48 protein-coding genes and 1 pseudogene (1 of these 49 cut by a window edge) are annotated in these 57,487 nt (G+C 63.1%); 26 read left to right on the top strand and 23 right to left on the bottom strand.

Going from position 1 to position 57,487, the window contains the following annotated elements; translation table 11 throughout:
* From SIN04_RS19110 to guaB, 7 genes are all read right to left on the bottom strand, one after another.
* A protein-coding gene (locus SIN04_RS19110) for a sterol desaturase family protein (protein WP_166795995.1) crosses the window boundary here: on the bottom strand, nucleotides 1-837 show its 5' portion. 45 nt of this gene lie to the left of the window's left edge; the window shows 837 of its 882 coding nt (coding positions 1-837); the start codon lies at nucleotides 835-837; its stop codon lies off the left edge, out of view.
* A 152-nt stretch (nucleotides 838-989) separates the two neighbouring features.
* Nucleotides 990-2,030, bottom strand: a complete 1,041-nt coding sequence (locus SIN04_RS19105; protein WP_134491834.1) for a potassium channel family protein — start codon at nucleotides 2,028-2,030, stop codon at nucleotides 990-992.
* A gap of 156 nt (nucleotides 2,031-2,186) precedes the next feature.
* Nucleotides 2,187-2,564, bottom strand: a complete 378-nt coding sequence (locus SIN04_RS19100; RefSeq protein WP_134491832.1) for a DUF779 domain-containing protein — start codon at nucleotides 2,562-2,564, stop codon at nucleotides 2,187-2,189.
* A gap of 190 nt (nucleotides 2,565-2,754) precedes the next feature.
* Nucleotides 2,755-4,920 (bottom strand): malate synthase G, encoded by a 2,166-nt coding sequence (locus tag SIN04_RS19095; protein ID WP_134491830.1) that lies wholly within the window; start codon nucleotides 4,918-4,920, stop codon nucleotides 2,755-2,757.
* A gap of 282 nt (nucleotides 4,921-5,202) precedes the next feature.
* Nucleotides 5,203-6,504, bottom strand: coding sequence for an RsmB/NOP family class I SAM-dependent RNA methyltransferase (locus SIN04_RS19090; RefSeq protein ID WP_341264149.1), 1,302 nt, complete (start codon nucleotides 6,502-6,504; stop codon nucleotides 5,203-5,205).
* The gene (locus SIN04_RS19085; RefSeq protein WP_341264148.1) at nucleotides 6,501-6,902 is read right to left on the bottom strand and encodes an MAPEG family protein; all 402 of its coding nucleotides are present in this window, start codon (nucleotides 6,900-6,902) and stop codon (nucleotides 6,501-6,503) included. The genes SIN04_RS19090 and SIN04_RS19085 overlap by 4 nt, the downstream gene beginning before the upstream one ends.
* Before the next feature lie 126 nt (nucleotides 6,903-7,028).
* A complete protein-coding gene (gene guaB / locus SIN04_RS19080; RefSeq protein ID WP_244606006.1) occupies nucleotides 7,029-8,438 on the bottom strand; it encodes an IMP dehydrogenase in 1,410 nt (469 codons plus the stop codon).
* A gap of 330 nt (nucleotides 8,439-8,768) precedes the next feature.
* Between guaB and SIN04_RS19075 the strand changes: the two genes are divergently transcribed.
* Complete coding sequence (locus SIN04_RS19075) at nucleotides 8,769-9,260, top strand: SRPBCC family protein (RefSeq protein WP_134491827.1); 492 nt, start codon at nucleotides 8,769-8,771, stop codon at nucleotides 9,258-9,260.
* Between the two features lie 148 nt (nucleotides 9,261-9,408).
* Nucleotides 9,409-10,839 carry an MFS transporter gene (locus tag SIN04_RS19070; protein WP_423135986.1) on the top strand — a complete coding sequence of 477 codons (1,431 nt, stop codon included), beginning with the start codon at nucleotides 9,409-9,411 and terminating at the stop codon, nucleotides 10,837-10,839.
* On the opposite strand, the gene SIN04_RS19065 is transcribed toward SIN04_RS19070, so the two are convergent.
* The 5 genes from SIN04_RS19065 to SIN04_RS19045 form a co-directional block, all read right to left on the bottom strand.
* Nucleotides 10,840-11,547 (bottom strand): RlmE family RNA methyltransferase, encoded by a 708-nt coding sequence (locus SIN04_RS19065; RefSeq protein ID WP_134491823.1) that lies wholly within the window; start codon nucleotides 11,545-11,547, stop codon nucleotides 10,840-10,842. It abuts the gene before it with no gap.
* Nucleotides 11,544-12,599 (bottom strand): Ppx/GppA phosphatase family protein, encoded by a 1,056-nt coding sequence (locus tag SIN04_RS19060; RefSeq protein WP_134492684.1) that lies wholly within the window; start codon nucleotides 12,597-12,599, stop codon nucleotides 11,544-11,546. The genes SIN04_RS19065 and SIN04_RS19060 overlap by 4 nt, the downstream gene beginning before the upstream one ends.
* A 271-nt stretch (nucleotides 12,600-12,870) precedes the next feature.
* A complete protein-coding gene (locus SIN04_RS19055; RefSeq protein ID WP_341264146.1) occupies nucleotides 12,871-15,351 on the bottom strand; it encodes a caspase family protein in 2,481 nt (826 codons plus the stop codon).
* A 160-nt stretch (nucleotides 15,352-15,511) separates the two neighbouring features.
* Nucleotides 15,512-16,147, bottom strand: coding sequence for a uracil-DNA glycosylase family protein (locus tag SIN04_RS19050; protein ID WP_341264484.1), 636 nt, complete (start codon nucleotides 16,145-16,147; stop codon nucleotides 15,512-15,514).
* 4 nt (nucleotides 16,148-16,151) lie between these two features.
* Nucleotides 16,152-16,895: an MBL fold metallo-hydrolase gene (locus SIN04_RS19045; RefSeq protein WP_174512035.1), complete on the bottom strand. Its 744-nt coding sequence runs from the start codon at nucleotides 16,893-16,895 to the stop codon at nucleotides 16,152-16,154.
* A gap of 415 nt (nucleotides 16,896-17,310) precedes the next feature.
* Between SIN04_RS19045 and SIN04_RS19040 the strand changes: the two genes are divergently transcribed.
* Together SIN04_RS19040 and SIN04_RS19035 are read left to right on the top strand one after the other, a co-directional pair.
* Nucleotides 17,311-18,867, top strand: a complete 1,557-nt coding sequence (locus tag SIN04_RS19040) for a sensor histidine kinase (protein ID WP_134491819.1) — start codon at nucleotides 17,311-17,313, stop codon at nucleotides 18,865-18,867.
* 424 nt (nucleotides 18,868-19,291) lie between these two features.
* A complete protein-coding gene (locus SIN04_RS19035; protein WP_244605896.1) occupies nucleotides 19,292-20,857 on the top strand; it encodes a S10 family peptidase in 1,566 nt (521 codons plus the stop codon).
* A gap of 108 nt (nucleotides 20,858-20,965) precedes the next feature.
* Here the strand turns inward: SIN04_RS19035 and cobT are convergent, their stop codons facing one another.
* Entirely contained in the window at nucleotides 20,966-21,991 is a 1,026-nt protein-coding gene (gene cobT, locus SIN04_RS19030; protein WP_341264145.1) for a nicotinate-nucleotide--dimethylbenzimidazole phosphoribosyltransferase, read from the bottom strand.
* Nucleotides 21,992-22,312: 321 nt separating this feature from the next.
* Between cobT and SIN04_RS19025 the strand changes: the two genes are divergently transcribed.
* Nucleotides 22,313-22,561 (top strand): hypothetical protein, encoded by a 249-nt coding sequence (locus SIN04_RS19025; RefSeq protein WP_134491817.1) that lies wholly within the window; start codon nucleotides 22,313-22,315, stop codon nucleotides 22,559-22,561.
* Between the two features lie 163 nt (nucleotides 22,562-22,724).
* A complete protein-coding gene (locus tag SIN04_RS19020) occupies nucleotides 22,725-23,516 on the top strand; it encodes an adenosylcobinamide-GDP ribazoletransferase (protein WP_341264144.1) in 792 nt (263 codons plus the stop codon).
* 13 nt (nucleotides 23,517-23,529) lie between these two features.
* Here SIN04_RS19020 and SIN04_RS19015 read toward each other — a convergent pair whose 3' ends face one another.
* The 4 genes from SIN04_RS19015 to SIN04_RS19000 all read right to left on the bottom strand — a co-directional run bounded on the left by SIN04_RS19015 (nucleotide 23,530) and on the right by SIN04_RS19000 (nucleotide 27,547).
* The gene (locus tag SIN04_RS19015; RefSeq protein WP_134491815.1) at nucleotides 23,530-24,849 is read right to left on the bottom strand and encodes a peptidoglycan DD-metalloendopeptidase family protein; all 1,320 of its coding nucleotides are present in this window, start codon (nucleotides 24,847-24,849) and stop codon (nucleotides 23,530-23,532) included.
* Between the two features lie 121 nt (nucleotides 24,850-24,970).
* A complete protein-coding gene (locus SIN04_RS19010) occupies nucleotides 24,971-25,663 on the bottom strand; it encodes a protein-L-isoaspartate O-methyltransferase family protein (RefSeq protein ID WP_166795993.1) in 693 nt (230 codons plus the stop codon).
* Nucleotides 25,664-25,676: 13 nt separating this feature from the next.
* The gene (gene surE / locus SIN04_RS19005; protein ID WP_134491811.1) at nucleotides 25,677-26,438 is read right to left on the bottom strand and encodes a 5'/3'-nucleotidase SurE; all 762 of its coding nucleotides are present in this window, start codon (nucleotides 26,436-26,438) and stop codon (nucleotides 25,677-25,679) included.
* Between the two features lie 200 nt (nucleotides 26,439-26,638).
* Entirely contained in the window at nucleotides 26,639-27,547 is a 909-nt protein-coding gene (locus SIN04_RS19000) for a cell envelope integrity EipB family protein (protein ID WP_134491809.1), read from the bottom strand.
* A gap of 188 nt (nucleotides 27,548-27,735) precedes the next feature.
* Between SIN04_RS19000 and SIN04_RS18995 the strand changes: the two genes are divergently transcribed.
* The 3 genes from SIN04_RS18995 (at nucleotide 27,736) to SIN04_RS18985 (ending at nucleotide 29,607) form a co-directional block, all read left to right on the top strand.
* Nucleotides 27,736-28,209 carry a RidA family protein gene (locus tag SIN04_RS18995; RefSeq protein ID WP_134491807.1) on the top strand — a complete coding sequence of 158 codons (474 nt, stop codon included), beginning with the start codon at nucleotides 27,736-27,738 and terminating at the stop codon, nucleotides 28,207-28,209.
* A gap of 16 nt (nucleotides 28,210-28,225) precedes the next feature.
* Nucleotides 28,226-29,002: a glycerophosphodiester phosphodiesterase family protein gene (locus SIN04_RS18990; protein ID WP_341264143.1), complete on the top strand. Its 777-nt coding sequence runs from the start codon at nucleotides 28,226-28,228 to the stop codon at nucleotides 29,000-29,002.
* A 128-nt stretch (nucleotides 29,003-29,130) separates the two neighbouring features.
* The gene (locus SIN04_RS18985) at nucleotides 29,131-29,607 is read left to right on the top strand and encodes a Spy/CpxP family protein refolding chaperone (protein ID WP_134491805.1); all 477 of its coding nucleotides are present in this window, start codon (nucleotides 29,131-29,133) and stop codon (nucleotides 29,605-29,607) included.
* Nucleotides 29,608-29,651: 44 nt separating this feature from the next.
* On the opposite strand, the pseudogene SIN04_RS18980 reads toward SIN04_RS18985, so the two are convergent.
* From SIN04_RS18980 to SIN04_RS18960, 5 genes and pseudogenes are all read right to left on the bottom strand, one after another.
* Nucleotides 29,652-30,418 (bottom strand): annotated as a pseudogene (locus tag SIN04_RS18980) (IS5 family transposase).
* Nucleotides 30,419-30,615: 197 nt separating this feature from the next.
* Nucleotides 30,616-31,140, bottom strand: coding sequence for a DUF3280 domain-containing protein (locus SIN04_RS18975; RefSeq protein ID WP_134491801.1), 525 nt, complete (start codon nucleotides 31,138-31,140; stop codon nucleotides 30,616-30,618).
* Between the two features lie 182 nt (nucleotides 31,141-31,322).
* Nucleotides 31,323-32,354: a fatty acid desaturase gene (locus SIN04_RS18970; protein WP_134491799.1), complete on the bottom strand. Its 1,032-nt coding sequence runs from the start codon at nucleotides 32,352-32,354 to the stop codon at nucleotides 31,323-31,325.
* Nucleotides 32,355-32,633: 279 nt separating this feature from the next.
* Nucleotides 32,634-33,785, bottom strand: a complete 1,152-nt coding sequence (locus SIN04_RS18965) for a hypothetical protein (protein ID WP_341264142.1) — start codon at nucleotides 33,783-33,785, stop codon at nucleotides 32,634-32,636.
* A gap of 166 nt (nucleotides 33,786-33,951) precedes the next feature.
* A complete protein-coding gene (locus tag SIN04_RS18960) occupies nucleotides 33,952-35,178 on the bottom strand; it encodes an aminotransferase class I/II-fold pyridoxal phosphate-dependent enzyme (protein ID WP_341264141.1) in 1,227 nt (408 codons plus the stop codon).
* Nucleotides 35,179-35,624: 446 nt separating this feature from the next.
* Between SIN04_RS18960 and SIN04_RS18955 the strand changes: the two genes are divergently transcribed.
* The 4 genes from SIN04_RS18955 to SIN04_RS18940 all read left to right on the top strand — a co-directional run bounded on the left by SIN04_RS18955 (nucleotide 35,625) and on the right by SIN04_RS18940 (nucleotide 40,235).
* Nucleotides 35,625-36,803 (top strand): cell surface protein, encoded by a 1,179-nt coding sequence (locus tag SIN04_RS18955; protein WP_134491795.1) that lies wholly within the window; start codon nucleotides 35,625-35,627, stop codon nucleotides 36,801-36,803.
* Nucleotides 36,796-37,758: a DUF6384 family protein gene (locus tag SIN04_RS18950; RefSeq protein WP_134491793.1), complete on the top strand. Its 963-nt coding sequence runs from the start codon at nucleotides 36,796-36,798 to the stop codon at nucleotides 37,756-37,758. The genes SIN04_RS18955 and SIN04_RS18950 overlap by 8 nt, the downstream gene beginning before the upstream one ends.
* A gap of 4 nt (nucleotides 37,759-37,762) precedes the next feature.
* The gene (locus tag SIN04_RS18945; protein WP_341264140.1) at nucleotides 37,763-39,184 is read left to right on the top strand and encodes a hypothetical protein; all 1,422 of its coding nucleotides are present in this window, start codon (nucleotides 37,763-37,765) and stop codon (nucleotides 39,182-39,184) included.
* Between the two features lie 163 nt (nucleotides 39,185-39,347).
* Nucleotides 39,348-40,235: a restriction endonuclease gene (locus SIN04_RS18940; protein ID WP_197732040.1), complete on the top strand. Its 888-nt coding sequence runs from the start codon at nucleotides 39,348-39,350 to the stop codon at nucleotides 40,233-40,235.
* A 59-nt stretch (nucleotides 40,236-40,294) separates the two neighbouring features.
* Here SIN04_RS18940 and pyc read toward each other — a convergent pair whose 3' ends face one another.
* The gene (pyc, locus tag SIN04_RS18935; RefSeq protein WP_341264139.1) at nucleotides 40,295-43,738 is read right to left on the bottom strand and encodes a pyruvate carboxylase; all 3,444 of its coding nucleotides are present in this window, start codon (nucleotides 43,736-43,738) and stop codon (nucleotides 40,295-40,297) included.
* A 280-nt stretch (nucleotides 43,739-44,018) separates the two neighbouring features.
* On the opposite strand from pyc, the gene SIN04_RS18930 reads away from it, so the two are divergent.
* The 13 genes from SIN04_RS18930 to SIN04_RS18870 all read left to right on the top strand — a co-directional run bounded on the left by SIN04_RS18930 (nucleotide 44,019) and on the right by SIN04_RS18870 (nucleotide 57,250).
* Nucleotides 44,019-44,876, top strand: coding sequence for a hypothetical protein (locus tag SIN04_RS18930; protein ID WP_134491783.1), 858 nt, complete (start codon nucleotides 44,019-44,021; stop codon nucleotides 44,874-44,876).
* Nucleotides 44,877-44,922: 46 nt separating this feature from the next.
* Nucleotides 44,923-46,515 (top strand): M48 family metalloprotease, encoded by a 1,593-nt coding sequence (locus tag SIN04_RS18925; protein WP_244605893.1) that lies wholly within the window; start codon nucleotides 44,923-44,925, stop codon nucleotides 46,513-46,515.
* 171 nt (nucleotides 46,516-46,686) lie between these two features.
* On the top strand, nucleotides 46,687-46,869 hold the full coding sequence (locus SIN04_RS18920; RefSeq protein WP_134491781.1) for a DUF3311 domain-containing protein: 183 nt from the start codon (nucleotides 46,687-46,689) through the stop codon (nucleotides 46,867-46,869).
* Nucleotides 46,859-48,370 carry a monocarboxylate uptake permease MctP gene (gene mctP / locus SIN04_RS18915; protein ID WP_134491779.1) on the top strand — a complete coding sequence of 504 codons (1,512 nt, stop codon included), beginning with the start codon at nucleotides 46,859-46,861 and terminating at the stop codon, nucleotides 48,368-48,370. Before SIN04_RS18920 ends, mctP begins: the two co-directional genes overlap by 11 nt.
* 184 nt (nucleotides 48,371-48,554) lie before the next feature.
* Nucleotides 48,555-48,776, top strand: coding sequence for a hypothetical protein (locus tag SIN04_RS18910; RefSeq protein ID WP_134491777.1), 222 nt, complete (start codon nucleotides 48,555-48,557; stop codon nucleotides 48,774-48,776).
* Between the two features lie 245 nt (nucleotides 48,777-49,021).
* Nucleotides 49,022-50,305, top strand: coding sequence for an FAD-dependent oxidoreductase (locus SIN04_RS18905; RefSeq protein ID WP_134491775.1), 1,284 nt, complete (start codon nucleotides 49,022-49,024; stop codon nucleotides 50,303-50,305).
* A gap of 208 nt (nucleotides 50,306-50,513) precedes the next feature.
* A complete protein-coding gene (locus SIN04_RS18900; protein ID WP_134491773.1) occupies nucleotides 50,514-52,202 on the top strand; it encodes a D-alanyl-D-alanine carboxypeptidase family protein in 1,689 nt (562 codons plus the stop codon).
* Nucleotides 52,199-53,464: a CobW family GTP-binding protein gene (locus SIN04_RS18895; RefSeq protein WP_244605892.1), complete on the top strand. Its 1,266-nt coding sequence runs from the start codon at nucleotides 52,199-52,201 to the stop codon at nucleotides 53,462-53,464. Before SIN04_RS18900 ends, SIN04_RS18895 begins: the two co-directional genes overlap by 4 nt.
* Before the next feature lie 65 nt (nucleotides 53,465-53,529).
* A complete protein-coding gene (locus SIN04_RS18890; RefSeq protein ID WP_134491771.1) occupies nucleotides 53,530-53,811 on the top strand; it encodes an RNA-binding S4 domain-containing protein in 282 nt (93 codons plus the stop codon).
* A 269-nt stretch (nucleotides 53,812-54,080) separates the two neighbouring features.
* Entirely contained in the window at nucleotides 54,081-54,419 is a 339-nt protein-coding gene (gene fdxA, locus SIN04_RS18885) for a ferredoxin FdxA (RefSeq protein WP_134491769.1), read from the top strand.
* A gap of 416 nt (nucleotides 54,420-54,835) precedes the next feature.
* Nucleotides 54,836-56,203, top strand: a complete 1,368-nt coding sequence (locus tag SIN04_RS18880; protein WP_166795992.1) for a CarD family transcriptional regulator — start codon at nucleotides 54,836-54,838, stop codon at nucleotides 56,201-56,203.
* A gap of 310 nt (nucleotides 56,204-56,513) precedes the next feature.
* Nucleotides 56,514-56,906, top strand: a complete 393-nt coding sequence (locus tag SIN04_RS18875) for an Hsp20 family protein (protein WP_134491767.1) — start codon at nucleotides 56,514-56,516, stop codon at nucleotides 56,904-56,906.
* A gap of 77 nt (nucleotides 56,907-56,983) precedes the next feature.
* A complete protein-coding gene (locus SIN04_RS18870; protein WP_134491765.1) occupies nucleotides 56,984-57,250 on the top strand; it encodes a DUF1150 family protein in 267 nt (88 codons plus the stop codon).
* The last annotated feature ends 237 nt before the right edge of the window (nucleotides 57,251-57,487 follow it).

Genomic DNA, 57,487 nt, shown 5'->3' with positions numbered 1-57,487 from the left:
GCGCCAACTGCGGGCGCGCAGGACGTCCCGCGCCATATCCCACAGTTCCTCATAGGCGATGACGAAAGGATTCGCCGGCTTCGAGCGCGCGGGGAGTACGCCATAGACGATGTCTATGTCCTTGCGCTCGGCCTGATAGGTGCCGAAGAGGTGGTCCCATATCAAAAGGACGCCGCCGAAATTCTTGTCGATATATTCCTTGTTGCAGGCGTGATGCACGCGGTGCGCCGAAGGCGTGTTGAGCGCCCATTCAAGCCAGCCGATGCGAGGCGCCAATTCGGTGTGAATGAAGAACTGATAGGTGAGGCTCGCCGACGCCATGCCGAAGACCCACTGCGGCGCAAAGCCCAGCCAGACGATCGGCAGATAAAAGAGAAAAACGCCGGAGAGCGCCGGCGTCCAGGCCAGCCTGAAAGCGGCGGTGAACACCATATGGTCGACGCTATGATGCACGCTGTGCGAGGCCCACAGGAAACGAATCCGGTGCGCGCAGCGGTGCTCGCAGTAAAAAGCGAGATCCGCCAGCAGGAAGAGCGAGACAAGCGCCGGCGCGTTATTGAAGGAGACGTCGATGGTGGAAAGGCGGAACTGGTAGACCGTCGCCGCGATGACTCCCAAAATCAGACCATTGATGATGGCCTGTGCGATGGCGTGTCCTATTGCGATCGTCACGGAGACGAGGCTGCCCTGCCACGGGTAGCGTCCGCCGCGCGCCTGAATGACGAGCATTTCGGCGAGAATGGCGAGCGCCATGATGGGCAGAGCCGCCGCGGCCACCTTGTTAGGCAGCCCATCGATCAGGGCGCGAAGCTGCGGGAAGCTGAGATTGAGCTCCATGATCCGTCCTTTGCCGCGCGATGAGCGTCTGACGATCAGCGCAGGCGCGCGGGGCAATGAAGCCATTAAACTCGAAAACTTACGCAGCCCTGATCTTTATCTTGGCTCTCTTTTCGTTTCAGCTTTGGCGGGAAATATGCAACGGGCAGGATCTACCGCGCCGCCTCCGCGAATTTGTTCAATATATTGGCGCGCCCGCTCCGGCCCAAAATCGTGACGCCGTCGCCGGCGGCGATCCGTGTGCCGGGCAGCGGGCGCTCGGCTCTTCCGCTGCCGGCCTGCTCAACCGCGATGATGAAAAAGCTGCGTTCGGCTTTCCTCTCGATTTCCTCAACCGTGAGCCCGGTGAACAGGCTGCCCTCGGCCGCGACGACGACTTCGATTTCAAGGCCGAGCGTACGCAGATCGAGGTCCATCTGGCGCCGGCGCTCCGCCGACTGGATAACCCCGGCGATTGATGGAAACAGGATCATCGAGGCGATCTGCTCCGCCCCGATATGGGCCGGCAGCACGACCGAATTGGCGCCGGCCTGCAACAGCTTTTTCTCCGTCGACGGCTCCTCGCCGCGCGCGATGATTTGAATCGCGCCATTGAGGCTGCGCGCGCTCAAGGTGATGAAGACATTGACGGGATCCGAGGAGACGACAGTGGCGAGGGCATGCGCGCGCTCGATGCCGGCCTGCTTCAGAACCGATTCTTCGGCGGCGTCCGCATGGATGCAGAGATATCCAAGCTCCCTCGCCTCCGTAAAACGGTTCTGCTCGGGCTCGATGACGACGAATTTAGCCTTGGCGGTCTGCAGCTCCTTGGCGAGCATGCTGCCTGTCCGGCCGAAGCCGCAGATGATGATGTGGTCGCGCAGATCTTCGATTTGCTTGTGCATGCGGGTCAATCCCAGCATCTTTTGGATTTGCGTCAGCGTGAGGAACTGGACCAGCGCGCCGGTGAGATAAATGATGCCGGTACAGCCGAGCACAATGACCGCGATGGTGATCGCGCGCAGTTCGACCGTATCGAGCGGATGGACCTCTTGATAGCCAACCGTGTAAACCGTCAGCACAACCATGAAGAGAGAGTCGCCGAAGCTCCATCCATTGTGCATGTAGCCAAGGATGCCGAAGCAACTGACGAGCAGAACGAAGACGACGCCAAGAATGAGATGGCGCGCCGCCGAATGGGCGAGCCACTTCATGGGATTCGCGGCGCCGGGGAAAGGCGGGGGCGGACCAAGCTAGATCTTTCTCAATTCTTGCGCCGGAACCAGCTCAGCCTTAAGCAAAATCAGCGCCGGCCGGCCTGCGCAGCGTATGCTCTCCCGCGCATAGTGCGGGACGGGCCGGGGCTGGCCTCACGCGGCGGCGTGAGGCTGCAACGGGGCAAGCTCCTTCGTTTCAGCCTCGGTGAAAACGTGACCCCGCGTCAAAAACCGCACGCCTTCCGGCGATTCCAGCGAAAAGCCGGCGCCGCGGCCCTTGACCACATCGATGATGAGCTGGGTATGCGACCAGAGCTCAAACTGCTCGGCCCCGATATAGACCGGGCAGCCGGCGATTTCGCCAAGCAGGACGTCGCTCGGCCCCGTGCGGAATTCATTGAGCGGGAAACACATCGCGGAGCTGCCGTCGCAGCAGCCGCCGGATTGATGGAATAAAAGGGCGCCATGCGCCGCCTTGAGACGGCCAATCAGCTCAACGGCCTTTTCAGTCGCGACGACCCGCTCGACCATGAAGCGCTCCTTTCGACAATGCCTCCCGCCGCCAGACGGCGGCTCCCGCAGCCAGTCTAGCATCATCCCGGCGCTCTGGAAGCCGCAATAAACGCGATCGCGGCGCGCCTTAAGCTCCGCGACCGCTGTTCGGCCGGTTCTTCAGGCGCGCGCGCCGAAGCGGCCGACCGAGCGGGCCGGCTGCTCCGCCTTAGGAAGCGTGCAGCGCCTTCGCCTCGCGGCGCCATCCCGTGAGCAGCGCCTCGGTATAGCCGTTCGGCTCGGCGCGGCCCTTGAAAATCAGATCGCACGCCGCCTTGAACGCCGGCCCGCCGAAGTCGGGCGCCATCGGCCGATAAAGCGGGTCCGCCGCATTCTGCTGGTCGACCACGAGCGCCATGCTCTTTAGCGCCTCGAGCACCTGCTCTTTCGTGGCGACGCCATGATGGATCCAGTTGGCGAGGTGCTGGCTCGAAATCCGCAAGGTCGCGCGGTCCTCCATCAGCCCGACGTCATGGATGTCAGGCACTTTGGAGCAGCCGATTCCCTGATCGATCCAGCGCACCACATAGCCAAGGATGCCCTGGCAATTATTTTCGAGCTCCTGCTTGATGTCGTCCGGCGCCCAATTGGTCCTGGCGAGCGGAATGGTCAATATGTCGCTCAACTTCGCCCGCGGACGTTTGCGCAAGAGGGCTTGCCTCGCCGCGACGTCGACCCAGTGATAATGCAGCGCATGAAGGGTCGCGGCGGTCGGCGAAGGCACCCAGGCAGTGTTGGCGCCCGCCAATGGATGGTTGATCTTCTTTTCGACCATCTCGGCCATATTGTCCGGCGCCGCCCACATCCCCTTGCCGATTTGCGCGCGTCCGGGCAGACCGCAGGCGAGGCCGACATCGACATTGGAGTTCTCATAGGCCGCGATCCAGGGCGTGCCCTTGATCTCGTCCTTGCGGATCATGGCGCCCGCCTCCATCGAGGTATGAATCTCGTCGCCTGTGCGGTCGAGGAATCCGGTATTGATGAAAAAGACCCGGTCGGCCGCGGCGTGGATGCAGGCCTTGAGGTTGACGGTGGTGCGCCGTTCCTCGTCCATGATCCCCATCTTTATCGTAAACCGCAGCAGGCCCAGCATATCTTCGACGCGAGCGAACAGATCATTCGCGAGCGCGACCTCATCTGGTCCGTGCATCTTCGGTTTGACGATATAGATCGAATGGCTGCGGCTGTTGTGCAGCGGGCCCGAGCTTTTGAGGTCGTGGACGGCGATCAGGGCGGTGATAGCGGCGTCGACGATCGTTTCGGGAACTTCGCGGCCTTCGGCGTCGAGCACGGCATCGGTCAACATATGATGACCGACATTGCGCACGAGCAGCAGACTGCGTCCATGCAAAGACATCGGCGCGCCGTCGCGGTCGATATAGGCGCGGTCGGGGTTGAGCCGCCGCTCGATGATGAGACCCTTCTTCTCAAGGGTCGCCTTGAGGGTTCCTTTCATCAGCCCAAGCCAATTGCCGTAGACGCCGACCTTGTCCTCGGCGTCGACCGCGGCGACGCTATCTTCAAGATCGACGATAGCGCTCAGCGCCGCTTCGAGAATGACATCGGAGAGTCCCGCCTTGCTCTCGGCGCCGACTAGCGTCAAAGCGTCGATCTCAAGTTCAATGTGCAGCCCGTTCTGACGCAGCAGCACGACGAAGGAGCCGGGTCCCGTTTTTCTGTGGCCAGCGAAACGGCCGGGATGGCGCAAGCGCGTCTGAATCCCGTTGTCGAGCTCGACCACCAACTCCCCATTCGCCACCTTATAGCTGATGACGTCTTTGTGGCTCCCTTTCGCGAGAGGCACGATCTCGTCGAGGATGACGCGGGCGTACTCGACGACGCGCGCCCCCCGCACCGTATTGTAGCCCTTGCCGCGCTCCGCGCCGTCCGCCTCGGGGATTACATCGGAGCCGTAAAGCGCATCATAGAGGCTGCCCCAACGCGCATTGGCGGCATTCAGCACGAATCGCGCATTGGAGGCGGGAACGACGAGCTGCGGTCCGGACACGCGCGCGACTTCCATCGTGTTTTCGGTGCGGATCGTGAAATCGTCCGGCTCCGGAACAATATAGCCGATCTCGCGCAGGAAGGCCTCATAGCCCGCCATATCGATCGGCTTCGACGCCTGCTGTTTATGATAGGCGTCGATCTTGCTCTGCAATTCGTCGCGGAATCGCAAATGCGCCTGAATGCGCGGCGTGAAATCTTGGATCAGTCCCGCAAGTCCAGTCCAGAACCGCTCGGGAGCAACGCCCGTGCCGGGCAAGGCTTCAGTCTCGATGAAGTCCTTCAGAACGGTCGCAACGCTTATCTTTCCGATTTGCGCGTAAGCCATCAGCTTCTCGTTTCCTCGAGTTTGTGCGTCCTCGACTTGTCTCGCGTCTCCTCAAATCCAGATCCCGGCGCACAAAGCTCAAGCTTAGGCAATTTTCATCCGGAATGGGAACAAAGCAAAGTCGGCGCCATCGTCTTTCGCAATAGCCCGTCGTCGCCGCTGGCGAAATAGGCCTTTTGGGCTAGAACTGCAACGCCTCAATCATGCAACAATAGGCGCCGGCGGCGATTCGCCGTCCTTTTCATGCGAGACAGGCTGCGCACGGAATCGGCCTGATTTTGGCTATGAAAGATTGCTCCTCGTCAGCAGCGCGATGAAAAATCCATCCGTGCCCGTTGTCGCCGGCGACAGCCGCACGCCCGGCCCCATGCTGGAGGCAAAAGCGACAAGCTGGGGTAGCCCGGCATTCTCCGCCATCTCCTGCGCGCTGACCGCATGGAAATCTGGATGGATCGCCAGAAAAGCCGCGATGCGGTCTTCATTCTCTTCGCGCAACAAAGAGCAGGTGACATAAAGAATGCGTCCGCGCGGCTTCACAAAGCGCGCGGCGGCCGCGAGCGTTTGATCCTGGTCGGCGATGCGCTGCTCGAGCGCGCCCGGCCGCATCCGCCATTTGGCGTCGGGATTACGCCGCCACGCGCCCGTGCCGGTGCAGGGCGCGTCGATCACCACGAGATCACAGGCCCCCAGGAGATCGGCAAGGCCATCCTCCCCCCGCCGTGGCGCCCGCACCTGCACATTGCGGGCGCCCGCGCGTTCGAGCCGGGCATAGATCGGCATCAGCCGGCGCCCGTCGCTGTCGCTGGCGTAGATCTGGCCCTTGTTCTGCATCAGCGCGGCGAGGGCAAGGGTCTTGCCACCTGCTCCGGCGCAAAGGTCCAGCACCTGCTCGCCGGGTTTGGCGGCGGCGAGCATGGCCGCGAGCTGCGAGCCCTCGTCCTGAACCTCGACGCGGCCCTTGACATAATCCGGCTCCGCGGCGAGCGCCGGATTGCGGCCCTCCGGCGTCAGAGGCAGGCGCAACCCGAGCGGCGACAGCGGCGTCACCGCGGCGTTGAGATGGGCAAGGCTCAAAAGCGCCTTGTCGCGCGAACACTTCAGCGTATTGACGCGCACGTCGACCGGAGCTCTTTCAGCGAGGGCCGATGTTTCGGCGATGAGACGGTCCGCGAAAACAGCGGCGAAAGAGGCTTCCAGCCAGGCCGGAAAATCGCCCGCGACATGGGCGGGCGCGCCCTCGAGGCTCGCCGTGGCGAACCGCTCCCGCTCCTTTTCGCTCATTGGAGCCGGCGCATGGGCCTCGCCGGAAAACAGCGCGGACGCCTCCTCAAGACTCAATCCGCGCACAAGGCGCAAAGCGCCAAGGATGACGGCGCGGGGACCCGCCTCGCCCATGACGAAGGCGGAAGACGCGCGCCGGCGCAAAGCGTCGAAGACGAGCGAGCCGATCGCCGAGCGGTCTTTCGATCCGGCGAAGCGATGCGCGAGGCCCCAATCCTTCAGGGCGTCGGCGGCGGGACGGCGACGCGCGTCGATATCCTCCAAAACTTCGATCGCCGCGGCGATGCGCGCGCCGGCGATCATAGCGGACTCAGAGTCGGCGGGAACAGGATGCGGATGGCGAAGATCAGCCACATCAGTAGCAACGTCAGCACGCCGACGAACCAGGATACGCCGCGCGCGGGCTGCCTGTTCGTGGTCGTATGGATCGCCGCATGGGCCAGCCGCGACAGCACGAAAATCCATTCCATGAAGATAAACAGATAGTCCGCCTTGTGCGTCAAAATGGCGAGCGGGATCAGAGCGAAGAACAGGACCGGAATCTCGAACTGATTCTTGAACGAATCCCCCGCGAGATCTGCGCGCCCGGCGTCGACGCCGCCGTTCAGCCGCGAGTCGCGCGCAAAAATCATCCAGAAGCCGAGCGCGAAAATGAGCGCCACCTGAACGAACACGGGCAGAAGGATCGAAGGTATGGACACAAGGCCTCACCGAAAAAGAGCGCCGGGCCTCGCGCTGTCGAGGGACCCGGAACAATCTTTGTCTATTGTCTTAGCGCATTCTCTTCAACGCGAACCGGCGCCTGCTTCGCTGCAAAATGCGCCAGCTCATGTCCCCGTCGGATAATTCGGGCTCTCGCGCGTGATCGCGACGTCATGGACATGGCTTTCGCGCAGGCTCGCCGCCGAGATGCGCACGAATTTCGCGCGCGCCTGAAAGGTCGGAATGTCGGGCGCGCCGACATAGCCCATGGCGGCGCGAAGGCCGCCGGCCAGCTGATGCACGATCGCATTGACCGGACCGCGATAGGGCACCTGCCCTTCGACCCCTTCCGGCACGAGCTTCAGGTGATCCTTGATGTCCTGCTGGAAATAACGATCGGCCGAGCCGCGCGACATCGCGCCGACCGAACCCATGCCGCGATAGGATTTGAAAGAGCGGCCCTGGTAGAGATAGACCTCGCCCGGGCTCTCATCGGTGCCGGCGAAGAGCGAGCCGATCATGACGCTCTCGGCGCCCGCCGCGACCGCCTTGGCGAGATCGCCCGAATATTTGATGCCGCCATCGGCTATGATGGGAATGTTCTGCCCGCGCGCGACCTCGGCGCAATCCATGATGGCGGTGAGCTGGGGCACGCCGACGCCAGCGACGATGCGCGTCGTGCAGATCGAGCCGGGGCCGATGCCCACCTTGACGCCGTCGGCGCCGGCGTCGATCAGCGCCTTCGTTCCATCCGCCGTCGCCACATTGCCGGCGATCAGCGATACCTTGTTCGAGATGCGCTTCAGGCGCGTAACCTGATCGAGCACGGCTTGCGAGTGGCCATGCGCGGTGTCGATGACAACGCAGTCGACGCCGGCGTCGATCAGCATTTCGGCGCGCTCGTACCCCTTGTCGCCGACGGTCGAGGCCGCGGCGACGCGAAGCCGGCCCTCGGCGTCCTTGCAGGCGAGCGGATGCAGGGTCGCCTTTTCCATGTCCTTCACGGTGACGAGGCCGACACAGCGGAAATCCTCATCGACGACGATCAGCTTTTCGAGACGATGCTGGTGCAGCATGCGGCGCGCCTCATCCTGGCTCACCCCTTCCCGCACGGTGATCAGGCTCTTGGTCATCAGATGCGAGACCGGCTCCAGCGGATTGTCGGCAAAACGCACGTCGCGATTGGTCAAAATGCCGCAGAGCCGCGCCGGTTTGCCGCCGGGGCCGCGCTCGACCACGGGAATGCCGGAAATGCCGTGGCGGCGCATCAGCGCCAGCGCGTCGGCCAGCGTTTCGTCAGGGAAAATGGTGATCGGATCAACCACCATGCCGCTCTCGTAGCGCTTGACCTTGCGGACCTCCTCGGCCTGCTCGGCCGGCTCGAGATTGCGATGGATGACGCCGATGCCGCCGGCCTGCGCCAGCGCGATGGCGAGCTTCGCCTCGGTCACGGTGTCCATCGCCGAAGATATGACCGGGATGTTCAGGCTGATCGTCGAGGTCAGGCGGGTGCGCAGATCGACGCCGCTCGGCATGACCTCGGAATGGCCGGGCAAAAGCAATACGTCGTCGAAGGTAAGGGCCTCGCTGAGCGCGGGACGCGTAATAAGGGCCAAAGTGCCAACTCCAAAATTGCCGCCATGGCAAAGCCGCGAAAGTTCCTGCGGGAGCGAACCTCGAAGTTCAAGATTCGCATCGACCAAGAGTTGCGGGCGGCTCTTAGCACGGAGATCGTCCGGCGCAAAGGCGGGAGACCATCAAATGCGGCGGCGGCTGGACAAAGGGGCGCCGCGCCGATCATAAAGAGCTGCAACCCCTGCCCGCTTGACGCGTTGCCGACGGCGTTCACGGAGATATAGGGCGCCATGCCAGGATTTTCAGCTCAGATCGAGATAAAAGCCCCCGCCGCGGAGGTTTTCGCCTTCGTCTCTGACATTAACGATATGCCGCGCTATCTGCCGACCGTGGAGAAAGCCAATTGGAGCGGCGAAGATCGCGTGCATCTCGAGGGAGCAGCGAATGGACGCCCCTATGCGGTCGACGGACGGCTGCACATCGACGCGGATGCGATGCAAATGTCCTGGGGCTCGCTCGAACGCGAGTCCTATCACGGCGAATTGCAGGTTTTCGAAACGGATGAAGGCTCGGAACTTGCCTGCCGCATCGAATTTCAGCCGCATCTCCAGACAATGGAGAATCTGGCCGGAGCCGCCGTCCCGGACGCGGACTTTATCAAGGCAAAGCTCGACGCTGTGTTGCGCGCGGCGAAACAGGCGGTCGAAAGCCAGCGGAAGGCCGCCGCCGGCGAAGGGGAGTTGGAGCCGGCGAACAAAGGCGATTATAAGCTCGTGTTCTGAACGCACGCCGGACCGCGCGACGGGCGGAAGATTCAGTCAGACATTCAAGGCTCAGAGCGGCGCGGATCCCCGCGGCGCTGATTCCGCCCGAAAAAAAGCGAAATCAATCGCGGCGTTCGCCGGGCGAGGCGGCGGTCGCGCCAGGAACATGAATTTGCCCCGCTACGTCGTGACCGCCCTGATCGTCGCCTGCGCCCTGTTCATGGAGACGCTTGACGCGACGGTGATCGCAACCTCCCTGCCCGCCATCGCCCTCGACCTTCATGAAGATCCGATTTCGCTCAAGCTCGCGCTGACCTCTTATCTGGTCTCGCTCGCCGTTTTCATTCCGGCCAGCGGGTGGGTCGCGGACCGCTATGGCGCGCGGCTGATTTTCCGGGTCGCCATTTCGATCTTCACACTCGCTTCGATCGGCTGCGGCCTCTCGAGCACCTTGCCGGAACTGGTGACCGGCCGTCTGGCGCAAGGCCTCGGCGGCGCGATGATGGTGCCCGTCGGGCGCCTTCTCCTGATGCGCTCCGTCGAGCGCGGCAACCTCGTGCGGGCGCTGTCCTATCTCACCGTTCCCGCGCTTTTCGGCCCGGTCGTCGGCCCTCTCGTCGGCGGCTTCATCACCACCTATTTCCACTGGCGCTGGATCTTCTGGGTCAATGCGCCGATCGGCGTCATCGGCATCATTCTCGCCACCATCTTCATCGACGACGTCAGGGAGGACAATCCAGGGCCGCTCGACGTCGCCGGCTTTGTCCTGTCCGGGGTCGGACTGTCGACTCTCCTCTTCGGCCTCGCCGTCGCGGGCGGCGGCCTTGCGCCCTTGAGCGTGACGATCGCCCTGATCGGCTTTGGCTCATTGGCTCTCGCCGCCTATGTCCGGCACGCGCGCCGCATCGCCTTTCCGCTCCTCGACCTGCGGCTTTTGTCGCTGCATACCTTTCGCGCCAGCGTCGCCGGCGGGGCCTTGTTTCGCATCGGCATAGGCTCGATTCCCTTTCTTTTGCCGCTCATGCTGCAGATGGGCTTCGGGCGGAATTCATTTCAATCCGGCGCGATCACCTTCGTCGCCTCGGCCGGAGCGCTCCTGATGAAGACGACGGCGGCGCCGATCCTGCGCCGCTTCGGCTTTCGCAGGGTGCTTGCGCTCGCCGCCCTGCTGAGCGGCTCGCTCCTGTCGAGCTATGGCTTCTTCACCGCGGCGACCCCGGGCCTCGTCATAATGGGCGTCCTGCTCGTCAGCGGCTTCGTCAACTCGCTGGAGTTCACGGGTCTCAATGCGATCGCCTATGCGGAAATCGACAATCCGGATATGAGCCGGGCCGTGAGCTTCGCCTCCGTCGCTCAGCAATTGTCGCTGAGCCTTGGCATCGCGGCGGGGGCGGCGGCGCTACAGGGATGGAGCCGCCTCAATCCGGGCGAGGGCGTATTTTCGCCGGAAGGCTTCCGGTTTGCCTTCATACTGATGGGGCTTTTGTGCATCGCATCAAGCGCGATCTTCCTGCGCCTGCCGGCCGACGCCGGAGCGGAGTTGACCGCGCGGCCCGTAAAGAAAGCTCCCGCCGCCGAACCCGCGCACCGGGTCTGATCAAGCCTCCGGCCGGCCGCGAAACCCTGTCGCCAGAACATAGAGCTCGGACGAATCGGCGCGGCTCGCCTGCGGCTTGACATGGCGCACCACGGCGAAATCGCGTTTCAGCCGGGCGAGCACCTCATTTTCCGTGCCGCCCTGGAAAACCTTGGCGAGAAAGGCGCCGCCGGGCGCCAAAGCCTCGCAGGCAAAATCAGCGGCAAGTTCGACAAGCCCGACGATGCGCAGATGATCGGTCTTCTTGTGGCCCGTCGCGTTGGCGGCCATGTCGGAGAGCACGACGTCCGCCTTGCCTCCCAGCCATTCGATCAGCAGCTTCGGCGCTTCGGCGTCGAGAAAATCCATCACCTTGAACTCGGCGCCGGGCATTGGATCGATGGCCAGAAGATCAATGCCGATGATCTTGCCTTTGCCCTCGGCGGCGCCGATCCGCGCGCCGGCCGCCTGCGACCATCCGCCGGGCGCGGCGCCAAGATCGATGATTTTCTGGCCGGCTTTGAGAAAATGATAACGCTCGTCGATCTCGATGAGCTTGAACGCGGCGCGCGACCGGAATCCTTCGCGCTTGGCCTGCGCGACATAGGGATCGTTGAGCTGTCTTTGCAGCCAGAGCGTCGAGGAGAGCGAGCGCTTGCGCGCCGTCTTGACGCGCGTCTTCAGCGAACGGCCGCCCTCGCGGCCCGAAGCCGCCTTGGTTCCGGTCATCGCGAAGCCCGCAAAAAAGCCCGGTCCGCATTGATCATTTGCATCAAAATTCCTTCGCGAAGGCCCCGGTCGGCGATGCGCACGCGGTCAGCGGGGAAAGCGCGCCGGATAGCCTCGAGGATGGCGCAGCCGGCGAGCACAAGGTCGGCGCGGCCAGCGCCGATGCAACCATTCATGGCCCGCTCGGCATAGCTCATTTTCCGCAATGAAGCGACGGCGCCATTGACCTCCTCGCTCGACATCCAAAGACCATCGACGCGTCGCCGGTCATAGCGGGCAAGGCCGAGGTAGACGCCGGCGATCGTCGTCACCGTTCCAGACGTCCCGAGCAAATGAAAATTGCGACAGCGGTGTTCGGCCCCGACCTTGGCGACGAACTCCATCAAAGCCTCAGAAACATGCTCGACCATCGCCTCGAAGATCGCGTCGGAGACCTCAAGGCCGCCGAATTTTTCCGCCAGCGTCACGACGCCGAGTTTCAGCGACACCCAGAAACGCACGCGCTCCCGCAGCGCGCCATCAAGGTGGTGCGTCGCGCCGGACGGCTTTCTGCTCGATCGCCCAAGCCAGACGATCTCGGACGAGCCGCCGCCGATGTCGAACAAAACGACGCTCGCGGCGGCGGAGTCCGCGAGACAGGCTGAGCCGGCGGCGGCGAGATGGGCCTCTGTCTCGCGATCGACGATCTCGAGTTCGAGCCCGGTCGCGTCCCTCGCCCGTTGCAGAAATTCAGCACCGTTCTCGGCCGAGCGGCAGGCTTCCGTTGCGATCAGCCGCGCGCGCGTCACCCCGCGCGTCTCGATCTTGTGGCGGCATATCTTGAGCGCGCTGATCGTCCGGTCGATCGCCGCCGCGCTGAGCCGGCCGGTGCGGGACAGCCCCTCCCCCAGGCGGACAATGCGCGAAAACGAATCGATCACGCGAAACCCGGCGGATCCTTCATCAGCCGGCGCCGGCCGCGCGACGAGGAGCCGGCAATTGTTGGTTCCAAGGTCAAGCGCGGCGTAAACCGCGTCGCGCAACGTCTTTTGCTCCTCCTCCGACGGCTTGATCCGCGCCCCGCTTTCCCCGCGCCATTGCGCACCGCGATCAGGCCTCTTACCGCCGCCGTTTCCGTCATCTGCCGCCGCGGCGTAAGGGCCGCAAGCGCTGGAACCTGGCGCGCCGCCTGTGCAAGTCAGGGCCAGTTCCGAACTTTCCAATGGTCCCACTGCCCACTCCCCATGCGGCCGGAGTGACTCCGCTGCTTTGACACACAGTGTAACAATGGCTTGATCAAACGCCAAGCGCCGCCAGCCAGGACGCGGCGCGGCGCCTTTGCTTTCAAGGGTGATTTTGTTCCTCGCCCGGCTTGCCTGGCGCTGGCCTTTGCTGCGGTTGAGGCTTTTGCGCCTGGGGCGGCGGCGCCTGCGGCCTCTGCAGGGGAGCCTGCGGCCTTGGGGGCTGCGGCGGCGCTTGATGTTGTGGGGCCTGCGGCGGCTGAGGCCTCTGGAACTGAGGCTGCTGCGGCTGAGGCCTCTGGATCTGGGGCTGCTGCGGCGCCGGGGGCGGCGCCAGCCGCTGTGGTTGTATTTGGGGCCTCTGAGGTTGCGGCTGCGGTCGTGGTTGCGGCGCCTGATGCTGCGGCTGCGGCGGTGGCGCGACCGGATGCGGGGTCTCGGGCCGAACCAGCGCAGGCGCGGCGGGCGCCGCGGGCTTCGGCGCGACCGGGCTGGGAGCAGCCGGACGGGGCGGGGCTGCGCCGGGCGCTGGATGAATGGGCGCAGCGGGCGCGGGCGGCGTGGCTGGCGCTCCCGGCGGCCGGGCGGCTGGCGGAACTGGCGGCAGGCTTTGCCGCTGCGGCAATGGATGGCCGGGAGCTGCGACAGGAGCGGCGCTTGGAGCGGCGGCTGGAGCGGCGGCTGGAGGCGGCGGCGCAGGCGCGGCGGGCGTCGGGGCTTTCGGCGCGAGCGCGCCGGGCGCAGCCGGATGGGGCGGGACTGCGCCGGGGGCCGGATGAATGGGCGCAGCAGGCGCCGGCGGCGTGGCTGGCGCTCCCGGCGGCCGGGCGGCTGGCGAAACAGGCGGCAGGCTTTGGCCCTGCGGCAATGCGTGGCCGGGAGCTGCGACAGGAGCGGCGGCTGGAGGCGGCGCAGGGGTGGGCGCGCCCGCAGGGGCGCCATTTGGTCCCTGTGGACGAGCATTCAGCGGCGGCGCGGGATATCCCTGCGGCGCCGGCTGGCCCGGAACCGCGGGAATTGGCGCCGCCTGACCCGGCAGCGGGCGTGCTGGAACTGGCTGGCCCGGCTGTCCGGCGCCTTGACCCGGCCTTCGCTGCGGCGAAATCCCCTGGCCTGGAGCGCCCTGAGGCGCGCCTTGAGGTGCGCCCTGAGCCGGTGCGCCCTGAGCCGGAGCGCCCTGGGGGGCGCCTCCTGGTCCGACCGGCCCCTGCTGGCCGAAATTCGGCTGATTGAATCTCCCCTGCGGACCTTCATGACGACCGAAAGGCAAAGGGACAGGGATGGGAATCGGCAGGAAACCGGGGCCGCTCGGCGCGGGCGGAGGCGGCAAGTCGACAAACTCCCGTGGCGGCGGCGGCAGAAAATAGACCGGCGGCGGAGGCGGCGGAGGGTAATCATCCGGATCGAACATAATCGCTGGCCGGTCGATGATCTCATATTCTGGCTGCTGCGGCGGCGGCAGGCCGCCGAAATCGTAAAGCTCGAAGCGCGGCGGCGGCTCCAGCGGAGCCGAAATGAGGCTCAACCGCCGGCGTGCATCATAGATATGCGGTCCCTTGGGATAGCGGCGCAGATAGCTCCAGTAGGCGTCCGGCGTATTGGCCTCGATCGTGCGCCGCCAGGTCAGCGCTTCGCGCCGCGCCGCCAGCAGCGCGCGGACGCGACGGGCGAGCGGATCGTGCGGATAGGCGATAAGAAATTCCTGATAGCCCTCGAGGGTGTCGCGCTCCAGGGCTGCGGCATAGGCCTCGCTCGCCGGAAACGAGCCGACCGGGCGGGATTGCAGGGCGGCGTAATCCTGCGCCGCGGCCGCGTTCGGAGCGCCCTCCAGAAGAACCAGCGGCGGGGTGATATTCGAGGCGTCCCAGGGCGTGACGGCGCCTTTGGTGATCTCGTTGACGCGCAGCCGCACCTGCGAAAACACGACCTCGACCGGTACGCCGCCCTGACGCAGCAGTTCCGATAGCGCCTGCGCATAGGCGCCATAGGAGCCGGGCTCGTCCGGCGCGATCGTGCCCGGCGCCGCGTTGAAGGCGTAAAGCGAGCCGGGCTCAGCGTCGACCAGCGCGAGGCCGCCGGCGAGATGCCCGCCGGGCGCGAACTGATTGGCTCGCGCCGCGTCGAGAACGATGATGCGCGCGCGCAAAGGCAGACTCGCCAGCGCCCGCGTAAAATCCGAAAGCCGCAGCGCCTGCAAGGGAATATCCGCCTCACGCGCGATCACCGCGTCAATCGGGGCGATATAATTCTCGCCCTCATATTGAAGGCCGCGTCCGGCGAGATAGACGAAGACGATAGCGTTCGGCCCCGCCTCAGTCGCCTTTTCCAGAAAGTCGCGGAACGCGCGGCGAAGCGAGTCCTGATCGAGATTGGCCGCCCCGACGACATCAAAGCCGGCTCCGCGCAGCGTCTCGGCGACGAGCCCGGCATCGTTGGCGGCGGTCGCCAGCGGATCGGCGTATTGCGCATTACCGATAACGAGCGCGAGCCGGGGCTCGCCGCCCTGGGCGCTGGCTGGTTGCGCCGAGCCGGCGCAAAATGCGACGGCCACGACGAACAACCGAAACAGGACCGATCTGAGCATCAACCAACCTCAGCAAAGCTTGAGCGACCTCTGCCTTAGAGAGGAGCATTGCGGCTGAACATTGGCTGAACGCGGAGATTGCGATGATGCGCGAGGTCGCGCCTTGTCGCCTTCCGGGAACGAAGAGGCGCATCCGCTTTCCCTTCGCCTCGGCCTGCGCTCAGACGATCATTCGCGCGACTTCCTCGCGCAGAGCCGGCAGGACCTCCGCCTCGAACCAAGGATTGCGCTTCAGCCAGCCGCTGTTGCGCCAGGAGGGATGCGGCAGCGCGATGATTTTTGGATGCCCGCCGGAAAACTCCGCCCAGCGCCGCACGAGCTCATGGAGCAGCGCGCCTTTCGGCAAAGGGCGCCCGAGGCGCGAAAAATGATAGTCCTGCGCATATCGGCCGATCGCCAGAATGCATTCGATTTGCGGCATCGCGTGAAAAAGTTCGTCGTGCCAATTGGCGCGGCATTCGGGGCGCGGCGGCAGGTCGCCCTTGTCGGGCGTATGGCCGGGAAAGCAAAATCCCATCGGCGCGATGGCGATTTTCCGCTCATCGTAGAAAACATCGCGCGAGACATTCATCCATTGGCGCAGCCGATCGCCCGATGGGTCGTTGAACGGCAGCCCGCTCGCATGCACCCGCACGCCCGGCGCCTGGCCCGCGATCAGGAGACGCGCGGTGGACGAGATCCGCAGCACCGGACGCGGTTCGTGCGGCAGGCTTGCGCCGCGGGGCGCATCGCGGCAGAGGCGGCACGCTCGAATGCGGGCCGCCACATCGGCGAGATCCGCCGCGAATTGCGCCATAACGTCAGACCTCAAAAATTTGTCCGTCATAGGCGGGCGTCAGCCCTGCGAGCTCCATCTCGGCGCGACGCGCCAAAGCCGATGCGCCCATATGCGTCAGCACCATGCGCTTCGCCGAGAATGCGCCCAGATTCGACTTGAGGGTCGGCCAATCCATATGACCGGTGATCGGCTCAACGCCAGAGTAACATTCGCAGACGAAAAGGTCGGCGCCCGCGCCGATCTCAAACAAGGCTTCTGTCCAGGCGGTGTCGCCTGAATAAGCGAAGACGGCTTGACCGTCGCTGAGCCGCAGTCCCGTCGAAATCGAACCGGCGGAATGGATGACGCCAAAAGTCTCGAGGCTGAAGCCGCCGAGTTTCGTCGGCCTGCCCGGCGAAATCTCCTCGACGCGCCATGCAAAGCTCCAGTTCAGCTTGCTGACCCCTGGAAAGAAGTTGTCGAGCGTATCGTAGAGCCTTTCCCTTAGCCCCGGCGGCCCTGCGAGCAGCAGCGGGCGGGTCCGGCGCTCGACGAATTGGCAATCGAGCAGCAGGAAGGGAAGACCCCCGAAATGATCGCCATGAAGATGCGAGATGGCGATCGCGTCGATCGAATCGAAACTGAGGCCGAGTTTCTTCCAGGAGGCGATCGAGGTCGCGCCAAAATCGACCAGCGCGCCGGCTTCGCCGGAGTCGATCTTGAAGCAGGTGTGAGAGCGTCCGCCCGTTCCGAACGCATCTCCTGATCCAACAACCGTAACTTTCATTGGCGGCCCGTTTCCGTCACTGCGCAGTTCCCTGCTCGTCTTTGCGGCGAAGGCGATGGCCTGCGCGTCCTGCTGCGCCGCCGCGGCCCCGCGACGGATGCGCCGATCTTCGCAAGCCTGAATACTCGTTCGTCAAGAAAGATGGAACGGCCCGATAGGGAACGCCTGAGATCGACATGGGCGGAACGCTAAGTGGGCGCGCCGGTCCGCAATGTGTGCTGGCGCACAGAGGTGTCGTCGCTGCGCCAGCGCCCGCGCTTTCGACCGTTTTGGGCCTGCGCCTGGTCAGCCCCGATCCAGCTCCAAACACCAACAATGCGACAGGCTGAATGAGGCTGTCATTAATCTTTTTCGGGCACCGTCCCCGACGACCAGACACCAAATCGACGCGAGACGAGCGCGGATCCGGCCAACGATGACAGAAATCTCCGCAGATATGATCGCGATGGGCTCAGGCGATTCCCCTATCGCCGCCAAGTCCCGCGCTCTGTCCGTCGGATTTCGTGGCAGCCGGGCCGCGCCCGACGCAAGCGCGGCCGATCCGCGCGATTTCGACGCCGATTTGCTCGGGCTGTTCGCCGAGGGCCAACGATCCTGCGCCGTCGCAATGGCCGCCCTCGGCGCCATTTTCGCCGCCATCGCGCTGGCGTGGCTCACGGTCGACGCCGTGATTATCTGGCTCTGCCTCAACCTCACGGCGCTCACGCTGACCCAGTTGATTGCCCGGCGATTTCCGCGGACCGCCCGCTCAAGCGCCTCGGCGCTACGCTGGCGGCGCGATTTCATCGTCGCGGAAGCCGTGCAGGGCGTCATCTGGGCGATGCTGGTCGAACTCGTCGGTCAATCGGGCGATCCCGCCGCGGTCGCCTGCGCGGTTGTCATGGGGCTTCTCGTCGCCGCCATGGCCGCCACCATCAGCCCCTGCATTCCCGCCGCAGCTTTCGGCGTCATGGCTCCGATCGCCCTGACGATCCTCACCTTCACGCGTCAGGCGAGCCTTTCCGACGGAACCATGCAGCTCATCATCCTCGCCTGCGGAGCGCAGCTCTATTTCATCCTGCTGGCGCGAAAACTCTACGCGGCCGCGGTTGAAGCATTGTCGTTCCAGGGCGAAAAGGACGAATTGATCGCTGAACTCGAACAGTCAAAAGCCAACAGCGATCTCGCGCGGCGGCGCGCCGAAGAGGCCAATCTCGCCAAATCGCGCTTCCTCGCCACGATGAGCCATGAGCTGCGAACGCCGCTCAACGCCATCCTCGGCTTTTCGGAAGTCATGAAGGGCGAGCTCTTCGGCGCACACATCGTCGCGTCCTACAAGGAATATTCAAACGATATTCATTCCAGCGGCCATCATCTTCTGATGCTCATCAACGAGATTCTCGATCTGTCGCGCATCGAGGCCGGCCGGTTCGAACTGAAGGAAGAGCCGGTCGCGCTGGATCATATCGTCGAGGACTGCCGCCACCTTTTGATGCTGCGCGCCAAAAAGCGCAACATCGCAATCCACGAGGCCGTCGAGGCCAATTTGCCCCGCATCTGGGCGGACGAGAGGGCGCTGCGGCAGGTGACGCTGAACCTGCTCTCGAACGCCATCAAATTCACGCCGCATGGCGGCTCCATCAAGATCCGCATCGGCTGGACGACGACCGGCGGCCAATATCTCGCCGTCCGCGACACCGGCCCAGGCATTCCAGACGAGGAAATCCCCATCGTCATGTCCTCGTTCGGCCGCGGCGCGCTCGCACAAAAGAACGCCGAGGAAGGCTCGGGCCTTGGTCTGCCGATCGTCAAGGGCCTCGTCGAACTGCATGGCGGCACATTCACGCTGAAATCAAAAGTGCATGAAGGCACCGAGGTTATCGTGATTTTTCCACCAGGGCGGGTCATTGAGCCGAGCGTCAGCCCGGAGGCCGAACTCACCGCCGCCAGAATGCGCCGGCGCGCCCGGCGCGAGGCGCATTCGGCAGCTTAAGGAATGTTCCGGTAAGATCGGTTCGATCTAATCGACATGAGTCTCGAACTGTCGAGTTTGAGCCGATTTCCAATCGACCGAATGACTGCGTTCACACTGGCGGTCGCGGCTCCCGATATGATGCGCAACCTCATGAGGAGTTTTCATGCCGTCGTGGCTTTGAGCCCCGCGTCACGGTCTTGTGCAAAGCCATTTGCGCAAGGCGCGGATAAAAGCGACAATAACGGCGGCGGCGCCGTCGCGGCGGAACGGCAAGGGGTCGCTGGCAGCCGCCCGGCTGGCCGGAGCGATCATCGGATTTCTTCAAGCGTCGCCGCTCTTCGACGCCCGTCCGGCAAAATATCCAACAAAGGTCGCGCATGATTTCATTGCGCGGCGCCGGATCTGATCGCCCGGAGCAGACCGCAAGAGGAGACAGCCAATCGTGATTTTCTCTTTTTTAGTCGCGCCTCGGCGTGCGGGGACGCCTGCTGCGCTCTTCGCGGCCCTTTTTTTCAGCGCCCTCGCCGCCGCCTCCTTCGCCGCGGCCGATGAGGTTGCGCCGCAAACCCCGGCGCATCATGGCGCCGCGGAGGCGCCTTCTCCCGCCGCCACCACGCCGCCCCATCCCCTGCCCCCGGCCGCCGTCACCACTCATGTCGTCGACCTGCCGGGCCGCAGCCTGCATTTCAAAGCCATCGCCGGCGCCATTCAGCTCAGTGATTCCCAGAGCGGCGAGCCGCTCGCCGACGTCGGCTACGTCGCTTATGTTCTCGACGGCGGCGATCCGGCGAAGCGGCCGATCACTTTTGTCGTCAACGGCGGCCCCGGCGCGGCGTCGGCCTGGCTCGACCTCGGCATGATGGGGCCCTGGCGGCTGAACCTCGGCGAGCAGCCGACCTCGCCTTCGGCGCCGCCGATCACGGTCGATAACGCCGACACCTGGCTCGATTTCACCGATCTCGTTTTTCTTGATCCGCCGGGAACCGGCTACAGCCGGATCCTCTCCAAAAGCGAGACGGCGCGCCATCATCTCTATTCGGTCGAGGGCGATATCGAGGCGCTGTCGGTTGTGATCCGCAAATGGCTCGGCGCGAATAAACGGCTGGAGAGCCCCAAATTCATCGTCGGCGAAAGCTATGGCGGGTTTCGGGCGCCAAAGCTCGTGCGGCGATTACAGGATACCGAAGGCGTCGGCGTCGAGGGACTTGTGCTGATCTCGCCGGTCATCGACTTCGCCTGGTTCGAGGGGACGAATAATCCGCTGCCCTTTGTGACCCACCTGCCTTCGCTGGCCGCCGCCGCGCGCGGCCTGACGGTCGCCGACGCGCGCCAAAGCCTCGCAGACGTCGAAGCCTATGCGGCCGGTCCCTATCTGACCGACCTCGTGCGCGGCGAGCGTGATCCGGCGGCGCTGGCGCGGATCGTCGATAATGTCACGCGCATCACGGGGCTCGACGCGGCTTTCGTGCGCCGTCTTGGCGGGCGCATCGATCCCTTGAGCTTTGCGCGCGAACGCGGCCGCGACGAGGGCAAAATTTCCAGCCGTTATGATTCGAACGTCAGCGCGTTCGATCCTTTCCCGCACTCCGCTTCGACCGACTATTCAGACGCCATTCTCGATGCGGACAAGACTCCGCTAGCGAGCGCGATGGCCGACATCACCGCCAACCGGCTCGGCTGGCCGGTCGACGCGCGCTATGAAATCCTGAATGAATCGGTTAACCGCCAATGGGATTGGGACGGCAAGCGCGACAAAAATCAGTCGCTCAGCGATCTGAAACAAGAGCTGGCGATTGATCCGCGCCTGCGCGTCATCGTCATGCACGGGCTCACCGATCAGGTGACGCCCTATTTCGCCTCGAAACTGCTGATCGATCAGATCCCCCCTTTCGGCGACCCGGACCGCATCTCGCTCAAAATCTATGACGGCGGCCACATGCCCTACCTGCGCGACCAGTCCCGCGCCGCAATGCGGGAGGACGCGCGCAAGCTGATCGAGGGGAAATAACCTCCTTGAGCAGAATGGATTCAAACGGAATTCGCATTCTGTTCGTTAAATCTTTGTTCTGACGGATGATGTTGGTCCAAAAGTTCGCAACTCTTTCGGCGTGAGGTTCTATCCCTCGTCTTTGCCGGCGACGTGAGCCTCTGCGAAGGTCGCCATATCCGTATGGCAGGCGAGCGCCGCCTTGATCACGCCGACAGCGAGCGCCGCGCCAGACCCCTCCCCGAGCCGCATGCCAAGGTCGAGCAGCGGCTTCTTGCCGAGACGGCGCAAAACCTCGCCATGCGCGCCTTCGGCCGAGACATGGCCCGCGAGGCAATGATCGAGCGCGCGCGGATCGAGGGCGTGGAGAATGGCGGCGGCGGCGCAGGCGACATAGCCGTCGAGCACGACGGGAATGTTCTGCATGCGGGCGGCGACGATCGCGCCGGCCATCGCCGCGATCTCGCGTCCGCCGAGGCGCCGCATCAGTTCCAATGGATCGTCGAGAAATGGCCCGTGCAGCGCAACCGCCGCCTTCACAGCTGCGATCTTGCGCGTCAGCGCGCCGTCATCGACCCCGGTTCCGCGCCCAACCCAATCTTCCGCCACGCCGCCATAGAGCCCGTGATAAATCGCCGCGGCGATGGTGGTGTTGCCGATCCCCATCTCGCCAATACAGAGGAGATCGACTTCGCCCGCGATCGCCTCCATTCCGAAGGCGAAGGTCGCCGCCGCCGCCGCCGCCTCCATCGCCGGCTCCTGCGTGATGTCCTTCGTTGGAATGTCGAGGGCGAGGTCGAACACCTTGAGGCCAAGGCCGAAGGCGCCACAGATCTGATTGATCGCAGCGCCGCCGGAAGAAAAATTCTCCATCATGGCGCGGGTGACTGACGCCGGATAGGCCGAGACGCCTTTGGCGGCGACGCCATGATTGGCGGCGAAGATCGCAACAAGCGGGCGATCGAGCGAAGGGATCGGCTTGCCCTGCCATGCCGCGAAGAATTCGGCGATTTCCTCGAGGCGGCCGAGCGAACCTTGCGGCTTGGTGAGTTCGGCCTGGCGCGCGCGCACGGCGGCCGCGGCGCTTTCCGAGGCTTGCGGCATCAGCGCGATGAGATTGCGGATGGAGTCGAAAGGCGAGGCTTCAGCGAGCATGGCGACCCTTAGGGAAAGACGGACGATGGGCCTGATGGCGGCGCACCGTCTTAGCGCATTTTGAACGCCTGTCGATCAAGCGATCGGCGGCGTCCGCATGGGCAAAATAAAAAAACTTAGTCCAAGCATAAATTAAATTGAGGCTCTGTGACGCAGCCCATGAAACTGCGACAGGCAAGGCAACCAGCCGCGTCAACTTGTCTCGTAACTTCCATATTGCACTGCGATATACAAAGTATTACATCACGCTCAACAGCTTCAATTCGTTTCAATGGGGAGGAAACGGTTCGAGGTCTCAAGAACAAGAATGGAGATATCCGTATGACGACCAAACTCTCCGCCGTCGCCGCTGGCTTTATCGGCGCTTTCGCGATCATTGGCGCGGCCGTCGCGGCCCCCGTCGCTCCGGCCGAAACGAGCGAGGACGTGACCGGCTCGATTGCTACGCCCGCGTCAACAGCTGAATCGCCTGTCCGCGTCTATTGCTACAATGGCGACGCGCGCGACGGCACCACCCGGCACCGCGGCTGGGTCTGCCAGCAGGAAACCGGCGCGCCCAACAAACAGTAAGGACGTGGCGCCGCAAAAGCGCGAGGCTCCAGAGAAAAATGCTGCATCGCAAAAAAGAGCCGAAGCCTTCGGCTCTTCGATCGCCGGCTTCGAGCTGACGCATTTTCCAAAGAGTCCGCGCCAAAAGCCTCGACAAGAGTTCAACGATCATGGATGAGAAGCGATGCGCGCCAGCTCGTCGCTTCTCATCGACCTTCTGATTTGCCTGCGTTTTTTAACGCGCATTCCTTTTCCGGCGCTCGCAGCCGAGACGGCGCCGCAAAGCCTTTCCGGATTCTCCCGCGCCTTGCGCATGGTTCCGGCCGCCGGCGCGCTCCTTGGAGCCCTTTCCGCCGGCGCTCTCGTTTCCGCCTCAGCGCTGGGACTTCCGCCGCTCCTTGCCGCGCCGCTCGCCATCGCCGTACTCGCGGCGCTCAGCGGCGCCATGCATGAAGACGGCCTCGCCGATTGCGCCGATGGATTTGGCGGCGGCGCGACGCGCGAGCGCAAACTCGAAATCATGGCGGATAGTCGGATCGGCGCTTTCGGCGCCGTGGCGCTGGCTCTGGCGCTTTATATTCGCATCGCGGCAGTGGCGTCGATCGCGGCTCACAGCCTTGCCTTAGCGGTGACCGCCTTGATTGGCGCGGCGGCGGTTTCACGCGCGGCGGCGCTGATTCCGCTCGCGGTCCTGCCGCCCGCCCGCACCAAAGGAGCCGGTTTTTCCGCCGGGCGCCCGCAATCCTCCGCCTTGGCTGTCGCCGCGGCTCTCGCCGCCCTCTTCGCAGGCGCCCCGCTCATCGCGGGCGCCGATCCTTCAAAGTCGGCGCTGGCCTTCGCGGCCTGCGCTGGAGCGGGTTTTGCGTTCAGCGATCTCGCGCGGCGGCAGATCGGCGGCCAAACCGGCGACGTCGCCGGCGCCACGCAACAGATCTCCGAAGCCCTGTTCTACCTCATCTTCGCCGCGACCTTTTAGCAATCGCCGGCGATCACAGTCCCGCCAGATAAAGCGTCGGATCGACAGGCGTCGCGCCCTTGCGCAGTTCAAAGTGCAGTTGCGGCGAGGCGACATTGCCGCTTTGTCCGGATTTGGCGATGACCTGGCCGCGCTTCACCGTTTCGCCGCGCTTCACTTCGATGTCGCCATTGTTGGCGTAGGCGGAGACGAAGCCGTTTGGATGGCGGATGAGGATGAGATTGCCATAACCTTTCAGCTCGTTGCCGGCGTAAGCGACGACGCCGCTTTCGGCCGCCTTGACCGAGGTTCCTTCCGGAACGGCGATATTGATGCCGTCATTGCCGCCCAGCTTGAAGGCCTGGATGATGCGCCCGCGCGCCGGCCAGCGGAATTCCGGATTGGCGCCGCCAGCCTTTGCGGCATCGGCGGGAGCGCCAGCCGCGTCCTCGGGCTCGGCCTTCGCCGTCTCTTGCGCGGGCGTTTCGGTCTTTGCCTGTCTGGCGGCGTCCTGCTTCGTCAAAACCGCGGTCTTGACCGGCTGGGCGGCGACGGCTTCGGTCTTCGCCACGACGACTTTCCTCGGAGCTTCGGCGACAAGCGTCTTGACCGGCGCTTCGGCGACTTTGGCGGCTTTGGCGGCTCGCGCGCTTTCCTGCTCCACGGCGACCTTGCCCGCATGGGTCATCGCGGCCGCCTTTTCCGCCGTCTGCCGTTGCGCCTTCTCGCTCGCGTTCGCGAGCCTCGTTTCTGGAGCGCCCTTCAAAAGCTTGATCTTCTGGGCATGGGACTCGGCGGCCCGGACCGGAGCCGGGGCGGCGGCCTCGGCCTGCGCGACCCTGGCCGCTGCCGCTCCGCCGACCGCATTATAGACCGGGATCACGATCCTCGTACCGGGCTGCACCTGGGCGGCGGAGGCAAGACCATTGGCCTTGACCAAAGCCTCGACAGGCACGCCATAACGGTTGGCGAGAACCGAGGCGCTCTCGCCCGGACCGACGGAAACGGGGGTTCCCCCTGCCGCTGACCATCCGGCGACCGCCTGAGAGACGCGCGGCGGCGATGCGGCGGCGACGCGGGACGCTTGCGTGGCGGGGCTGGAATATTGAGCGACGGGTGCTCCGAGGGGGCGGGACTGCACCGGCGTCACGGGCGCTGCGGAATGATAGCTCAACGGGTTGATGCTTGAGGTCGGCGCCGGATCGGTGCCCGCGTCCGATGTCTGGAAGGGGTTGCTGAACGGATCGGCCATCCGCTCCGATCCCGCGCAGCCGGCGAGCAAGCCCGCGGCGCCAGCGATCAAAGCGACCCGTAACGCGACGCGTGAGCAATAAATCGAAGCAATGTGACTCATGACGCAACCCACCAACGCAGTAGCTATCACTGCATTAAAGGCGGCGTGAGTTAAGGGAGAGTTTAAGATGAACGCATATTCAACAAAAAGAGAAAATCATTAAGGTTGACGGCAACATGTCCTATAGCGCATGCGAAGCTCCGGCCAGGATCGCCTGCAGCCGGCAGGCGCAGATTGGCGTCACATCGAGCCCGCCCGAGCCGTGCCGCGCAACCCGCACCACATGCTGACGCCGCGGCTCGAACCGGTCGGGGCGCGCCATCACCATGACGCCGTCCGTGGCGAGGACGGCGAGCAGGCTTTGTGGCGGCTCATTCAGCGCGCCCTGCACGATCACCCGATCGAAGGGCCCCGCCTCGGCTGCGATGGCGAGCCCATCGCCCCAGGTCACGCTCGCCCGATCGACGCCAAGACGCAGCAGCCGCGCGCCCGCCTCGATGGCGAGACTTTGAAATCGTTCAAACGAGACGACATGCTGAGCGATCCGCGCGATGAGGGCCGTCGCATAGCCAGAACCCGCGCCGATCTCGAGCACCCGATGCCGGTTTGAAAGGGAAAGCGCCTCGATCATTCGCGCTGAGAGCCAGGGCTCCGGCAGCGTCTGACCGCAGCGCAGCGGAAGCGCGAGATGGCGGCGCGCGAGATCCTGATAGCGATGCGGCACAAAGATTTCGCGCGGCACCGTTTCGAGAGCGCGGAGCACATTCACATCCTGGATGCCGCGCGCGCGCATCGTCAGAAGGAACGCCGCCTTGGCCTGCGCCAGCGCGGCGGACCCGTCAGAGAGCGGCGCTGGCTCGTTTTGCGGCGTCAACGAGGGCTCCGTTTCAGCGCAGAGCCTGCGCATAACGCGTCAGCGTCGGCGTATCCGTCAAGTCGAGGCGCAGGGGCGTGACGGAAATACGATTTTCCGCCATCGCTTCCACGTCGGTGCCCTGGCCGGGATCGGAGAACGGACGATCGAAGGCGATCCAATAATAGGGATTGCCACGCCCATCGGCCCGCGCGTCGATTTTGACAAGATATCCGCGCCGCCCCTGAACCGTGACGGAGACGCCCTGCACGTCCTCCGGCGGGCAATCAGGAAAATTGATGTTGATAACGATATTCGGGGCGACGCCCTCGGCGAGAATTTTGGCGATCAGAGCCGGCGCATGGGTTTCGGCGCAACTCCAGAGCGCGTTCTCGCGCGTTGATCTACGGCCGAAAGACTGCGACAGGGCGATCGAGGGAATGCCCAAGATGGCGCCTTCCATGGCGCCCGCCACCGTGCCCGAATAGATCACGTCCTCGGCGACGTTCTGGCCGCAATTGACGCCCGAGAGAACGATGTCCGGCGGCGCTCCGTCGAGAATGCGGCGCACGCCCATGATGACGCAATCGGTCGGCGTGCCTTTGACGGCGTAACGGCGTTCGGAGATTTTACGCAGGCGCAAAGGATCGTTGAGCGAGAGCGAATGGGCGACGCCCGACTGATCTGTCTCCGGGGCGACGACATAGACATCATCTGACAGCGACCGCGCAATCCGCTCCAGCACGCCAAGGCCCGGCGCGTGAACGCCATCGTCATTGGTGACCAGAATGCGCATGAACCCGGCTCCGGAAGGCGGCCTAAATCATTTTCAAGCGAAGCGGATAGCGGTTCGCGCAGGCAATGCAAGAGTTCAAAGGAAGAAAGAGGTTTTTCGACGCTCTCGATCCAAGCGACGCGTCAGAGAAATAATTTTACGCAACGCCTCGCGTCAAGCGCTCTGCGCCCGCGCGTCAGCCTCCATGCGGCGAAGCATGCTTATTTGGAGCACGCCGGTTCGTTCATAATATTGAGGCTCGATAGTTCTCCCGACAGCACGAAATCGCCGTAATCAAGCTTCAGGGCGCGCGAGATGCCGTTCTGATAGAGATCGAACGAGAGGATATAGCTCGGGCTTTCGTCCTTTTTACCGCTTTCGAAATAGCTGATCGACACCGGCCATCGGGGCATTTTGGCGAGTTCTGCGACTTGCGCCGCCTTTTCGGGAACCGGAGTTGTCGTGGGCCGGCCGATATAGGTCGTTGTTTCAAAAACCTTTTCGCCCGTATCCGAGCCGTCGAAAACCTTGACCTCGATCAGATTCTTACCGGCTTCGGCGGCGGCGATGATGCGCTTCAAATGTTCGGTCGGAAATACGACGTCGTCACCAAGCTCTAGCTTGCTCCGCTTCGGCTTGGCCAGATTGACAAGGACCGGGCCGTTGCCCGACCTCACCGCCGTGCCGTCGATCGATTCCGTCGCCCCATTGTCTACCTTGGTCTGCATTTTGAAGTCGAAACTCTTGCCGTCCGAATCTTCAAAGGTCGCCGAATGCATGTCCGATACGCGGGTCGGTCCCTCGGCGGGCTGCAGCTCCGTCAGTTGCCGGAAATTCTGGACGTAGCCTTCGCAAGGGGAGCCCGCGAAATCGAAAGCGATGCGCCCGTGCGCGGCCGTCGGGCTCTTGCTGCCGACGGATTTCGAGAGGGTCAACTCGTAGATGGCGTGATGCGGCGCGAGGGGGATCTGCTCGCCAGGGTTGGCCTTGAGCTGATCCATCTTAACTGGATCCGGCCGCACCTGATCCAAAGGGCCCTGAGCTGGATTGCCGGCGGCGTAAACCGCGGCGAGGGGAAAAAGGCAAGCGAGCGCGCCAGAGATCAGGAGGCCGGCATGTGAATGAGACATGATCGTTGTTCCTTGAGCGTCAGGGCGGCGGCTGAACGATTCCTCCCAGGAAACGAATCCTGCCAAGAGCGCAAGCCTAAGGTCAACACGCGGGACTTGCAACCTTTGCGGCAAGGGCCGCGCTTTAGGTTCGACGGCAGGCCGGTTCGCCGCTATATCATCGCGAGCTAAAAAAGGAGATTTTAAGGATGAGCAAAACGGAAGCGAAATTGAAGGCCCTCGGGGTGAGCCTGCCCTCCCCTGTCGCGCCGGTGGCGAATTATGTTCCTTTTGTGATTTCTGGCCGGCTTCTTGTTATTTCCGGCCAGTTGCCTTTCGGGATGGACGGCAAGATTGATCCCGCCCATATCGGCAAGATCGGCGCGAACGTCACCGTCGAAGCCGGACAGGCCGCCGCGCGGGCCTGCGTCATCAACGTGCTCGCCCAGGCCAGGGTCGCGCTCGGCGATCTCGACAAGATCACGCGCTGCATCCGGCTTGGCGGCTTCATCAACGCGGCGCCGGGCTTTTTCAACCTGCCGCCCGTCATGAACGGCGCCTCTGACCTCATTGTCGAGGTTCTGGGCGATCCTGGCCGTCATGCGCGATCCACCGTCGGCGTCGCTGAATTGCCCCTGCAGAGCGCCGTCGAAGTCGAGGCCATGTTCGAGATCGCGGCTTGATGCGGGCGTTGCAAGGGTGAGCCATCCGCTTATGCGCGCCGCGCCCGTCAACGCCCCTGATTGGCTGACAGAGCGGCCGGTCGCGCATCGCGGCCTCCATTCGAAGGCGCGCGGCGTCATTGAAAACACGCTGGCGGCGGCGGAGGCCGCCATCGCGCGCTGCTACGCCATCGAATGCGACATCCAGCTTGCCGGAGACGGCGAGGCGGTGGTGTTCCATGATTTCACCCTGCCGCGCCTGACGCAGGGGCATGGCCGCGTCGATGGCTTTTCTGTGCAGGAGCTCATCGCTCTGAGGTTCAAGGAAAGCGAGGCAAAGATCGCGCCCCTTTCGGCGTTTCTCGCGGCAATCGCAGGCAGAACGCCTCTCATCATCGAAGTCAAAAGCCGCTTTGACGGCGATTTGCGCCTCGCCGAACGCGCGCTTGCGATCGTTTCCGCCTATGCGGGGCCAGCGGCCCTGAAAAGCTTTGACCCGGACGTCCTCGCCTTTTTCCGCGCACAAGGCTTTGCCGGGCCCATCGGTCTCGTGGCGCAAGCGCGTTATGAGGCGGCCGAATGGCCCGAACTTGGAGCCAGCCAGCGCGCGGCGCTTGCCGCCCTCAGCGCATTTTCCACCGTCCGGCCAGATTTTCTCTCCTGGCATGTCGGCGATCTGCCGCATGCAACCCCCGAACTCTGCCGCGGCGGGATCGGCATGCCGGTCCTGACATGGACAGTGCGTTCGCCAGCCGATCGCCACCGCGCGCAAGAATGGGCGGACCAGATGATTTTTGAAGGATTTGAGCCGTGAGCTTCATCCAGCACTTGGCCGAAAACCGCGCAGTACGCAAGATCGCTTATATTACGAGCAGTTTACTTGACCGATAGTTGGCGCAGAGCAACGTTAAGGCATTATTGGCGTTTCTTAAGGCATTTTCGGTGAAGAAAACGATTCGCATTGCTTCGACGGCCGCGACCTTAGCCGTTTCTCCATTCGCCGGCGCCGCCTTCGCCACTCTCGACGACCGGCGCGAACACTACTTGCAAATGTCCATCGAAGACGCGCAGGCCTTAATCGATGCGCGCGTCGTCGCGCTGAGGGCCGGTCTCGACCTCACCCCGGCGCAGGAGAAAAACTGGGCGCCCCTGGAAGCGCTCGTTCGTCATCAAGCTCGGCAGCGCAAGGAGCGCTTCGCGGAAGGGCGCCTGAGGCGCAATGAAAGCAGCGAGTATTCTGACGCGCTCCAGCGCCTGCAACGCATCTCTGAACGGCTTTTCGCCCGCGCCACTGATTTGAGGACGCTCTCGGAGGCCGCGAGACCGCTTTACGAGAGCCTCGACAAAGAACAAAAGCGCCGGTTCGGACGCCTTCTGCTCGCGAGTATAAACGCACAAGGGTCGCACGCCGAAACGTGATGCTCGCAATCGAAACGGGCCGCGCGCTAGGTCGTAGTGACGATTTACCTTAGCACTATGGCGATAGCGGCGAGGAGAACGAAGCCTTGGTAGTTGGCGATGAGCTTGTCGTATCTTGTCGCGACCCGTCGAAACTGCTTCAACTTGTTGAAGAAACGCTCGACGAGATTGCGCTCCTTGTAGAGCGCCTTGTCGTAGTGGAGCGGCGCGCGGCGATTGGATTTCGATGGGATGACGGGTTTGGCCCCGCATTCGAGGACAGCCTGGCGCAAGTGATTGGCGTCATAACCCTTGTCGGCGATGACGGCTTCGGCCTCGAAGCCTTCGATCAGGGCGTGCGCCTTGGTGATGTCGTTGCGCTGGCCTGGCCCGAACAGCAGGCGGACGGGATTGCCGAGCGCGTCGGTCGCGGCGTGGATCTTGGTGCTCAGGCCACCGCGAGATCGCCCCAAACCTTGGGCATCCGCCCCCCTTTGGCGATTCTTGCGCCGGCAGCGTGCTGGTGAGCCCGCACGATGGTTGAATCGATCATCAGCCATTCGAGGTCGGCTTCGGTGGTGAGCGCTTTCAGAAACCCATCCAACGCGCCTCGCTCGATCCAGCGGTAATAGCGTCGTTTCACCGCTTGATGGTCGCCGAAGCGCTCGGGCAGGTCGCGCCAGCGCCCGCCCGAGCGGGCCATCCATAACAGCGCATCGACGAAGCGCCGGTTATCACAGCGCGGCCCGCGCTGACCGGCCCTGCCGCCCGGCACGAGGTCGCAAAGCCGCTCCCATTGATCGTCGCGTAGCGCATCGACATCCCGAATCATCAGAGCTGATCTCCAAAAATCAGCCTTGAATCATGGAAAACGACCGGCGAGAATCCCTCCAGCGAGGAATTCGTCACTACGATCTAGAGCATATTCCGATCAGATCGGTTCGATCTGATTGACAAGAATATGCTCAAGCTTTTGAATTTGGGGCGGTTTCTCATCGATCGAATGACTCCATTCGATCGGAAACCGCTCTACTGCGCGGCCGCGCCCTGCGCGCCGGCGCTCGATAGCCGATCCTTCACAAGAAACTTCACCGCTCGCGTATAGGCTTCATCGTCGTCGCCGCGAAACTGGCCGCTCGCATAAGCGACCGCTTTGCCGGTCTCAAGGTTTGTAATGGTTATGTCGAAGCTCGAGATCAGGCTTGAAACCTTGTGCACGGTGGCGAGCGCCGCGAATTGCGCGCCTGCCTTGCGGGCGATTTCCCGCCAGCACCCGTTGCAATTATATCGCGGCTCGGTTTTCGCAATCTCGTCGCGATAGGGTGAAAGGTCGACCGCGCGGTAGCGTCCGTCCTGTTCAAGCGCCTTGGCCAAGGTCGCCGTAGCGTGTTCGAGACGCTCCGCCTGGTGGGGTTTTGCGCCTTCGCCGCTGGTGTCCCAAAGCTCGACGGGGAACACCGCCAATGGCTGCGGCTTGTTTGTTTGCGCGACGGCTCCGGCCGCCGCCATCATCAGCGCCAACGCCGCCAGTCCAAACCGAAGGCCAGCCCACATACCGTTCTCCCTTAGTTATTTTTTCGATCTTCTGTGTTTCAGGCTGCGAACGCCCGCCCCATCGGGGCCGGGCTTCCAACGCGCGAACGGGCAAAAAGGTCCGCTGAAGCTCGCTCACGCAGCGTCGGCGCGCGCACGCCCGAATCGCTGCGCCGCGTGCAAAATGCGAGTAAAAACGAACCTTAACGTTTGGCGGGGGCTGGGGTGTTGGCGGCGCTGCGATCGACGCGCGTATAGAGCGTGTAATGCGGATCGAAGATGAATTTGATCAGCAGCCCGAACCAGGATTTATGCGTCTTGAGATGATCGTAGAACTCGGGCGCCATGCGCTTCAGTTCCGGTAGCCGCGTCCACGGAATGTCGGGAAAGTCATGGTGCTCATTATGATAGCCGATATTGAGCGCGACTATATTGAGCGGGCCATAGTAGTCGAAGGTTTCCTGCGCCGGATCATCGGTGAAATGCTCCTGCACCCAGCGCGCGCCGAGCGGATGCAGTCCGCCGACCGAGAACCAGAAAGAAGCGAAGAGATAGAGCAAGGCGTTGGGCCCCAGAAAGACCAGTACGGCTATGTCGAAGAGGATGACGCAAACCGCGTTGATATAGGTCCACCGGCCCCACATCGGGACGGAGCCGCGAAGGCGCCCGAGCCGCGCCAGCTGAAACGCTGCGAAGAAAAACATCCAGGCGGCCTTGCCGTACCAGCTGTGCCCGAAGGTCCGCGCCTCCCAATGGCTCGGCAGATCGGCGTCGAAATCATAATCGCCAAGATGGGAATGGTGCTTGATGTGATAGCAGCGAAAGCCCATCGCGGTCGGCACGGTATTCGGCAGATCGGCCAGGATGCCGACCCATTTGTTCCAGACCGGCTTCTTCAGGATGGCGTTATGGCAGGCGTCGTGAATGACGACGAACATTGCGTGATTGGCGAAGGCGCCGACGCAAAAGGCGGCGATCAGGGCGAGCCACCAATAGCCAAGCCCAAGATGGCCGAGAAGCCCCGCGATGACAAGCTGCCCCGCGACGACGCAGAGCGTGATGACCGCGGTGATCGGATCATGGCCGATGAGGCGGGCGACTTCCGGATGCGCCGCCATAATCGCGCGCCGGCGCGGCGGATGCGGACGCGGCGCGGTGGTCTGGAGAAAGCCCTCGGTCGAGGCGGCGCCCGGGCGGGCGCGAGCGGCGTCGACGCGCGTTGCATGCAGACTCATTGAATGGTCTCCTGAAGGTGGATCGTTTCAAGATTAAAACGATCCTCCCCATGTCGATCTGATCTAGCGCATATTTGCGTCAAAACTTGGCGCTCTTTTTTCGATCTTTAAAATGCGATCGCCCGATCTGCGAAACCTTTGAGTTATTCTAACTTCATCTCGGGCGCCCCAGCTTCGGGAGTCCGAGCATAGTCTCGTCGACCAGATGAGACCAGTCTGATCGGAATATGCTCACGGGCGCCGCGCGGCCCGCGCGAATGATCCGGGCGCGGGCGCCGTTCAAGCCGTGAGTTTCTTCTCATAGACACGGTGGATCTTGTCGATGCGCGCGCCCGCGAATTCGATCGGACGGCGCATGCCGACATTATCCTCCAGAACCCAGCCGAATTCGACATGCTCGATCGAGCTTTTTGCGCTGCGCTGACGGATTTCCTCGATGAAGGCCAGGATGACGGCGCCGCCGGCCGCTTTCCGCTGCAGGGCGCGCCGGACGCCAAAGAGGCAGAGACGCCCTGACTTGAAAGCATGATTGCGGATGCGCGAGATGATCCGCGGCAGCCCGAACGGAAACAGGCGCCCGCCAAGATCAGCGGTGATCTCATGCAGATTCGGCAGCACGATGCCGAAAGCCTGGGGCGTCCCGTCGAGCTCGATCATGAAGCCGCCTTCAGGAGGCATGACCAGTTTCAGGCCATCGGCGGCCGACATGAACTCTTCGAGGGTGAAGGGGACAAAGCCCCAGTTCTCGCTCCAGGCGTCATTGAAAATATCGACGATGATCGCCGCCTCGTCGCCGAGTTTTTTGAGATCAAGCGTTCGGATCTTCAGGCGATCGCGCCATTCGGGACGGTCGAGAATGCCGGCCTTCGCCTGCCGGTCCTTCGCCGTCACGTCATAGCGGTAAGAAATCAGATCGCGCGCCTTGAGGTAGCCGAGCTTTTCGATCGCCTCGACGAGATAAGGCGGATTCCAGGGCATCAAAACCATCGGCGCCGCGTCAAATCCTTGAACGAGCAGGCCCACTTCGCCATTGACGGAAGGCGAAAACGGCCCGTGAACGACCGTGGCGCCTCTCTCGCGCAGCCATTTCTCGGCCGTGCGCGTCAAGGCCTCGACGACAGCCGGGTCATCGACGGCGTCAAGGCAGCCAAATTGTGCGGTCGAGGCCCCGACAGGCGCGGGCGTGTCCTTCTTATAGATTTGCGCCATGATGCGGCCGGCTGGCTTGCCGTCCTTGCGGGCGATCCAGGCCTGCCAATCGACCTGCTTGAAATGCGGATTGAGCTTTGACCCATGCACGGTCCAGCGTTCGGCGTCGAGCGGCGGCGCGAAGCCGCTCTGGCCTTTGTAGATCTGGCGCGGCAGGCGGCAAAAGCTGAGAAAGGCGGTCAGGCCGTTGACCGGGATGATTTCGATCGCGCCGAGCGACATGGCTTTACCTTTGGCGTCCAATGACAAAACCGGTTCTTTCGCGCAATGTTAAATCATGCCGTCTGGACCTGCCAGCAACGGGGGTCGCGCTTTGGGAACGGCGCTTATCTGATGCGTCGATTATTTTCTCCCCGCGCGGGGAACCAAGCTGACGCTGCGCGCCGGTTCAGGGCGCGACCGCGGCGCCGAGGGCGGGCGCCGTCGAAACCGGCTCGCGCCTCGCGAGCAGATCAATCACGCCCCTGATCTCCTCCTCCGTATGGGAAGCGGAGATGAAGAAGCGCAGGCGCGGCTGGTCCTTTGGCACGCCGATCTGGATAATCGGCGGCACGTAATAGCCATTTTCCATCAGATGCCGTGAGGCGTCCAGCGTATCGAGGCTGTCGGCAAAGAGGATAGGAACGACGCCTCGTCCGATCGCGGGACCTGTGTCGAGGCCGGATTCTCGCGCAAGGTCGACGAAAAGCTCCGCGTTCTTGCGCAGCCGATCGAGCCGCCAGGTCTCCGTCTGCATCAATTGCAGCGCCGCCGCGGCGGCGGCGGAAATGACCGGGGAAAGACCAACGGAATAGACAAAGCCCGGCAGCGTGTAGCGCATCCATTCGATGACGGCCGCCTTGCCGGCGATAAAGCCGCCGCAGGAGGCGAGCGTCTTCGACAGCGTGCCGACCATCAGGTCGATGCGCTGCGGATCGACGCCGCAATGTTCGCAAAGTCCGCGCCCCTCGGCGCCGAGCACGCCAATTGAATGAGCCTCGTCGATCATCAGCCAGGCGTTGTGGCGCTCCTTGATCTCGACGAGACGCGGCAGGTCGGCGATGTCGCCGTCCATGCTGTAGAGGCCCTCCGCGACGATCATCACATTGCGATAGCTTTCGCGGCGCTCGCGCAGCAGAAAATCGAGATGGTCGAAATCATTGTGGCGGAAGATGATCGTTTCGGCGACCGCGCTTTTGGCGCCGCTGACGATGCTGTTATGCGACAATTCATCGATGAACAGCGCGTCGCGCGATCCGAGCAGATGCGAAATCGTCGTCACATTGGCCAAATAGCCGCTGACCAGCGTAAGCGCCGATTGGGCTCCGATGAATTTGGCGAGCTCATCCTCGAGGATATGATGCAGGGACCGCTGGCCGCCAACGAGGCGGGAGCCTAGGGCGCCGACGCCGAAAGTCTCGAGCGCGCCCGAGGCGGCGCTCTTCACCGCCGGATGCGAGGAAAGGCCAAGATAGTCATAATTGGCGAAGCTGACGAAGCGCCGCCCGTTGGCCGCCGCCTCCTTGCGCAAGCTATCTATCGGCGCGAAGAACGGATCGCCGCTTTCGAGATAGGCTTTGCCGGCGAGGCGGAAGCGGCGGGTTGCGTGATCTTCGAGGCTGTTGATCTTGGTCACTTAGCTCGGCTGTCCAAACGGTTCAAGAAACGCCTGTTCTATCAAAGATGAGCGCTTCTACTGCGAAGGATCGAAAGGATCCGGAGATATGGATCCGAGCAATAGCATCACGGCTGCGATGGAGCAAAAGCGATCTTTGACCTGCGCCGCGACATCGCCTTCATGAAGCGCCTTGAACGCCAATAAAATTTTATACTTCAAAGACTTAAATCAATTGGTCAATTCGAGTTACAAAACGTAACAAAGGGACGAACTCCTCTCCCAAGCGCGAGCCGCGCCGTTCCTGATGCAATGGCCTAAGCGGAAACATTGCGGATCGAATCAATTTCACCGTCGCATAATTTGCCTTTAGCGGCCGCCGCGCGCCGGCGCGCCTATCGGCGGAGCCGATTTTGATCTATGACTTGCAGCGTCCGGTGACCGATCGACAATCAAGGATTAAATCCATGGGCGACGTCGTTGTGCGCACTCCGATGCAATATCTGGACAAGGCTAATTCCGCTTTGCGCGATCTTGGGCTCCTGCCGGCCAAGGTGGAAGCCGCGCCGATCAATGCGCTTCTCGAACAGATTTCGGACCTCGAGCCGGAAAAGATCGCGGTGATCGCGAAGACGCTCGGCGAAGCCTCGGTCTTCAATGAAGTGGTGCGCGAGCAGACCGCCGCCATGTCAATCGGCCAGCGTTATCAGGACATCGCCAAAGCCTTCGATTCCATTCGCGATGACGCGAAAACGATGGTCGACCAACTCGATGACGGCAAAATTGATCTTTTTGAGCGCGTCAATAATGTATGGATGAAAGTCAGCCGCGGCGACATCGCGGTCCGGTTCGACAAGATCAAAGAGACTTATCTTGAAGTAACCGCCGCGACGAAAGACCAGATCCAGCGCGAGGCCCGTATTCTCGAAGCTTATCGCGACTATCGCGGGGCGCTGAAACAATCCGAGATACTGGCTCTCGAAGTCCAGGAAGCGGCCGAGGCCAAGCTGGATGCGGCGAAGGCCGCCCTCAAGGCCGCCTCGGACAAGGTCGCAAACTTCGCCGGAACCCAGGCGGCCGAACGCGCCGGCTTTGAACTCGCGCGCGACGAGCATCTGCGCCGCGTGCAAGACGAGGAAAAGCGCTATCAGATCGCCAAGGATCTCGCCGACAATCTAACCATCAGCTATAACACGTCGGAAGTCATCATGGCGCGCCTCATGCAGACGACCAACGCCAAGGAGCGGGTCTACGCGCAGTCCGTGAGCTTTTTCTCCACCAATGACAGCGTGCTGACGGCGCTGAAGGCCTCGTTCACCGGAGTCTTCGGGCTGCATGAATCGACCGCGACCCTCGAGGCGATGAAAGAGGGAGTCTCCAAATCGATCGAGATTCTCGCCGAGGTCGGCGGCAAGGCGCAGGAAGCGGCGGTCCGCGCCGGCTATGGCCCGACGATCAGGGCCGATGCAGTGAAGAAGCTGGTCGACAGCGTCGTCAGCTTCCAGGTGCGCTCGCTCGGCATCGTCGCTGAAATGCGCGAAATGGCGACGAAGAATTCCGCCGAGATCCGGGACGCGGTCGAGGCCGGCAACCGGCGCATCACCGCGCTGATCGCCGAAGGCAAGGCGCTTCCGATCGATGGCTGAGACTCTCGCTCCGGCGGCGGCCGGGGCCGCGCCAGGTCAGGCGGTCAAGCTCGACGACCTCATGCTCGCCATGGACGTCGTTGATACGCTACGCCACCAGGACGCCTTCGTCGCCCGCGAGCTCAATGAGGACGCGCGGGAGCAGGAATTAATTCTCCGCCTGCGCAAGATCTATCGCGAGCAGGGCATCGAAGTCTCCGATGCGACGATCGGGGAGGGCGTCAAGGCCCTCAAGGAAAGCCGCTTCGTCTATACGCCGCCAAAGCGCGGCACCGGTCTCGTTCTGGCGAGGCTATGGATCGCGCGCGGCCGGATCGGCGCCGCGCTCACCGCCATCGCAGGCGCGATCGGCGTGATTTGGGCGGCCTATTACTTCCTTGCCGAGCGCCCTGCCCGCATCGAGGCGGAACGCGCGCGGATCGAAATTTCGACGAGCCTGCCGAAAGCGTTGGATGAGGCTTATGGCGAGGTCATCAACGACGCGAAGACGCCGGCCGCGCGGCCAAGGGCCGATCGCCTGCTGGCGGACGGCCGCGAGGCGCTGGCGCGCCAGGACCGCGCCGGCGCCAAGGCCGCAATCAGCGGGCTGGGGCGGCTTTCGGCGGATCTGCGCCAAAACTATCAGCTGATGATCGTCTCGCGCCCCGGCGAGCCGAGCGGCGTCTTCCGCATTCCTGATCGCAACACGGGCGCGCGCAACTATTATCTCATCGTCGAGGCGATCGGCGCCGACGGCCGCCCGATGGCTCTGCCCATCACCAGCGAAGAGGATGGAAGCGCCAAGATGACGACCAAATGGGGCCTTCGGGTCGACCAGCAGGTCTATCAGTCGGTCGCCGCCGACAAAGCCGACGACGGCATCATCCAGAAGCGAAAGGTTGGCGAGAAACGGCGCGGGTTCCTCGACGTCGATTACGCAATCCCGACCTCCGGCGCCGCGATCAGCCAGTGGTGAGCCCATGATAAGCGGTCAGCAGGCGCTTTTCGAGATCGAGCAGACGACGGCCGCCATTCGCAGTCAGGAGAGCGACTGCGCGAACCAGCTTTTGGCGACCGATCAGGAGCTTGCGCGGCTGCGCGCGACGCGCGGCGAACTCCTGCGCAGGCTCGCCAGCGCGCGTCTCGACGCCATGCGCAGCGAACAGATCGCGGGCGAAATCGCCTCGGCAGAGCAGCGGGCGCTGCGCATGATCGCTGAAAGCCGGGCCACACTGGAAAGCCTGTCGGCACGGATCGGCGCCGCGCAAACGGCGCGCGCGGAGGCCGAGACCGAGCGCCGCGAAAAGGCCGGGGAGGTCGCGCGCATTCTCGGCCGCCTCGAGGAGCTGCAGGCGGGCGTCGAACCGAAGGTGCGCGGTTCGGCGGAATGGATCGCGCAAAAGGAGCGCGTCGATCGGGCCCAGCATGTTTTCGAGGCCTCGCACGCGAAGGCGACGCAGGCCGAAGCCGATCGCGCCGCGAAGGGCAAGCCCTATGAGGATGATCCGCTCTTCATGTATCTCTGGTCGCGCGGTTTCGGCGCGGCGCAGTACCGTTCCGGCTTCCTCGTCCGGTTCTTCGACGAAAAAGTCGCGCGCCTGATCGGCTTTCACGCCGCGCGGCCGAATTATGCGATGCTGAAGGAAATCCCCTTGCGCCTTCGCGCCCATGCGGAGCGCTGCCGCGCCGAGCTTGCCGCGGAAAGGCAAAAGCTCGGCGACATCGAAAAGGCGGGCCTCGAAGCGGCGGGCGCAGGCGCCTTCGAGGAGGAGCTGCGCGCCGCGCGAACGGCGCTCGCCGCGGCGGACGACCGGCTGAAGGCGGCTGACGCGGCGCTCCGAACGCTCGACGCCGAGCGTGATAAGGCGCTGAACGAAGAAGTCCAGGCCACGACGGCGCGGGCCGTCGACATCCTCTCGAACGCCGACAGCAATGAATCCATCCGCGAACTGTACCGCAAGGCGGCGATGACCCGCGCGATCGAGGATGATGTCGCCGTGCAGGACATCGAGGCGAACGACAGAAGCCTGGCCGCGAGTGAGCGCCAGCGCGCCGACCTCATCGGCAAAGCGCGGCAATTGGCGCAGCGCCGCTCGGACATCGAAGCCGAACGCGCGAAATTCTACCGGCGCGGCTACGACAATCCCATGGGCCAGTTCAATAATGAGAACGCCATAGCCGACGTGCTGGGCGCCATCCTCAAAGGAGTCGTGCAGGGCGCCGTCCTCGGAACGGTTCTGCAAGGCGGCTATAATGAGCGCCAGCGCCGCGCCGACAGCGGCTTTGGCGGCGACCGGGGGTTTAATTTTCCGGGCGCCGAAGGCGGTGGGTCTGGCGGCGGCTGGATCGGCGGCGGGGGCTCGGGCGGCGGCGACGGATTTAGGACCGGCGGGGGATTTTAGGCCTATTTCAGAGGAACGCACTTGACAGGTTGGCGGCTGGATTGAAGGCTCCCGGGTTGGAAGCCCGTACCTCCGCAGGCTATGTAGTTTGTTCGCGATATGGTTTAGTTCCTGAAATCGTCATTGCAGGATTCCTTTGTCGATACCGGATTTTCAAACATTAATGCTCCCTGTCCTCCGACTCGCCGCCGAGGGTGAGGTTCGAATCTCTGACGTAGTGGAAAGGCTAGCCGCGAAATTCCCCATGTCGGCAGAGGAACGTTCTCAACTTCTACCGTCGGGGCGGCAAACTACTTTTGCCAATCGCGTCAATTGGGCGAAGAGCTATCTCGGCAAGGCCGGGCTTGTCGAGTTAACGAAGCGGGCGCATTTCCGCATCACAAAGCAAGGTCGTGAGGTGTTGGCTGCCCCACCCGAACGCATCGATGTTAAGTACCTAAACCGCTTTCCTAGCTTTCAGAAATTCCGAGAAGTCAAGGACGAAGGCGATGATGCCGCCTCTTTGCCGACCGCCGGCATGGTGACGGCCCTTGCGCCCGATGAAATCATGCGAAATGCGCATCGTCAGCTGGAAATCGCTCTAGCCGACGACCTAATGCAGCGGATCCGATCTGGCACTCCTGCATTTTTTGAAAGCTTGGTCGTGCGCCTCTTGGTAGGCATGGGCTACGGCGGCTCGGTCACCGACGTCAGCAAGGCGTTGACAGGAGGCAGCGGCGACGGTGGCGTTGATGGCGTTATCGACCAAGACCACCTAGGCCTCGATCGCATCTACGTGCAGGCAAAACGCTATGCCGACGGAAATACGGTCGGCGCAAGCGCCATTCGCGATTTTTTCGGCAGCCTCAATCTCTTCAAAGCTACAAAGGGCGTGTTTGTAACTGCCTCGACGTTCACATCGCAAGCGCGTGAAACGGCCGGAAAATTAGGCACACGAATCGTACTCATCGACGGCGATCAGTTGACCCGGTTAATGATCCGCCACGGCGTCGGCTGCCGGATCGAGGAGACTCTAAACATCAAGAAAGTTGATGAAGAGTTCTTCGAGTAGGCCGCGATTTCTATGTCGTGCGGGCCTTACTGGTCAGATATAATTGTAGTTCGAGTTCGCTACTCCAGCACCATCAAAAGATCGCGGGCGTCGATCTGCTGGCCGGGGGCGACGAGGATTTCCGCGACCTTGCCGTCGCGCGGAGCGTGCAGCGATGTCTCCATCTTCATCGCTTCCAGCGTCGCGACGACATCACCGGCCTTGACCTGCTGACCCAGACGCACAGCGATGGTCGAGACGGCGCCAGGCATCGGCGCCGCCACATGCGAATCATTGCCGTCCTCGGCTTTGCGGCGGGCGATGGCGGTGACCGCGGCGGATCGGTTCTGCACCCGGATGATGCGCTGCTGACCATTGAGCTCGAAGAAGACCTTGACCTTGCCTTCCTCATCCGTCTCGCCGACCGTCACCAGAAGCAGCACGAGCGTCTTGCCCGGCTCGATCTCGATGGCGATCTCGTCATTTTGCTGCATGCCATAGAAGAACACCGGCGTCGGCAAGGCCGAGACCGGCCCGAAGCGGCGGATCGTGGCGCAGAATTCGCCAAACACCTTCGGATACATCAGATAGGAGGCGAGATCGTCGTCGCTCAGCTGGCGCCCGCACGCTTTCTCGGCATCGATGCGCGCGCCGCCGAAGTCGGTGGGCGCCAGCAAGGCGCCGGGGCGCCCGTCGATCGGCTTTTCGCCTTTCAGCGCTTTCGCCTGCAAGGCCGGCGGCCAACCGCCCGGCGGCTGGCCGAGATCGCCGGCCAGCATATCGACGACCGAGGTCGGAAACGCGATTTCGTGGCCAGGGTCGAGCACGTCCTGCGGCGTCAGATTCTGGCTGACCATCATCAGCGCCATGTCGCCGACGACTTTGGAGGACGGCGTCACCTTGACGATGTCGCCGAAGAGGTCATTGGCGTCGCGGTAGGCTTTCGCGACTTCGTGCCAGCGCGTCTCGAGTCCAAGACCCCTTGCCTGCTCGCGCAGATTGGTGAACTGGCCGCCCGGCATCTCGTGCAGATAAACCTCCGAGGTGCCGGCCTTGAGGTCGCTCTCGAAGGCGGCGTATTGCTGGCGCACCGCCTCCCAGTAGAAGCTCAGCTGGCGGATGGTTTCCGCGTCGAGTCCGGTGTCGCGCGGACTGTTGCGCAGCGCCGCCGCGATCGAGCCGAGGCAGGGCTGCGAGGTCATGCCGGACATGGAGTCGATCGCCGCGTCGACGGCGTCGACCCCCGCGTCGATGGCGGCGAGCACGGTCGCCGCCGAAATGCCGGAGGTGTCGTGCGTGTGCAGATGCAGCGGCAGGCCGACTTCTTCACGCAAGGTTCTGACGAGAACGCGCGCCGCCTCCGGCAGCAAAAGGCCCGCCATGTCCTTGATCGCGAGGATGTGGCAGCCCGCCCGCTCCAGCTCCTTGGCGACGCCGACGTAATAATTCAGCGAGAACTTGGCGCGGGCGGGATCGAGGATGTCGCCGGTGTAGCAGATCGCGCCTTCGGCCAGCTTGCCGGTCTCGCATACGGCGTCGATTGAGACGCGCATGTTCTCGACCCAGTTGAGGCAGTCGAAAATGCGAAACAGGTCGATGCCGCTGGCGGCGCGGCGCACGAAATATTTCACCACATTGTCGGGATAATTGGTGTAGCCGACGCCGTTCGCGCCGCGCAGCAGCATTTGCGTCAGCAGATTTGGCGCGCGTTCGCGCACCTGCGCCAGCCGCTCCCACGGGTCTTCGGAAAGGAACCGCATCGAGACGTCGAAGGTCGCGCCGCCCCAGCACTCCAGCGAAAGCAGCTGCGGCAGCCCCTTGGCGTAGGCCTCCGCGGCGGCGACGATGTCGCGCGTGCGCATGCGGGTCGCGATCAGCGATTGATGGGCGTCCCGCATGGTGGTGTCGGTGACGAGCACGCGCTGTTCATTGCGCATCCATTCGGCGAAGGCTTTGGCCCCAAGCGCATCGAACCGCTGCCGCGTTCCGGGCGGAACAGGCTTGTCCGGAAAATAAGGCGAGATCGGCGGGCGCGCCGTCGCGGGGGGCTTCGCCCGTCCGCGCGTTTCCGGATGGCCGTTGACCGTGACGTCGGCGATCCAGGTGAGCAGCTTGGTCGCGCGGTCCTTGCGTTTCTTGAAGTCGAACAGGGACGGCGTGTCGTCGATGAACCGCGTCGTATAGTCGTTCGATATGAAATGCGGGTCGTTGATGATGTTGTGCAGGAAGGCGAGATTGGTGGCGACGCCGCGAATGCGATATTCAAGCAGCGCGCGATCCATCCGGCGGATCACCTCTTCCGGCGTCGGCGCCCATGCGGTCACCTTCTCCAGCAGGGGATCGTAGAAGCGCGTGACGATGGCGCCCGAATAGGCGGTGCCGCCGTCGACGCGAATGCCAAAGCCCATGGCGCCGCGATAGGCGGTGATGCGGCCGTAATCCGGAATGAAGTTGTTTTCCGGATTTTCCGTCGTGATCCGGCATTGCAGCGCGTGACCGGAGAGACGAATGTCTTTTTGCTCGGGGATTCCGGTTTCGTCGAGCCGCCCGATGTGCTTGCCTTCGGCAATTTTAATCTGGGCTTTGACGATGTCGAGGCCGGTCACGACCTCCGTCACCGTATGCTCGACCTGGATGCGCGGATTGACTTCGATGAAGTAGAATTTGTTGGTGTCTGCGTCGAGCAGAAACTCGACGGTGCCGGCGCCGACATAATTCGTCGCGCGTCCGATTTTCAGCGCCGCCTCGCACAGTTCAAGACGCGTCAACTCGTCGAGATAGGGAGCGGGAGCGCGTTCGACAACCTTCTGATGGCGCCGCTGTATGGAACAGTCACGCTCGAAGAGATGCACCAGATTGCCATGCGTATCGCCGAGAATCTGAACCTCGACGTGGCGAGCCCGGCGCACCAGCTTTTCGAGATAAACCTCGTCCTTGCCGAAAGCGTTTTTGGCTTCGCGCTTGGCGCTGACCACCGCGTCGGCGAGCTTGTCCTCGCTCTCGATCGGGCGCATACCGCGCCCGCCGCCGCCCCAGGAGGCTTTCAGCATGACCGGATAGCCGATCTCGCGGGCGAGGCGCTTGATCTCGTCCGGATCATCGGGGAGCGGCGCCGTCGCCGGCATCACCGGCGCGCCGGAACTGACCGCGATGTTGCGGGCCGCCACCTTGTTGCCGAGGTCGCGCATCGTCTGCGGCGAGGGACCGATGAAGATGATTCCGGCCTTCGCGCAGGCTTCCGCGAATTCGGGACTTTCCGAGAGGAAGCCATAGCCGGGATGGATGGCGTCGACTTTGGCTTCAATCGCGACCCGGATGACGTCTTCGATCGAAAGATAGGCCTCGAGCGGGCCTTTGCCGACGCCGATCTGATAGGCTTCGTCGGCTTTGAATCGATGCAGCGAAAGCTTGTCTTCCTCAGCATAAATCGCAACCGTGCGGATGCCGAGCTCCGTCGCCGCGCGGAATACGCGGATCGTGATTTCGGATCGGTTGGCGACCAATAGACGACGAATTCGGGCCATAGTCTCTCACTGCCGTTCAAGATGGTGCGGTCTCGCCGCCCCCGGAGAAGTCACGGTCAAGACCGCGCCCATTTAGCCGCAACGAAACACAAATGTCATCGCTGTTTGAGTGAAAGCCTAGTTTAATGGCGCCCGACCGCCTTATGACCGGGAAATGACCGCAGATGATGTTTCGCCGCGCCGCGCGCAAGATGCGCCGCGTCCCGCCTCTGGGCCGGGACGGGGCGGCCGCGTGAGGCCGCGCCGCGCTAAAACTCGGGAAAAGCGTAGGAAAAGCGCGATGCTGCGAGCCGGTTTCGCCGGTCTGGCGCTGGCCTTCGTCGCCACGGCGCGCGCCGAAGATGCTTGCGCGCGACCGCCCGCCCTCGACCCCGCGGGCCGCGAGGGCGCCGCGCAAGGACGCGTCCAAGCCGTCAATGAAAGGCTCGAACTGACGCTCGATGATGGCAGGCGGCTGAAGATCGCGGGCCTCGATCCGCCACGGCCGACGCCGGACAATCCCGACCTCGACGTCAGGTCGGGAGAAAGGCTCGCGGCCTGGCTTGCCGGCAAGGATATTGTCTTTCGCCTGACCGCACCACGCCCGGACCGCTGGGGCCGCTACAGCGTTGAGGCCTTCGCGCCCGCACAGGCGGCGGCGCCCTCAGCCGTGCCCGTCGCGCAGGCCGCGCTCGACGCCGGCCTCGCGCGCTTTGAACCCGGCGCCGCGGCGCGGCCGTGCCGCACTTTTCTGCTCGCCGCCGAAACCGCCGCCCGCGCGGGCGCGCTTGGACTTTGGGCCGATCCGTATTATGCGATTATCGCGGCCGGCGATCACGAGTCCTTCGCCGAGAAGGCCGCAACCTCCGTCATTGTCGAAGGCCGCGTCACCGGCGTCGCCAAGGATGGGTTTCGTACGACCCTTTTATTCGGGGATCGCCGCGGTTTCGATTTTTCGGTCACGATATTGCAACGCAACGTCAAGATATTCACCGCCGCCGGGGTCGACGTCGAAAAGTTTCAGGGCCAGACGATTCGCGTGCGCGGCCTCCTTGACATGCGTTTCGGACCGCAGATCGAAGTCTCAAACCCGGATGAGATTGAAATGCTACCGCAAGGACAGGACGCAGCCGCGCCGAAGACGGCCCCGCAGCGTTGAGACAGGTCTTCGTCACGCTATGAAGCTTTTCGCGGATATGGCCGGCATGCTGCGGTCGATGGCCCTCAGCGGCCGAGACCTCGCCGGGTCATTATCGCGCGTGACGGAGCCTCTTGCGGTCAAGGATGGCGCCGCATTTCGTCAGGGGTGGGCGAAGCTCCGGTCGGACGAAATCGCGCGACGCTTCGGCGTTTTCTGCGTTCTCGCGGCCGCCCTCGCGCTTGCGGCCTGCGCCTCGATAGAGCCGCAGGGCGACCAATCGTTCAAGATGGAGGCGCCGCCGTTGCCGCCTCATCCGCCAGCGCCCGAAAACAAGGCGCTGGCGGAGCATAACCGCATGGTCGCGCTGTTCGACGGCGAATATAAAGACCCCGCCGCCGAGCGCTATCTCAACGAGATCCTGGCAAAGCTCGCCAAGGCCGACGACAAGCCGAGCGAGCCTTACAAGGTCACGATCCTCAATTCGCCCATCGTCAACGCCTTCGCTTTGCCTCCGCGCGACCTGTTCATCACAAGAGGCCTGCTGGCGCTCGCCAATGACGCCTCCGAGGTCGCGGCGGTGATGGCGCATGAGATCGCCCATCTCACCGCCAGGCACGCCGTGCAGCGCGAGGAAGAAGAAAAGCGCGCCGCCGTGATCAGTCAGGCCGCGACCGTCATTCAGAACAAGCAGAAAGGCGCGGAGATTGAGGCCACGGCGCGGCGCACCATCGCGACCTTCTCGCGCCAGCAGGAGCTCGACGCCGACCAGATCGGCATCAAGGCGATCGCAAGGGCGGGCTTTGATCCTTACGGCGCATCGCGTTTCCTCAGCGCGCTCGGACGCTCCGCCGCCATGCGCACCTCGCTGATCGGCCAGAACGCCAGCGCCGACAAGCCAGATATTCTTGCGACGCATCCCTCGACGCCGGAGCGGGTGACGCAAGCGATCGCCGCCGCCCGTCAGATCGGCGCGCCCGGCATCGGGGTGACCGATCGCGATTCCTATCTCGCGGCGATCGACGGCATGATTTTCGGCGACAGCCCCTCCGAAGGCGTCGTGCGCGGCCGCTCGTTCCTGCAGGCGCGGCTCGGCTTTGCCTTCGTCGCCCCGGAAGGATTTGCTCTCGAGAACGCCTCGAAAGCCCTGCTCGGAGTTTCCGGCGACGGAAACGAGGCGCTCCGGCTCGACAGCGTCAAGGCGCCGCCCGGCATGTCGCTTGAGGCCTATATGGCGTCCGACTGGATCGACGGCCTGATGCAAAGCTCGATCGAATCGGTCGACCTCAACGGCATGCCGGCCGTGATCGCCAGCGCCAGGGCGGGCGACTGGAACTTCCGCCTCGCCGTGATTCGTTTCGACCCGACGCAGATCTATCGTCTGATTTTCGCCATGCGGGCGCAGACCGACGCGAACGAAAAGCGCTTTCGCGGCGCGCTCAATTCGTTTCACCGCGCCTCTCCCGAAGAGATCCGGGAGGTGCGCCCGATGCGAATCAGCATCGTGACGGCGACGCCGGGCCAGACGCCAGGCGATCTGGCGGACAAGATGGCGACGCCTGATCGTAAGCTCGAATTTTTCCTGCTGATCAATGGGCTCGAGGCCGACGCGACAGTCGCGCCGGGCGAACGCTACAAGATTGTCATTGAACAGGAATAGACGCTCTCGCAACGGCCCCGGCGGCGCGGCGCCCGCCGTTCGCATGCTGAGAGTTCCGGATTTTATTGTCGTTTTCCGCCGCGCAATCCCGCCTTGCCGATTGATTTCGGCCGCCGCTGGGGTAGCATGACGAAACCTTAAATTAAGAAGAATAAATTGGAGGAGACCACCTTGCGCCCATTATGGCTCCTTCTCCTCATCCCCTACATCGGCCTTCTCTGGGTTCCGTTCTACAACCGGATGACGCCTGAGCTGTTCGGCTTCCCCTTTTTCTATTGGTACCAGCTGCTGTTTGTGCCGATCACGTCGTTTCTGATCTATCTCGTTTATCGGCGAGTGCGCGATGAACCCTGAGCTCGATTACCCGGCTCTCATCGTCTTTCTGGTCATGTTTACGCTCGTGACCGTCATGGGCTTCGTGGCGGCGCGCTGGCGGCGGCCCAAAACGCTCGCCCACCTCGACGAGTGGGGCCTCGGCGGGCGCCAGTTCGGCACCTGGATCACCTGGTTCCTCGTCGGCGGCGATTTCTACACCGCCTATACGATCATCGCGGTGCCGGCGCTGGTCTATGCCGTCGGCGCCTATGGCTTCTTCGCCCTGCCCTACACGATCATCGTTTTTCCCTTTGTCTTCGCGGTCATGCCGCTGCTTTGGAAGGTCGCGAAGCGCCACAATTACGTCACCGCCGCCGATGTTGTGCACGGCCGCTATAAATCCCGCGCGCTTGAACTCGCCGTCGCGGCGACAGGCGTCGTCGCGACCATGCCTTATATCGCGCTACAGCTGATCGGCATGGCGGCGGCGATCCACGCGCTCGGCATTCCCGGCGAAATTCCGCTCATCGCGGCCTTTCTGGTACTCGCCGTCTACACCTATTCGTCGGGCCTTCGCGCGCCCGCCCTCATCGCTTTCGTCAAGGATGCGATGATCTATATCGTCGTGTTCGTGGCGATCGCCTTCATCCCGCTGAAACTCGGCGGCTATCGCGCCGTATTCGAATCAGCCGAGGCAGCTTTCAAAGCGAAGGGATCTGGCGGCATTTTGTTGGCGCCGAGCCAGTATATCGCCTATGCGAGCCTTGCCTTCGGCTCCGCGATGGCCGCCTTCATGTATCCGCATACGCTGACTGCGATCTTTGCGAGTTCCGGCGCGAACACGATTCGCAAAAACGCCATGCTGCTGCCGGCCTACACCCTGCTCCTCGGCCTGCTCGCGCTGCTGGGCTACATGGGCCATGCGGCGGGCCTCAAGCTCACCAACAACAATGACGTCGTTCCAGTGTTGTTCAAGACGCTGTTTCCCGGCTGGTTCGCCGGCTTCGCCTTCGCCGCCATCGTCATCGGCGCGCTGGTTCCAGCCGCGGTCATGAGCATTGGCGCGGCCAATCTCTTCACGCGCAATTTCTGGAAAGCCTACGTTGATCCCGAAATCAGCCCCGCGGGCGAAGCAAAGGTCGCGAAGATCACCTCCATGCTCGTCAAGGTCGGCGCGCTGATGGTGATCTTGTTCCTGCCGACGCAATTCGCCCTCGATCTGCAACTGCTCGGCGGCTTGTGGATCCTGCAGACCTTTCCCGCGCTGATTTTCGGCCTTTTCACCAACTGGTTCCGGGCGCCAGGCCTTCTTGCCGGCTGGGCGATAGGATTTGTCGGCGGCACATGGCTCGCCTGGACGGATGATTTCAAGCCGCTGCATGGTTTCGTTTACGACGGCTCGAAGTTCTCCGTCTATTCGGGACTGCTTGCTCTCGCGGCCAATATACTGGTCGCTGTCGTGGTCTCGGCTTTCACGCGCGGACGCGGCGTGGGCGGGAGGCTGACGCCCTCTGCGGAGCGCGGTCTGACGCGAAGCTGACGAGCGACGGAAAAACGCAGAATCCGACGTTGACTTCGCGGCGCCGGCACGGATGATGCAGGCCCCTTCAGCGCCGCCGCTCAGCTTCAGTCCCGCAAAATCAAACAGTCCGAGCCCCCGCCTGATCGGCATTCACCTCGACGCCAGTTCCTGTATACTGATCTGATTAAAAGGAGCGCCAGAAATGGACAAATTCGATCGACCGCGCGAAATCATAGAATTCTGCCTGAAGCCTTTGAACCTTCCGACTTCGTCGGGAGAATATAAGGAAGTCTATCGCCGGCTCGAACATGTGATCAAAACCTATCAATTGATGATCATTAAGGAGAAAATGCCGGTCGCGGTCGACTTCTCGAAGATGAAAACGATAACCATCAACGAAGCCGCTCACGGCGACGACAGCTGAGCGCTGCGGCGTTTATTTCGGCGCCAGAAAATCGACGCCTGCGCAAAGCCTCGAGGCCGGGGTCTTGGCGCCAAAGAGCGGCGGCCTACGGGCGTCACTGACGCCAGCGGCGGTTTCGCGCCACCCGGCCTCGCGGCCGCTCGATCTCGAAGCGCCCTGAGGTTGAGCCGTGCTGGCGAGACGGCCGCGCGGTTTTGCGTCCGGGACTGCTGATCTTCGGCTGAGACAACGATCGGACGCAGAAGATGGACGACGCCACGCAGACCCCGACGCCGCAACGCCCTCCACCCCCGCAAGATCTGACGTGCCGGTGCTGCATCGTCGGCGGCGGCCCGGCGGGCATGATGCTCGGCCTTCTCTTTGCCCGCGCGGGGGTCGATGTTGTCGTCATCGAAAAGCACGCTGATTTTCTGCGCGATTTTCGCGGCGACACCATCCATCCTTCAACGCTCGAGGCCCTGAACGATCTCGGCCTCCTCGACGAGTTCCTCACCCTGCCGCATCAGGAAGCGCGCCGCCTCGAAGGCCGCGTCGGCGACGTCACAATCCCCATCGCCGATTTTTCGCATCTGCCGACGCGTGCGAAATTCATCGCCTTTATGCCGCAATGGGATTTTCTCGATTTTCTCGCCAAAAAAGCGTCGCTCTACCCGCATTTTAGGCTCCTCATGTCGACGGAAGCGGTGGGCCTCCTCAAGGATGGTTCAAGGATCGCGGGCGTCGCCGCCAAGAACCAAACCGGCGCGCTGACGATCCGCGCGGATCTCACGATCGGCGCGGATGGGCGCCATTCGCGCATTCGGGACGCGGCCGGTTTCGTCCCGCTGAACATCGGAGCGCCGATGGACGTGCTGTGGTTCAGGCTTTCGCGCCGCGCCGACGACGAGAGCGAGGCGTTCGGCCGGATGGACGCCGGACAAATTCTCGTCCTGATCAATCGCGGCGCCCATTGGCAATGCGGCTATGTCATTCCCAAAGGCACAGCTGACGCTCTCAAGGCCGCCGGCATCGACAATCTGCGCAAAAGAATCGCAGCGCTTGCGCCTTTCCTCGGCGACCGGGTCGCGGAGCTCGCAAGCTTCGATGACGTCAAGCTTTTGAGCGTCGCGGTCGATCGCCTGCCGCTCTGGCACAGGTCGGGGCTTTTGTGCATCGGCGACGCCGCTCACGCCATGTCTCCGGTCGGCGGCGTCGGCGTCAATCTGGCGATCCAGGACGCCATCGCAACGGCCAATCTCCTTTCGGTTCCTTTGCTCGACCAGCCTCGTCCGCCGGATGAATGTCTCGCCAAGGTTCAGGCAAGGCGCGAATTTCCGACCAAAGCGACGCAGGCGCTGCAAGTCTTCATCCAAAGCAAGGTGATTTCGCGCGTTCTGGCGGGAAGCGGCAAGATGCGGCCTGCCTGGTTCCTGCGCCTCTTCATTATCGCGCCGCTGCTGCGGCGCCTGCCGGCGCATGTCATCGGCCTCGGCGTCAGGCCGGAGCGCGTCGCCTCGCCGGCAGCCTCGCAAGAACGGCGCTCAGCTTGATGGTTTCCTTTGGAGGAGGGTCGATCGGCCAGGCTTGCGCCATAATCTCGCTGCATCGTCGCGCAACATTGGGCGCTTGAGCATGGCCCTTCCCAATTGCGCCCGCGCGGGATAGGAAAAGAGAGGCCCTGATAGCGTCGGCGGCCGGGGACGAAAAGCCTGGCCTTGGCTGTTTGGCGCTGTCACGTTGAAGCGAATGTCGAAACCGATGGACCTCAAGATCCAAGGCCTCGCGCAATCGGCTGGCGGGCGCGTGCGCAGGGAAAAGAGCGGATTGCGCCATTCGGCCGCCGCCCTGATCCTCGCCGCATTGGCGTGCCTCGCGGCCCTTCGCGCTGTCGCCGCGCCCTCCTTGCTGATCGAATTGAACTCCGGCGACGTGCTCTACCAGGATCACGCGACGCAGCCCTGGTTTCCAGCCTCGCTGACAAAGCTGATGACAGTCTATGTCGCGCTGAAAGCCGTGCAGGACCATCGCATCTCGCTTGATACGCCGCTGACCGTTTCCGCGCGGGCGAGCGCGATGCCGCCGTCCAAGATGGCGTTCCGGCCCGGCACGCTTGTTACGCTCGATACAGCCTTGAAGATATTGATGGTGAAGTCGGCCAATGACGTCGCGGTCACGGTCGCCGAAGGCGTTTCGGGCTCCGTCGAGGCCTTCGCCGGCGAGATGAACGCCGCCGCTTCTTCGCTCGGCCTGCAGCAATCCCATTTCGTCAATCCAAACGGCCTGCCGGATCCCAACCATTATTCCTCGGCGCGCGACCTCGCGGTGCTGGCGCGGGCGCTCTATCTGTCCTTCCCGGAACATGCCGATCTCTTCGACATCGGCGCCCTGGAGATGGACGGGAGAGTCATCACCAATCACAACAATCTGCTGGGGCGCTATCCCGGCGTTGACGGCATGAAGACCGGCTTTACCTGCGCCGCCGGCTTCAACGTCGTCGCCAGCGCGACCCAGGGCGGCAAAAAGCTGATCGCCGTCGTTCTCGGAGCGCCGAACGTCGCCTTGCGCACCATCAAGGCGGCGGCCCTGTTCGATCGCGGCTTTGCCGGGATCGATCGGCCCTCGGGAACGCTCGCAGGGCTTTCCCTGCAGGGTGGCGCGCCGCCGGACATGGGCAACGCGGTGTGCCGCAATCGCGGCCGGGCGATTGCCGAGTTCAGCGCCGAAAATGAGCAACTGATCGCGCCGCTTGAGGCCGCCAACAGCCAGGCTTTCGCCTCCACCCAAGGAAGCGCCTTTTACAGTTCAAGCGCGCTTTCGAGGATGTCGCCGATGGCGACCCGCATCACTCTCGTGCCAGCGCCAACGTTCGAGCCCGTGCCGATCGCGATCGCTGGCTATGCCGCGCCAGCGTCGGTCGCGCGCGGCGCCCCCGCCAACATGCAGACCCCGCCGGCGGTCAGCGCCTACGCGCCGGCCGTCAGCCCCGCGCTGGCGGCGACCAGCGCACAGTTGAAGCCGGACGACCAGGCTCTGCCCATGAAGGGAGGCGCGAAGCCTTCTCGCCATGCCAGAGCCCTGGCGGCGCGCCATCTGGCTGCGGCGCACGCGGCGCGAAAGGAAACGCACGGCAAAATCGCCGAGGCGTCCTCCAAAAAGACAAAAATAGCGCATCACGGCCACGCAGGCGCGGCGCAGACGGCTGATGCGGTTGGCGACGCCGACGCGGCGAGCGCGGTCAAGCCGGGCCGGGCCGCAAAGGGCAAACACGGCAGGGACAAAGCGGCTCACATAAAGAGCGCCGAAGCGCCGGCGCCGTCTGGTAAAGCGAAGGCGCAGGGCCATCTCAAGCAACAGCCGGCGAAAACATCTTCGGCGAAAGCGAACAGCGCCGAAGCCGCGCCAAAAGCAGGCCAGGCCGGCGGCAAAAAGGCTGAAACCTCCGAATGAACGAACCATCCGTCATGACGTCGGGAGCGCCGGGGTCGAGCGCCGGTCAGGACGTCGCTCAGCGAAGCGCGAATCACGCCGGTCCCGAGGCGCGCCGACCGCCGGCGCCATTTCCGCTGACCGTCATCACCGGGTTTCTCGGCGCCGGCAAAACCACATTGTTAAATCGTCTGCTGCGGGATCCTGCCCTTTCGGACACGCTGGTCATCATCAATGAATTTGGTGAAATCGGCCTCGATCACCTCCTGGTCGAACAGGCCGGCGACGACATGCTCGTCATGACATCGGGCTGTGTTTGCTGCTCCATTCGCGGCGACCTCATAACGACGCTCGAAGACGTCTTGCGCCGGCGCGACAATGGGCGCATCACCCCGTTCAAACGCGTCATCATCGAGACGACGGGGCTAGCCGATCCGGCGCCGGTCCTCCATACCATCATGTATCATCCCTATCTCATGCTGCGGTTCCGGCTCGACGGCGTCGTAACCCTGATCGACGCGGTGAACGGAGCCGCGACGCTCGACGCGCATGAAGAAGCGGTCAAGCAGGCCGCCATGGCCGACCGGCTGGTTATCGCCAAGACCGACCTCCTTGAGGGCGAGACCGGCGCCCGCGCCTCCGCCGACCTTCGCGCGCGCCTGTCACGGCTCAATCCCGGCGCCCGCGTCATCGACGCGGCGAAGGGCGAGGCGACCGCCGCGGCGCTCCTCGACGCGGGACTCTATGATCCGGAGCGCAAGACGCTCGAGGTTCGGCGATGGCTGAACGCCGAGGCGTTTTCCCCGCGGTCCGAAGGCGCGGCCGCGCATCATCACGATGATGATGGGGAACACCATCATCACGATCATGGCGGTCACGAGCCGCGCGACGTCAACCGTCACGACGCCCGCATCCGCGCCTTCTGCATGCGTTCCGACGCGCCGATCGCGCCCGCCGCCTTCGATCTCTTTCTCGAGCTCCTGCGCAATGCGCATGGGCCGAGTCTGCTGCGCGTCAAGGGAATCGTCGCCCTTGACGATGATTTGTCGCGGCCGGTCGTCATTCATGGCGTGCAGCACGTGTTTCATCCGCCCGCGCGGCTGCCGGCGTGGCCGGATGACGACCACACAACGCGCATCGTCTTCATCCTGCGGGACATGGATCCGGCGTTCGTCGAGGGGATGTGGAAGGCCTTTGCCGGCGTCCCCGATCTTGACCGCGCCGACGCTGCGGCGCTGGAAAATAATCCTCTCGCGCCGACAAAGATCGGGCTCCTAGCATAAATCGCCGCTTGAAACCCGGCGCGCAATGACTAAGTGAGGTGATTGGCGGCTTATCCGGGAAAGGCATGGCCGGGACGCAGCGAGTCGATAAATGGCTGTGGTTCGCCCGAGTGGTGAAGACTCGGACGCTTGCGGCTCGCCTCATCTCGTCCGGGCATGTTCGCATCAATGCGCAGCGTATTGATGCGCCAGCCAAGCCAGTCGCTCCCGGAGACGTTCTGACCATCGCGCTGGAACAGCAGGTTCGTGTGCTGAAGGTGCTGCATCCGGGAACCCGGCGCGGCGGATATCCTGAAGCGCGCCTTCTATTTGAGGATTTGACCGGCGGAATCGCCGCGCAAGACTGATCTATGGGGCTGCAGGGCGGCGTCGCGACGAACGCCTCGGTACGCTGCGGCGATTGGCCTGCAACCATGCCTTGATTATCTGGCGCAAAAACGCTAGTGGGTCCATCCCGCCCGCGTGGCGAGTTAATCGATCTTTCAATCAGTCATTGTGGTGATTTTGCCGGAATCAAAGGTTCGCGCCAAGCTCGACGGCGCCGTGATTTGGCGTTGAGCGAATCCTGGTTGCATCGCCGTAGGTTCGCTGGCTTTGGCCGCGAAGGAGCATGATGATGGCCTATGTCGTCCTGGAGAATTGCATCAAGTGCAAATACATGGATTGCGTGGAGGTGTGTCCGGTAGACTGCTTCTATGAAGGCGAAAACATGCTCGTTATCCATCCGGACGAATGCATTGACTGCGGCGTCTGCGAACCCGAATGCCCCGCCGAAGCGATCAAGCCGGATACCGAGCAAGGGATCGAACAGTGGATTCAGCTGAACGCAGAAATGGCGCAATCCTGGCCGAACATCACAGTGAAGCGCGAGGAGGCTCCTGACGCCAAGGCGTTCGACGGAAGACCTGGCAAATTCAAAGAGTTTTTCTCCGCCGATCCCGGCAAGGGCGATTAGGGGAAGGTCGAGCGCCGCCCAGCGACGCATTAGCACGGTCCGAATTCTCTGATTGACTGACAGATGGCGCGTGGCGCCCCAGCTGGAGGAGAAGCCGGACACGGATCGAATCTTTTGATTCTTGTCACTTTCCGTGTTATACTCAAAAAATCAATCGGAACTATGGGATTTTACGATTTTCGCCGTCATCCGTCGTCCTGACGAGGCCATTGTGCGTCAGGACGTCAATTTATGATGCTGCTCAATGTGTAAGTCTCGCCTCTTGAAGTTCGCCAGCTCATAATTGGATGATCCTCGATCACAATTCGCCCTATAGGGGCATTCACGATTTATCGTGAAGTCATTCGTCGGCGGATTCCCGGTCCGCCGATGATCAAATTGCTCCGTCTCCAAAGCGGGGCCTGAAAGGGACGCCGATGAGGTCCGCCAAGAAGACCGGAAAGCCGTTCGAGACAGAAGCAGCAGATATCGCCCGCGACTCAGCGAGGCAATCGGAAAATCGAAAGACTGGGACGAAAAAACCAAAATGCGGCGGCGAAACGAAGTCAGTCGCCGAGCCATTCGCCGCGCAGTCGAAAGACCCGCTGCAGGCCGGAGATGCGCAAGCGGCGGGAAACGCAAAAGGAATTCGCCAGCCAAAGCGTCCGAATGTCGCTCAGGCTTCCGACGCGGCGTTCAAGCCTTTGGACCGCAAGGCGTCCGCGCTGAAGGCTCGGCTTAGGTTGGAGATCGAAACGGATGGCGAGGAGACGTCGGTCGAGATTTTCGCCGCCAGCCCTGCCGCTGCGATGGAGAAATTGACGGATTCGCCGAAAGCGAAAGATTCATCGAAAGGGAGACGATCTGCCGTTTCGGTTGAGCCGCTACCCGAAGCATTCCTGGCGACCGGCGCTCAGCGCCAGGTCATCGTCGAATCTTCGTCCGCTCGACTGGACGTGGCCATCGTTTCGGAGGGCGGCGATCCTATCGAGGCGGAAAATCCGCCGAAAATTGGCCGAGCAGTGACCCCGGGACGGGCTGCGGCATTCCTGAATTCGATCCCGGGCGCAGACGAGCAAAAGATAGTGACCAAGAAAATCGAAAAGAGAGCACCTGTGGATTTTACAGCAGATATCGAGACGACGGCCGCGACATCGGCCCTTAGCGCAGGACAAAAGCAGAGCGAGCCGAAGCCGGCCGAAAAAGCGGCGGCGACGATCAGCAAGGCGGCCAAGGCCCCCAGCGCTGGGCGGCAGGGATTCAAGCCGAATGAGTTCATCGTCTACCCCGCGCACGGGGTCGGTCAGATCGTCGCCATCGAGGATCAGGAAGTCGCCGGCTTCAAACTCGAATTATACGTGATCAGCTTCGTTAAGGACAAGATGATCCTGAAGGTGCCGGTTCCGAAAGTGGCGAGCGTTGGAATGCGCAAGCTGGCTGAGGCCGATGTGGTCAAGAAGGCTCTCGACACCCTGGCCGGCCGGGCGCGCATCAAGCGGACCATGTGGTCGCGCCGCGCGCAGGAGTATGAAGCCAAGATCAACTCGGGCGATCTGATCGCGATCGCCGAGGTTGTTCGCGACCTTTATCGCTCGGATGCGCAGCCGGAGCAGTCTTATTCCGAGCGCCAGCTCTATGAAGCCGCCCTCGATCGCATGGCGCGCGAAGTCGTCATCGTGCAGAAGCTGACGGAAACGGAATCGCTCAAGACCATTGAAGCGCAGCTTCAAAAAGGCCCCCGCCGCGGCAAAGCTGAAGAGATCGACGTCGAAGACGTCGATGCGGATATCGAAGAGGCCGCCTGAGCCGTCGCGCCAGCCGCCCGGCCGTTTCTTTCTACCCTGCGATACGCCCGCCTTGCGCGGGACCTGACGAAAAGCCCGGCAAAGCGTCGGGCTTTTTTTTTGCGCTGGCGTCAACTCTCCCTCGGACGCTCGCCCATTTAGACCGAGACCCGAACGCGGATTTCAGCGTTGTTTCCGGTTGGCGGCCTGTCGCAGCCGCGCTTGTCGCCCTCTTGAATCGGCGCCGCCGCTCGCCATATCGAAGGAACGGCGATGGCCGCGGGACGCCTTTTGAAGGGTCCCTTGTCGAAGGCTTTTGAAAGCTTCGCTGATGGCGCGCGGATCGAATTCACATATCCCTTTCGTTCTTGCTTTCAGCGAGATCGAGCGGGGCTTTTCCAGAGCCGCCAACGCTCCCTTCGATGGCTACCCACCCTTTAACGTTGAAAGATTTTCGGGAGACGGGCCGGGAACCGCGCGGCTGCGCATTACACTGGCCGTCGCAGGCTTCTCCGTCGACCAGATTGAGATCGTCCATGGGCGCGAGCAACTCGTCATTCGCGGGCGTCAGCAAGATGAGCGAGAGCGATTCCATCTTCATCGGGGCATCGCGACGAGGCAGTTCCAGCGCGTCTTCATTCTAGCCGAGGCGATGCAGGTGGCGCTCGCGACATTGGATCGCGGCCTCCTCTCTGTCGAACTGGCGCCGCGCGAGGCGGAATAGCGATCGAGGGCGGACAGGGGCGAGAACCCCGATGATCGCTCAGGGCAGACAATGCGTAGCAGCGAAGGAGAATTCTGATGTTCAATGATGGCGACAATGAAGTTTTGGCGCCGCTGACCAATGATCAGCTGGCAAGCCTTGGCGGCGGCCGCGTCGCTTACCTGAAGGCGATGCGGTCCGAAGAGGTGAACCGCTTGTTTCCCCAGGCACCTGCGATGCAGCCGGGCCTCAAGCTTTTTGCGCTTCTTGCCGCGGATGGATCGCCGATCGCCGTCACCCAGTCGCGCGACGCGGCGGTGGCCAATGCGATGGAGCAGGAACTTGAAATGGTGAGCGTCCATTGAGTTTTCATGGAGGAGCGAAAGGCCGCGTCGCCGCCAAGCAAGCACAGTCTGGAACTTTTTCCAACGCCGTTACGTTAGCCCGCAAAACCTGATACTTTTGCGGAGGAAGTGAAATGGCACGCAGCGCTTTACTTTGGCTTGTCGGGGTCCCGATTCCGATTATTATTCTTCTATACTTCTTATGGCATTAGAAGCGCCTTTTCGAAGTTCCGTTACTGATGACTGCGCCTCCGCACG

Source organism: Methylocella tundrae, assembly GCF_038024855.1.
GTDB classification, from domain to species: Bacteria; Pseudomonadota; Alphaproteobacteria; order Rhizobiales; family Beijerinckiaceae; genus Methylocapsa; species Methylocapsa tundrae.
This window is presented reverse-complemented; position numbering and strand designations above follow the sequence as displayed.

Excerpts from the sequence above, each read along its gene's own strand:
- SIN04_RS18925 (WP_244605893.1), top strand. The coding sequence starts at position 44,923 with ATGCTGCGGTCGATGGCCCTCAGCGGCCGAGACCTCGCCGGGTCATTA.
- SIN04_RS19055 (WP_341264146.1), bottom strand. The coding sequence starts at position 15,351 with ATGCTCAGATCGGTCCTGTTTCGGTTGTTCGTCGTGGCCGTCGCATTT.
- guaB (WP_244606006.1), bottom strand. The coding sequence starts at position 8,438 with ATGCCGAGCGGCGTCGATCTGCGCACCCGCCTGACCTCGACGATCAGC.
- pyc (WP_341264139.1), bottom strand. The coding sequence starts at position 43,738 with ATGGCCCGAATTCGTCGTCTATTGGTCGCCAACCGATCCGAAATCACG.
- SIN04_RS18890 (WP_134491771.1), top strand. The coding sequence starts at position 53,530 with ATGGCCGGGACGCAGCGAGTCGATAAATGGCTGTGGTTCGCCCGAGTG.
- SIN04_RS18950 (WP_134491793.1), top strand. The coding sequence starts at position 36,796 with ATGGCTGAGACTCTCGCTCCGGCGGCGGCCGGGGCCGCGCCAGGTCAG.
- SIN04_RS19015 (WP_134491815.1), bottom strand. The coding sequence starts at position 24,849 with ATGAGTCACATTGCTTCGATTTATTGCTCACGCGTCGCGTTACGGGTC.
- cobT (WP_341264145.1), bottom strand. The coding sequence starts at position 21,991 with ATGCTCGCTGAAGCCTCGCCTTTCGACTCCATCCGCAATCTCATCGCG.
- SIN04_RS18945 (WP_341264140.1), top strand. The coding sequence starts at position 37,763 with ATGATAAGCGGTCAGCAGGCGCTTTTCGAGATCGAGCAGACGACGGCC.
- SIN04_RS18900 (WP_134491773.1), top strand. The coding sequence starts at position 50,514 with ATGGACCTCAAGATCCAAGGCCTCGCGCAATCGGCTGGCGGGCGCGTG.
- SIN04_RS19090 (WP_341264149.1), bottom strand. The coding sequence starts at position 6,504 with ATGATCGCCGGCGCGCGCATCGCCGCGGCGATCGAAGTTTTGGAGGAT.
- surE (WP_134491811.1), bottom strand. The coding sequence starts at position 26,438 with ATGCGCATTCTGGTCACCAATGACGATGGCGTTCACGCGCCGGGCCTT.
- SIN04_RS19095 (WP_134491830.1), bottom strand. The coding sequence starts at position 4,920 with ATGGCTTACGCGCAAATCGGAAAGATAAGCGTTGCGACCGTTCTGAAG.
- SIN04_RS18995 (WP_134491807.1), top strand. The coding sequence starts at position 27,736 with ATGAGCAAAACGGAAGCGAAATTGAAGGCCCTCGGGGTGAGCCTGCCC.
- SIN04_RS18910 (WP_134491777.1), top strand. The coding sequence starts at position 48,555 with ATGGACAAATTCGATCGACCGCGCGAAATCATAGAATTCTGCCTGAAG.
- SIN04_RS19100 (WP_134491832.1), bottom strand. The coding sequence starts at position 2,564 with ATGGTCGAGCGGGTCGTCGCGACTGAAAAGGCCGTTGAGCTGATTGGC.
- SIN04_RS19050 (WP_341264484.1), bottom strand. The coding sequence starts at position 16,147 with ATGGCGCAATTCGCGGCGGATCTCGCCGATGTGGCGGCCCGCATTCGA.
- SIN04_RS18955 (WP_134491795.1), top strand. The coding sequence starts at position 35,625 with ATGGGCGACGTCGTTGTGCGCACTCCGATGCAATATCTGGACAAGGCT.
- SIN04_RS19070 (WP_423135986.1), top strand. The coding sequence starts at position 9,409 with ATGAATTTGCCCCGCTACGTCGTGACCGCCCTGATCGTCGCCTGCGCC.
- SIN04_RS18930 (WP_134491783.1), top strand. The coding sequence starts at position 44,019 with ATGCTGCGAGCCGGTTTCGCCGGTCTGGCGCTGGCCTTCGTCGCCACG.
- SIN04_RS18875 (WP_134491767.1), top strand. The coding sequence starts at position 56,514 with ATGGCGCGCGGATCGAATTCACATATCCCTTTCGTTCTTGCTTTCAGC.
- SIN04_RS19000 (WP_134491809.1), bottom strand. The coding sequence starts at position 27,547 with ATGTCTCATTCACATGCCGGCCTCCTGATCTCTGGCGCGCTCGCTTGC.
- SIN04_RS18870 (WP_134491765.1), top strand. The coding sequence starts at position 56,984 with ATGTTCAATGATGGCGACAATGAAGTTTTGGCGCCGCTGACCAATGAT.
- SIN04_RS19075 (WP_134491827.1), top strand. The coding sequence starts at position 8,769 with ATGCCAGGATTTTCAGCTCAGATCGAGATAAAAGCCCCCGCCGCGGAG.
- SIN04_RS19025 (WP_134491817.1), top strand. The coding sequence starts at position 22,313 with ATGACGACCAAACTCTCCGCCGTCGCCGCTGGCTTTATCGGCGCTTTC.
- SIN04_RS18970 (WP_134491799.1), bottom strand. The coding sequence starts at position 32,354 with ATGAGTCTGCATGCAACGCGCGTCGACGCCGCTCGCGCCCGCCCGGGC.
- SIN04_RS18940 (WP_197732040.1), top strand. The coding sequence starts at position 39,348 with ATGCTCCCTGTCCTCCGACTCGCCGCCGAGGGTGAGGTTCGAATCTCT.
- SIN04_RS18880 (WP_166795992.1), top strand. The coding sequence starts at position 54,836 with ATGAGGTCCGCCAAGAAGACCGGAAAGCCGTTCGAGACAGAAGCAGCA.
- SIN04_RS19065 (WP_134491823.1), bottom strand. The coding sequence starts at position 11,547 with ATGACCGGAACCAAGGCGGCTTCGGGCCGCGAGGGCGGCCGTTCGCTG.
- SIN04_RS19040 (WP_134491819.1), top strand. The coding sequence starts at position 17,311 with ATGACAGAAATCTCCGCAGATATGATCGCGATGGGCTCAGGCGATTCC.
- SIN04_RS18965 (WP_341264142.1), bottom strand. The coding sequence starts at position 33,785 with ATGTCGCTCGGCGCGATCGAAATCATCCCGGTCAACGGCCTGACCGCC.
- mctP (WP_134491779.1), top strand. The coding sequence starts at position 46,859 with ATGAACCCTGAGCTCGATTACCCGGCTCTCATCGTCTTTCTGGTCATG.
- SIN04_RS19020 (WP_341264144.1), top strand. The coding sequence starts at position 22,725 with ATGCGCGCCAGCTCGTCGCTTCTCATCGACCTTCTGATTTGCCTGCGT.
- fdxA (WP_134491769.1), top strand. The coding sequence starts at position 54,081 with ATGGCCTATGTCGTCCTGGAGAATTGCATCAAGTGCAAATACATGGAT.
- SIN04_RS19105 (WP_134491834.1), bottom strand. The coding sequence starts at position 2,030 with ATGAAGTGGCTCGCCCATTCGGCGGCGCGCCATCTCATTCTTGGCGTC.
- SIN04_RS19045 (WP_174512035.1), bottom strand. The coding sequence starts at position 16,895 with ATGAAAGTTACGGTTGTTGGATCAGGAGATGCGTTCGGAACGGGCGGA.
- SIN04_RS18895 (WP_244605892.1), top strand. The coding sequence starts at position 52,199 with ATGAACGAACCATCCGTCATGACGTCGGGAGCGCCGGGGTCGAGCGCC.
- SIN04_RS18975 (WP_134491801.1), bottom strand. The coding sequence starts at position 31,140 with ATGTGGGCTGGCCTTCGGTTTGGACTGGCGGCGTTGGCGCTGATGATG.
- SIN04_RS18905 (WP_134491775.1), top strand. The coding sequence starts at position 49,022 with ATGGACGACGCCACGCAGACCCCGACGCCGCAACGCCCTCCACCCCCG.